This window comes from Salinicoccus carnicancri Crm (assembly GCF_000330705.1).
In the GTDB taxonomy this organism is placed as follows: Bacteria; Bacillota; Bacilli; order Staphylococcales; family Salinicoccaceae; genus Salinicoccus; species Salinicoccus carnicancri.
Genome location: NZ_ANAM01000008.1, coordinates 748,899 through 806,569 on the forward strand (window position 1 = coordinate 748,899; position 57,671 = coordinate 806,569).

Consider the following 57,671-nt stretch of genomic DNA (forward strand, 5'->3'; position numbering starts at 1 on the left):
AGGCTCATCAATGTCCCGACATCCGAGATTTCCGGAAGCCCCTCTAGCACCACCTCTCCTTTTCCAGCCATCAGTGACGCAGGGATGAGTGCTACTGCACTGTTCTTTGCACCGCTGATTTCGACTTCGCCGGAGAGGGTCCTGCCTCCCCTGACTTTTATCACTTCTTTACCCATAATCCTTCTCCTTATACGGTAGCCCCGTCTATTGGTCCTTGATGCTGTTCCAGTCGTTTAAGAACTGGTCGATCCCTTTGTCTGTAAGAGGATGCCTGGTGAGTTTCTTCAGCACTTTGTACGGAATCGTCGCAATGTCCGCACCACGCAGCGCAGCACCGTGGATATGTCCTTCATCCCTGATCGATGCCGCGATGATTTCCGTATCTATTTCGTGAAGCGTAAAAATGTAATGGATATCTTCAATCAGGTCCAGCCCTTCCAGACCGATGTCATCCAGCCTTCCGATGAAAGGTGATACATAAGTCGCACCGGCGCGTGCTGCAGTCAGCGCCTGAACTGTATTGAAAACAAGCGTGACATTCGTTTTGATACCCTCTGATGCAAGTACTTTGACAGCTTTCATGCCCTCTGCAGTCATGGGAATCTTAACGACGATATGCTGATGGAGCCTGGCAAGCTCCCTTCCTTCGGAAATCATGCCCTCCGCATCGAGTGCGATGACCTCTCCGCTGACCGGACCGCCGACAAGCTCGCATATTTCAACGAGACGGTCATGGAAAGAGATCCCTTTCTCCTTGGCGACAAGTGAAGGGTTGGTCGTGACACCGGCCAGTACACCCCACTCATTTATTTCTTCAATTTCATCCATATTCGCTGTATCAATAAAATATTTCATTAATCAGGCACCTCCGAAATTTATTGGTTATTCCATTATAAAGTAGTTGGGATGGAATGGGCAACGAATTTGACGGCTTCCTTCTATGTATCCGCTTCCCATGCATGATGATGGAATTTTTGGCTGCCGGGGCAATTAAAAAGCCTGCCCCCATGGGACAGGCTCACAGCCGGTAGAAAATCATGCCTTGTTTGAAGTACCGAATTCCTTGATCTTACCCTGTACAGTCGCTTTGACAGCTTCGCGTGCAGGCCCGAAATATTTACGTGGATCATAAACTTCGGAATCATTGTCCAGAGTGTCCCTTACAGCTTTTGAAGAGGCAATCTGGTTTTCAGTGTTGACGTTGATTTTGGCAGTTCCGTAGGAAATCGCCTTTTGGATATCATTGGTCGGGATTCCCGTTCCCCCGTGGAGAACCAATGGGATATCGGACTGGTTTCCAATTTCTTCCATTTCCTTGAATCCGAGATTCGGCTCACCTTTGTAAGGGCCGTGCACTGAACCAAGTGCAGGCGCCAGGCAGTCGATGCCTGTACGTTCCACAAGCTCACGGCATTCTTCAGGATCCGCATAGATGACCCCGTCTGCGACTACATCGTCTTCCTGGCCGCCCACAACACCCAGTTCCGCTTCCACGGAAACACCTCTGGGATGCGCATATTCAACAACTTTTTTAGTTGTTGCGATGTTGTCTTCAAAAGGACCGTGGGAAGCATCAATCATGACGGAAGTGAATCCCGCCTCAATCGCTTCTACACATTTCTCATAACTGGAACCGTGATCGAGGTGGATTGCCACTGGTACAGTGATGCCAAGGTCTTCAATCAGGCCTTCGATCATTTTGACAACCGTCTTCATACCACTCATGTATCTTGCGGCACCTTCGGATACACCGAGGATGACCGGAGCATTCTCGGACTGTGTCGCCATCAGGATGCCTTGGGCAAATTCAAGGTTGTTCACGTTATACTGCCCGACAGCATAACCTTCCTTTCTTGCTTTATTGAGCATATCTTTCATTGATACTAAAGGCATTGTAAATTTCCTCCTAAAATTCGTTACTTCTAATTGATTATAGCAAAAGCATTTAATTATTAGCAATCCTTTGGTAATATTGCTGTATTATTAAAAAGAACGGAGAGAGTGCCATGGATAAGATTCTAAAGACTCAACTCGTAAATATTTACAACCATATCGATGCACAGTCAGAGGAAATAGAAATGGCTGCAAGACTCCTCGCCCAGGCCATCCACTCCGAGGGCGAAATATTCATGAAAACATTCCACGATATTAAAGGGATGGAAAAATATCTGACTGAGGGCACACTTTCCCTGCCTAAGGCAAAGCAGTTCGATGATATCTCCCGGGTCGAGACTCCAGACCGCGTACTCGTTGCCGCCGGTATGTTTGATGAGGAAGTCAAAACATTTATCGAATCACTCGAATCCGCGGGTGTCGAATTCGCCCTCATATGCAACTTCAACAAGCATGAATCTGAAAAGCTGAACCAGATCCATCATTATATAGACCTGTCATCCCCCCGTCCCCTCATACCGACGCCGAATTTTGATAAGATCGTCAATCCATACATGAGCGCCTTCCTTTATATCTATAACCATCTTTATGTACTTATAGACGAGATGACAAACGAAGATTACTGAATACCGGGGCGGGAAACCGTTCCGGTTTTTATATGCAGGAGTATTTGCGCCTCAATGGCCGTCATACATTGAGGTGAGGAGATACAGTTCGCATCACAATGATTTTTGTGCGATGATGCTAACCCTCCTGTTATCATCGTTCCGGAATCGATGATAAGCGGGGAGCTTCTCTTATCCTTGATCCACAATCGATAATAAAAGATCCGCCTAGATTATCATTGAAAACGGATCGACAATAAGAGAGGAACCACCTCTTATCACCGATTTAAAATCGATAACAAGAGAACGCCCTGCCTTATCATTGATTTGAAATCATTGATGAGAATACTGTGGCCTCTCCTCATTGATTCGCAATCGACAATAAGCGCAGCCCTCCCATTATCATCGAAATCAAATCCATGATAAGAGCCCCCACCCCTTATCCCCGAATCAAAATCGTTGGCAAGGCGGCATCAGATCCACTCAAAAAGCCCCGCAGCCGTAACGGCTGCGGGGAACGATATAATATATCCTATTTCATACTTGCCTGGATCAGACCCTGGAACAACGGGTGCGGCCTTGTCGGCCTGGACTGGAATTCCGGGTGGAACTGTACCGCGACGAAGTATGGATGATCTTTGAGCTCGATCATTTCCACAAGACGTCCGTCAGGGGATGTTCCTGAGAATACCATGCCTGCTTCTTCCAGCTGTTCTTTGTACTTGTTGTTGAACTCGTAACGGTGTCTGTGTCTCTCATCCACATTCCCCACCCCATACAATCGTCGTGCTGCCGTACCCTCTTTGATATCACACGGGAAGCTGCCGAGACGCAGTGTGCCTCCGAGGTCTACCACATCTTTCTGATCCGGCATGAGATCGATGACAGGATGCTGTGTTTTTGGATCAAGTTCGCTGGAGTGCGCACCTTCCAGTCCGGCGACGTTGCGCGCGAATTCGACTGTTGCCAGCTGCATGCCGAGGCAGATGCCGAGAAGCGGCACTTTATGTTCACGGGCATAGCGCAGCGTATGGACCTTGCCTTCGACACCACGTTCGCCGAAACCACCCGGCACGAGGATGCCGTCTGCATCTGCAAGCTCATCTTCATAATTGTTTTCATCCAGATGCTCAGAATTGATCCATTTAATATCGATTTCCGCCCGCTGTTCGTACCCGGCGTGCCTGAGTGATTCCGCCACTGATAGATACGCATCCTGCAGTGAAACATACTTTCCCACGAGAGCGATTTTGACTGTACGGTTTATCCTGCTCAGGTTGTCAAGCAGATGTTTCCAGTCTTCCAGTTCCGCTTCCTCGGTACTTCTGAGACCGAGCCTGTTGATGACAAGGGAATCCATGCGCTGTTCCTGGAGACGGATGACGATATTGTAAATGGTCTCCTCATCACGTGCCTCGATCACGCTTTCGGTATCAATATCACAGAAAAGTGCAATTTTATCGCGCATATCTTCAGCCATTTCATACTCTGAACGGACAACGATCATGTCCGGCTGTATACCCAGCCCCCTCAGTTCTTTCACACTGTGCTGGGTCGGCTTTGTTTTCATTTCACCTGCAGCTTTGATGTATGGAAGCAAAGTACAGTGGATAAACATTACGTTTTCAGAGCCCAGGTCACTTCTCAGCTGCCTGATCGACTCCAGGAATGGAAGCGATTCTATATCCCCGGTCGTACCGCCGATTTCTGTTATGACGATATCCGCATTGGACTCTTCACCGGCTTGCAACAGACGGGATTTTATCTCGTTCGTGATGTGCGGGATGACCTGCACCGTACCTCCGAGGTAATCGCCACGGCGCTCTTTCCTGATGACTTCAGAATAGACTTTTCCCGCTGTGACGTTGGAATACTTGTGAAGGTTGATGTCGATGAAACGCTCGTAGTGACCAAGGTCGAGGTCGGTTTCGGCCCCATCGTCAGTGACGAAGACTTCACCGTGCTGATACGGGCTCATTGTTCCCGGATCAACGTTCAGATATGGATCGAACTTCTGGATCGTAATGGAAAACCCTCTGTCTTTCAGCAGTCTTCCCAGTGACGCAGCTGTGATTCCTTTGCCCAGGGAAGAGACTACTCCGCCTGTTACAAAAATATATTTAGTCATTGCACTTCCTCCTGTAAAAATAAAAATAGCTCCCTTCCACACTTGGTGAAAAGGAGCCGTTCTTTACAATCCCTGTTTCAGGGAGCCCAATAAAAATAATATCACTTTTAGAAGGAAAGTCAACTGGAAACTCTGCTTCAGAGATTCGATTCATCTTCGTAGCTGTCTTCCAGTTCATCAGAGTCATCATATTCGATATTGTCATCGATTGATTCATCAAGTGCATCGTCCAGATCTTCTTCCGTCTCGACTTCATTCTCATTGATCGGTGAATCAATATTCTCCGTATCATCCTCGACCAGCCCTTTATCCTGATCGAATGCATCATCCTCTTCGTCATAGACCACGGGATCCTCATCGTCGACAGCAAGCTCGATCTTGTGTATCGTCGGTGCAATCTTGTCTGAAATATCGTCCACAGAATACCAGTCCCGGAGTCCCCACACACCGTCTCCGGTGCTCAGGAAGCGTCCATCGGTATTCAGATCTGTATAAAATTGAAGGATACGGTTCTCGATTTCCTCATCTGTGTATCCGCCCACTTGCTTGAACTTATCAATGATATCGTAGAGATTCTTTTCCCTGCCTTCATCCTCCAAATAAATATGGGACATGTCGATGAAAGAATTCTCATCCATCATTTCCTTAGTGTACTCATCCAGTCGCATCCAATTCATCCTTTCAAGTCTGGAATATCAAAAGATATCATACAGTTAAACACTATATGAATCAAGCACTAATTTAATAGTTTATATATTTCTTGTAAAGCCTGGCATTTTCATCTTCATCAAATTTAACAAACCCGACACGTTCAAACAATCTTATTTTTTCTGCAGCGTCATCCACGTTCACAGTCAGCTCCCGGATGTCAGCCATATTCCTTCTGAGAAACGTCCCCAGCTGACGCAGTGCAGTGGAAGCGATGCCCCGGTTCCGCTCTGGTGCCTCAGTATAAAGATGGATGATTCTCAATACTTCTTTATCCGCTTTGCCCTCTATATAACCTACTTTTTCTTTTTGATTCAAAATGATGTCCAACCTGACATGAGGCAGGTCCACAGACTCATCGAGCGCAAGCTTTACATTATGTACGTACTTCTGATCCAGATCCAGGTAATAAAGGCGCTCTTTGCCGATCGGTCCATCCTCTTTAGTCGCCGTATGCATGAAGCCGGCGCGTTCATACAGACTCCACGCCCCCTGATTCTCTGCATCCACCACCAGATAAAGATGATCGAGCGATGTATATTTCCCCTGGACATACTGTGGCAGTGCCATGGCAACTTTCGTGCCGTAACCTCTGCCCTGAAGTTTCTCGTTGATGGATAAAGATCTGATGTATACGACTTCATGCGGCGTATCATATCCTTCATGCTGATAGTATTTATGGAGCACAAAGAAACCTACAATCTCACCTTCCCCGTTTTCCACAACGCATGCCGTACGGTCCGGGTCACTGACTGCATCTCCCAGCACCTCCTTCGGCAGGCTGGAATAGACCTGCTGTTTCCCACTCAATTCAAATGTCTCAAGACTTACCCTGTCTGCTTCTCTGTACTCCCGGATTGTGATGTCATTCATATTGAAACCCCTTTTTGACAAGTTTTATCATTTTGTTATGATACTAACTATACCCTTGTGAATATACATTGTCACCCGATGAAAAACGTGATTGATTGCGTTTATTATACAGCAGATGGGGGTAAAGCAAAAAGAATTTGCGAAATTTAGGGGGAGAAATTTTGGACAATGACAATTTTAAAAAGAACACGGATGATGAAATCCCTAAGACGACTGAGAAGGTGAAATCCAAGCTCGGTATTGTTTTCTGGTCATCATCCAGCATCATTCTGATTGCTGCAATCATCGCAATACTTATACCCGGGAGATTCCAGGTAGCATCGGAATCTGTCTATGGATGGATTGCAAACTACTTCAGCTGGTTTTTCATGATTGCTGTCTTTGGTTTTGGTGTGTTCCTGATATTCCTTGCACTTTCACCTTACGGCCGTCTTAAATTGGGCGGAGACCGGTCAAAACCGGAGTTTTCATTCCGCTCCTGGATAGGCATGCTGTTCTCTGCAGGCCTGGGTGTCGGTCTGGTATTCTTCGGTGTGGCAGAACCGATGAGCCACTACATGATTTCGCCGTTTACGGGCGGGCCGGTTGAAGATGAAGCTGCAGCTAAAATGGCAATGGGATACTCCTTCTTCCACTGGGGTATATCACAATGGTCTATATTTGGTGTTGCTGGCCTTGCCATCGGTTATTCACAATACCGTAAGCAGAAAAACGGGCTTGTTTCCACTTCCCTTGAACCTTTGTTTGGAAGTGAATATAACCAGAAAGCGAGAAAGGCCATCGATGTACTGGCAGTAATCGCAACTGTGACCGGCATGGCCACTTCTGTCGGTCTCGGTATCATGCAGATGGATGGCGGGCTGAATATTGCATTCGGCATCCCATCAGGCGCCCTGACCCAGATCATACTTACAGCTGTCATGACAGGTCTTTTCATACTGTCCACAACAACCGGTCTGAAGAGGGGGATCAAGTGGCTGAGTAACCTGAATATGATTCTCGCTGCAGTCATCACAATTTTTGTAATGGCAGTCGGTCCTTTTACTTTTATCATGGAAAGCATCATTGTGGGTCTCGGCGACTATCTTTCAAACTATGTAGGGTATTCACTGAGGATGCAGCCTTATTCCGGCGATGTCTGGGTTCAGGAATGGACTGTCTTCTACTGGGCATGGGTAATTGCATGGAGTCCGTTCATCGGATCTTTCGTTGCGCGTGTGTCCAAAGGACGTACCATCCGTGAATATGTCCTCGGCATACTGATTGTACCGCCAATGCTGTCGTTCCTGTGGATAGGGGCACTCGGGGGAACAGCCCTCTATTCTGACTTATTCAACGGAACAAACATCGGCGAGCTTGTTCTCGAGAATGATACAGCAGCGCTTTTCGCGCTGTTCGACCAGCTTCCGATGACAGCGCTCTTCTCGGCACTGGCAATTCTGCTGATTTTCACTTTCCTGGTGACATCAGCCGACTCTGCAACTTTCATTGTGGCCGGCATGACCTCCGGGAATACTGAAAACCCTGACATACGCCTCAAAATCATCTGGGGGATACTGCTCGGACTGCTCACTGTCACTTTGATTATCGCAGGCGGCCTCACCAGCCTCCAGGCAGCGTCATTGCTTGCAGGGCTCCCGTTCGGAATCATTCTGATCCTCATGATTATATCCGTCTCCAAGTCCATGAGACGTGAACCGAACACCTCGATGGCACGCAGGCAGAAAAAAAGTCAAAGATAAAATCGCTTAATTTCGTATTAAAAAAGAGGAATGTCATTGGTATAATAAAAGCCAATGACATTCTTTTTTGCTGGAGGCTGACTATGAAAATCGGAATCGATGCAGGCGGGACGCTGTTGAAAGTCGTCTATATTGAAGACGGAAAAAGACGGTTTGAGAAAAGACCGTCCTCAGAAATAGATTTACTGATTGAGGATCTGGGTGCCTGTCACTCAGAAGATGAAATATATTTGACCGGCGGCAAGGCCGAATATATGGACGAAAATTTGAATTGCACAACCCGCATGTCCGTCGAATTCGATGCGACATACCGTGGGCTATCGAGACTCATGGAAGAACAGGGGCTGTCAATCGGACGCTTTGTCTACCTTAATGTAGGGACTGGAACGAGTTTCCACCAGGCGGATGAAAACGGACAGAAGAGGGTTGGGGGATCCGGCGTCGGCGGCGGTACACTCATGGGGCTGTCCAACCTCCTGACAGGCATGGATTCCTATGAAGACATCATCAGACTCGCCGGACAGGGCAGCAGGGATATGGTGGACCTTCAGGTCCACCATATATATGCCGGACGTCCGACCCCTATCCCGGGTGATCTCACTGCAAGCAACTTCGGCCGCGTTCTTTCAGCCGACGTCCGGAAGCTGAATGATGCGGATAAATTACATGCAGTCATCGGTCTGATTGCGGAAACGGTCACAGCAATGGGCATCAGCCTGGCGGATGGTTTTGGCACAAAAGACATTGTCTTCATTGGCTCCACCCTGCTGGGCAACGATGTGATGATAGAAATCATAGAAAGGTATGCGGGACTCAAGGGCGCAACCCCCCACATCATTAAAAACGGTGAGTATTCCGGTGCGCTTGGAGCGGTACTATAGGGCATCGTGGAATACCCATGGTCTGCCCTCCCGCCTTTCGACTGTCAGTGGAATAGAGTAGCAGTCCGAGAGCATCTCTGACGTGACATCTTCAGGGCTGACACCCTGCACTAAGACTTTACCGTCCCTCATCATCGTCATAGTATCGGCATAGGTCATTGCAAGCGGCACATCATGCATATTTGCGATGACTGTTTTTTTGGCCGCTTCCCCTTTCATCCACTTCAATATCCGGTGCTGGTACTTGAGATCCAGTCCCTGCTCCACCTCATCCAGCAGCAGGACCGCTTTTTGTTCCATCGCAACCTGTGCACACTGCACCCTTTTGAATTCACCGCCCGACAGCTCTTCCACCGTATTTTCTGAGAGAGAATGCAGATCAAACCTCTCAAGCAGACTATCTTGAAGCGAACGATTCCCTGCATCTGCAGTCAGGCTGATATATTGTCCCACACTGAGGCGGAACCGTGGGGTGTTTTGGGGAAGATAGCTCAAAAACCGATGCGTCTTCAGAACCCTTTCCCCTTCATAACATACAGCCCGTCTCTTCATCTCTTTACCACCGTATCCGATGATTCCTCTCATCATTGAGCTTTTACCGCTGCCATTCGGCCCCAGAATGACATGCAGACCCTCGCCAAAATGCATGTTTTCCACCTTCATCTGAAATTTCCCATAATCCATTTCAAGTGTGTCGATTATAAGCATACGGATCACCTCCGCTAGTATTTTATGAAACTGTCCACTATAATCATATTTAAAGGTCTGGATCTTTCTGCCAATATACAGCTCATTGGAAGACTCCGCAACGATGGGCTCATCACCCCGGGAGAGGGTCAGATGATTTCACCTACGTAATCATGCCCGCCCGTCTGCGCAGAGAGACCGAGGGATACCCGGCAGGACACAGACAACACTTAAAGGAGCAGGAGCCTGATAACATGAAGTTTTTTCTGATGCTTTCATTCATACCGTTTGCTTTCACCGCCTGCTTCGGCATGTCCGGAGACCCGGCGGATGAAAGGACAGACGAAGGATCAACACGGAAAACCCAGGAGGAGACTTCCACAGAAGAAGCACAGTCACCGCCTGAAATCAAGCCGATAGATGTTACAAGCCCCGCCTTCATTTCAAATTTCTTTAACGGCAGTTATGAATACAGGACGGTGACCGTCCACTCAAGCTATGATTACATGATGAATACCCTGGGGGAACCTTCCGGCAAAGGCAGTATTATCGATGGCACCTATTACCACTATGATCATATCGGATTCAATTTCCCGGCTTCTGCCGGAGACTCGGGGGATCTGGAAGATCTGAAAGTTGACGGCATCATCATCTTCCCGGACGATTTCTACAAATCCGATGCTGTTGAGAATTTCGGATGGCCGACGAGAGATGAAACTTCCGACTTCCGCATGATCTATGACAGTGACACGGACAACGGCTATTACGTAATGATGAACTATACACAGGAGGACCGCATCTCAGAAATCATCATACAGTTCAAAGATCTGTCAGAGACAGACTTCTATGAAAATTGACGCAAAGAAACCGGTGCCCCCCGAAAATTCGGTTGCACCGGTTTTCCTATTGTTCTTCCCCGTTCAGTTCAAGGCGGGTGACCACCTCTGCATTCAGGGAGTTGATGGCGGAACAATATTTATCCGCTGAAAGATCCACTGCACGCTGTGCAACTTTTGCTGTCACATCGCCTTTGATCCTCACCGTCAGATCCACTTTGGTAAAACTTTTGGGCTCAGTGTCCCTTCTGTCTCCGTCAATATCTATTTCAATGGACTCTATCCTTTCCATCTCACGGCGCATGATGACGCACAGGTCGATTCCCATGCATCCCGCCACGCCGTGAAGGATCATCTCCATCGGGCGGGGGCCACTGTCGTTGCCTCCCACTTGCCCCGACGCATCCATTGTCACATCATAGCCGGAACTGTCACCTGTCGAATTGAACGCCATGCCGCCCGTCCATTTTGCCTGTACTTTCATACCTGCTTACACCCTTTCTAAAAGTTCTTATATGAATTATAAATCAAAACAGCTCCGGTTTGAATCGATTCAGCCTACATAAATGCAGTCACGGCATCCACAAGGCTGTATATACCGAGGAATGAGACGACAGCCGCGACCGCCCAGCCGACTATGTTCAGCCACAGCGGGTTGATATGTTCGCCCATGAAATTCTTTTTGTTTATCACGATCATGATGAGGATTGCGATGATTGGCAGTATCAGACCATTCAAGGCCTGGGCAAACAAAAGTACCTCGAGCGGTTCCAGACCAAGCGCAGATGTAACGATACCGAGGCCGATGACCAGTGCAAACACAACTTTATACTTCGCATTGTCAAAACCGCCCTCCCATCTCATGAAACTGCTCACAGTGACAGCCGCGCCCATGGGAGAGGCCGTCGCGGAGGAAAAGCCTGCTGCAAACAGGCCCATGCTGATGAACAGTGGAGCAAACTCTCCCATCAGCGGTTCGAGCGGAGCTGCCAGTTCAACGATGCTGGTCACTTCCCTGCCGTGGATGAGGGCACCGGCAGTGATGAGGATTGCAGCAGTAATGATGCCTCCGACAGTAATGGTTATGATCGTATCCCAGCGGGACTCCCTCAGCCCCTCGGCACTGTCCCACTTCTCACTCACAGTCGTTGCATGTATGAAGAAATTATAAGGTACTACAGTAGTACCTATCAGAGCGATGATCATCAAAATCGAACCGTTCGGAATACCGGGGATGAACGCCCCCTTCAGCACTTCTGAGATTTCAGGTCCGGATACGATCATTGTCGTGATGAAAGTGATGCACATTACCGCTATGAGGAAAAGCATGAGCTTCTCGATGATCTTATAGCTGCCGCTCAAACCAAGAAGCAGGATAATTACACCGATGACCGGTGCCACATAATTTTCCGGTATGCCGAATAAGTATGATACCCCGAGGGACGTCCCGAGAAGATCCCCGCTGATATAGGCGGCACAGCCTACGCAGACTGCAATCATCACTATCCAGACCGCTGCGAATTTTAAAATGACATTATCAAAAAGGTCACGGATATTTTCACCCAGTCCCTGCTTCGTGACAATACCTATCCTTGCCACCATCTCCTGAAGGATGATTGTAGCGAGAATAGAAAATATGATGGCCCAGAGCAGCGCAAATCCGAAACCTGCGCCGGCCCGTGTGGCTGTAGTTACTGTGCCGGGACCTATGAAGGATGCTGTTACAATTGCCCCCGGTCCGAACATCTTCAATTTTTCTTTGATTTGTACAAACATTTCTTCCTCACCCCTGTTAAAAAAGGAAGGGTTTCCCCTTCCTTCACTTATTTATGATGGGTACCGTGTATATGCCCTGCAAGTACATAAAGAACTGCAGTGGACACGAAGTGCGCCGAATTCTGGTTGGTATCCTGCTGCGGATAGACTTCAACGAAGTCCATGCCGCAGAGACCGCGTTTTGCAAACTCATAGATCATTGTCAAAAGCTCATATGAAGTAAGTCCATTGCCGTCCACCGGACCACCCGGATTAAAAGCAAAATCAAGGACGTCACTGCAGATGGTAAGATAGACCACATCAACATCCTTTGCAGCCATATCATATATCTCATTGGCATAGGCCCTTAAGTCTTCTGCTTCCCTGATATCATTAATCGTCAGTGTAACAGCGCCGTTCTCCCTGGCATACCTCCCTGTCTCCGGCTTATTGCGCGGCCCTTTGATCCCTGTATGGATGAGGCTCTCATTCCTCACACCTTCGGTTTCATAGAGACGCATGAACGGCGTACTGCGTGCAAATTTATCACCTTCATGGTGCGGCATATTATCATAATGTGAGTCCAGATGGATGATACCCACTTTTTTACCCGAGTTTGTCAGTGCTTTGACAACTGGATAGGTGATGCCGTGATCTCCGCCGAGGCCGACAAGGAACTTCCCTGAATTCCACAGTTCCTCAGTAAATTCTTCGATACGCTCCATCGTTCCCGGGACGTCGTGGGGGATGACGCTCACATCCCCCACATCACCGATGGCCATATGATCCTCCACATTGATGTGATCTAGTTCCGGCAGATATGTGCTGTATCTTGCGGATGAAAGCCTGATCTGTTTCGGCCCCAGTTCACTGCCCGTATAATCGCCCCATGTGCATGCACCTTCCCATGGCACCCCGTAGACCAGTACATCCGTATCATAGGCATCCGCACCTGTCAGATTTTTTCCGCCGAGCATCGGGGGAGTGTTACCATAAATATTCGAACTCATTGATGATTCCTCCATTTAATAAGTATTCACACAACACAATAAACTTCTAACCTCTCCACTCCCGATGTAAACTTTTATTTTAAACATCTTCAATATCCGTCGGTCTGAAACGTAGCGGACCGCTGATCAGGCGAAAGCTCCGCTGCGTTTCCATTTAAGATAATTCATGCCTAGAACCACAATGTACTTTACCCCATTGACCATATAACCATTCGCTTATATAATGATTTTTGCTACATGAATATTATCTGTATAGAATGGGGCATGAAAATTGGAAAAAATTAAAAGCAATATTTCAGAAACCGCGGAACTATTTAAAATCCTCGGTGACACATCCAGACTTTCCATGATTGCCATGATGAACCGGAAAGAGTGCTGTGTATGCGATTTTACCGAATGTTTCGGGATGAGCCAGCCGGCAGTAAGCCAGCATTTGAAAAAACTGCGGAATATCGGACTTGTAAAAGCCAGAAGAGATGGATACTGGACCTATCTTTCACTCGATGAAGGAAGCAGGTTCTATGACATTGTGCCTTATCTCATCAGAGGCATACCTGAAATTGATGAACATGTCGATCGGCTGTTTTCAAAATGCGAAGAGGGGTCATGCTGCTGATGGATAATTTCACTGCTGTAATTGCCATAATCATATTTCTCGTCACTTTGTTCCTCGTCATCAGACAGCCCAAGGGGCTTGGCATCGGATGGTCCTCCTGTGCCGGTGCACTCGTCGCCCTGATTTTCGGTGTCGTCAGTTTCGGTGATGTCGGCACTGTCTGGGGTATTGTGTGGAATGCAACACTTACCTTCGTTGCAGTAATACTGATTTCACTCGTATTGGATGAAATCGGATTTTTCGAATGGTCGGCTCTTCACATGGCACGGATTGCCAACGGAAGCGGTCTGAAGATGTTTGTCTATATCATTCTTCTCGGCGCAGTTGTTGCCGCATTATTTGCAAACGACGGTGCTGCGCTGATTTTGACACCTATAGTACTTGCGATGGTCCGGAACCTCAATTTTACGGAAAAGATGGTCATGCCATTCATTATGGCGAGTGGCTTCATCGCAGATACCGCATCACTGCCCTTTGTTGTCAGCAATCTTGTAAATATCGTCTCGGCGGATTTCTTTGGCATCGGTTTTATGGAGTATGCATCACGGATGGTTGTCCCCAACTTATTCTCCATCATGGCAAGCATCATTGTACTATACATCTTTTTCAGAAAAGATCTTCCATCTGATTATAATGTCAATGATCTTAAAGAGCCTGTTGAAGCGATACGCGACCGCAGACTTTTCAACTGGTCCTGGCTGGTACTCACACTTCTGCTCATCGGCTATTTTATGAGCGAGCCGCTTGGGATTCCTGTGTCGGCCATCGCAGGAATCATTGCTTTGTCCTTTGTCTTCATGGCCAGGAAAAGCGACGCGGTTCCGGTCCGACAGGTAATTAAAGGAGCCCCATGGGATATTGTGTTCTTCTCCCTCGGTATGTACGTTGTGGTGTATGGCCTTCAAAATGCCGGCCTGACAAACCTCCTCGGGAAGTTCATCGGACTCGCAGCCGATCAGGGGCTATTCGCCGGCACGATGGTGATGGGTTTTACCGCCGCGATATTATCCTCTGTAATGAATAACATGCCTACTGTCATGATTGATGCCCTGGCCATCGCGGAATCAGGGGCAGCGGGACTCGTCAAAGAAGGACTTATATACGCCAATGTAATCGGTTCGGATCTCGGACCGAAAATTACACCGATCGGTTCACTCGCTACACTGCTTTGGCTGCATGTGCTCAAGAAAAAAGGTGTCCGTATTTCATGGGGCTACTACTTCAAAATAGGTCTGCTGCTTACACTCCCTGTCCTTTTCATCACTCTACTCGGACTGTTTGCATGGCTGTTGATAATTTCTTAATTAAAGGAGACTGTAATATGTCAAAACCAATCGTTTATTTTCTATGTACCGGAAATTCCTGCAGAAGTCAGATTGCCGAAGGGTTTGGCCGTAAATATCTCGACGGACACTACGAAGTGTATTCTGCAGGGATCGAAGCCCATGGCATGAACCCTAAAGCAGTATCCATCATGGAGGAATCCGGCATTGATATTACCGGACAGGAATCGAGTGTCATTGACAGGGAACTGCTCGACAGGTCGGATTACGTCATCACACTCTGCGGAGATGCGGATGATAATTGTCCAGTGACACCTCCGCATGTAATGCGTATGCACTGGGGTTTCGAAGACCCGGCAAAAGCGTCCGGTACGGACGAAGAGATTCATGCCGTCTTCAAAAACGTCAGGGATGCAATTGAAGAACGGATCCTCACGTTCAAAGAGAACGGAAGATAACTTACCCTCCATCCCGGAGGGATTTTTATTGCCGGCCGAGCCTTTATCTTTGATGTTTAACCCAGTTTCCGTAACAATAAAATTAACATTAAAGGAGGAATCTCTGATGTCAACATTATTTGAACCCTACAAGATCAAGAACCTCACACTCCGCAACCGCGTGGTCATGGCGCCGATGTGCCAGTACAGTGCAGAGGACGGCATTCCGAATGAATGGCACTTCACCCACTACACCTCCCGTGCAGTCGGCGGCACAGGCCTGATCATGATGGAAATGACTAATGTCGAAGAGCGCGGAAGGATTACCGATCACTGCCTCGGCATATGGTCGGACGGCCACGTCCCCCACTACAAACGGATAGTCGATGCCTGCCACAGGCAGGGGGCGAAAATAGGCATCCAGCTTGCCCATGCCGGACGTAAGGCCCAGGATGCGCCGGAACCCGTATCCAGTTCTGCGATTGCATTCAGCGACAGATTCAAAACACCCCATGCACTTACCACCGATGAAGTCGATGAGATGGTCGATGCCTATAAATGGGGTGCGGTGCGTGCTGTCGAGGCAGGGTTTGACACTATTGAAATCCACGGGGCCCACGGCTACCTGATCCACCAGTTCCAGTCCCCCCTCAGCAATAAAAGAGACGATGAATACGGACAGGACTACGCTCTGTTCGGGGTCCGGGTAATCGAAGCGGTCAAGTCCGTCATGCCGGAGGACATGCCCCTTGTCATCAGGATTTCCTCTGTGGAATACGCTGAAGGCGGGTATGATCTCGAGCACGGCATTGAACTTGCCAAACGCTATACGGAAGCGGGCGTGGATATGATCGATGTTTCCGCCGGCGGGGAAGGCACACCATCCAAAGAGCGCTTCCAGGGACCCTACCCCGGCTACATGGTGCCTTATGCAAGAAGGATAAAAGAGGAGACAGGCACCCCTGTCATTGCCGTCGGACTGCTTGAAGATGTCAATGTCGCCGAACACGTCATCGCTTCCGGAGATGCCGACCTTACAGCAATCGGCCGCGGACTGCTCCGTGATCCCTACTGGGTGATGAATGCAAACCGCAAACAGAATCCGGCGGATAGATCATTCATCCCCGAGCAGTACGACAGAGGTTTCAGAAAGATTTAAAGGGGTGTTTTTGTGCAGCATCAATTGGACAGTTCCCATCTATACTATGAAATGTCCGCAACTATCGCACCGGCGCTCGAAATCGATGCCGGAGACACTGTACATATTCATACAGTGGACTGTTTTGAAGATCAGATCACCTCACCCGATATGGATTTCGGCACTGTCGACTGGAGCCGCCAGAACCCGGCCACAGGCCCTATTTTCGTAAGAGGCCTCTCTGCCGGTGATGTTCTCAAAGCCTCTGTCGAAAAAATCGAACTGGGGGACAGAGGCCTGGCAACTGCCGGACCACAGGGCGGTGTCATGAAAGATTATATCGAGGAACGCCACGTTAAATTTTTCGACCTTGATAAAGAAAATAATACAACGGAATTCAACGGAATGACGGTGCCCCTCAGCCCCATGATTGGCGTCATCGGCACTGCCCCGGCCGCAGGTCGCGTGCCGAACAGTACACCGGGAGCCCACGGCGGCAATATGGACTGCAGCAAAATGACTGAGGGCGCTGTGCTTTATCTCCCGGTTTTCCATGAAGGGGCACTGTTCGGGCTCGGTGATGTTCACGCAAAGATGGGCGATGGCGAAGTGGGCATCAGCGGACTGGAGACGGCTGCCAGAGTGACAGTCAGACTGGAGAAAGCATCGGGCATCAGTACAAATCATCCTGTCCTGATTGATACAGAAGGCCTGAATATGATGGTTTCGCATGAATGCCTGGACGAGGCGGTGGATGACTCAGTCAGGCAGATGATCAAACTGCTCCGGCCACACACCGGCCTGTCACTGCCGGAAATTGCGATGCTGATGAGTCTGATTGGTGAGACACAGATCAACCAAGTCGTCGACCCATTGAAAACCGCACGCTTTTTTGTCCCCCATTATTTGTTGGAGCACTACTCGATCGATCTTGGCGGGGAGATGAAATTATGAAAATTGTCCTCGCCCCCGATTCATATAAAGGAACACTGGACCAGAAAAAAGCTGCGGACATCATGGCACGCACACTTACAGACATTGGCCACCTGCCCATCACCAAACCGATGAGTGACGGCGGGGACGGCCTGCTGAATTGTTTTGTCGATGAAGGTTATGAAAAGATTGATCTGAATGTCACCGGGCCTGAAGGAAGTACGGTGCCGGCAGTCTATTATATGAAGGAAGATACGGCAATACTCGAAACCGCAGAGGCTTGCGGACTGCATCTTTTGACGGGCTCTGAGCCCGGTCGCCGCACCTCGTTCGGTGTCGGGGAACTCATGCTCAATGCCCTCGACCGGGGTGCACGCCACATCATACTGGGCCTTGGCGGTTCCGCCACCAACGACGGCGGTTTCGGCATGTTCATGGCACTCGGCGGCATGGCAAAGGATGCGTCGGGAAAACCTGTATCTGTAATGAATGAAGATATAGGAAAGATTGATGAACTGTTCATCGACAGCCTGCGAATGCTGGATGGCGTGAAGATGACGATTGCCTCGGACGTCACCAATCCATTGTTCGGTGACTACGGTGCAATTTCCGTATTCGGACCGCAAAAAGGTCTGAAACCTGAACAGATCAGCCCGTTTGAAAACATGCTCGTCCATCTGCACCATAAGGCAATGGATATATTCAAAGAAGACCACAGCAGTACACCGGGTGCCGGTGCAGCCGGCGGGCTCGGCTGGATGCTTGCGAACATGGGTGCAAACATGAAGAATGGCGGCACGCTGATTGCAGAAATGATCGGCCTTGAAGACGCCGTCAAAAAGGCTGACCTGATCATTACAGGGGAAGGCAGGAGCGACATCCAGACGATGGATGGCAAAGCCCCTTCGGTTGTAGCAGAATGTGCAGACAGGTATGGTGTGCCGGTCTACCTTATATCCGGCCAGATTACCGAAGACCTGTCGGCACATTTCGCACAGACCTGGTCCCTCGCAGATGACAGCAAAGATGTCAATGAAGTCATGGAGAATACTGAAGAATGCCTTGCAGAACTGATCAGGAGAATATTCGGATGAATTTCAAAAAGTGGCCGGGAGGAATATCCCGGCCACTTTTCCACGGACGCGCGCTTCAGTCATCAAAACTGAAATTGTCCGGATCTTTCCCCAGCCTTTCATGCGTATCCAGAGTATCCAGACGTTCCATGTCACCTTCTGTCAGTTCAAAATCAAAAATATCGATGTTCTGCCGTATACGTCCTGGTGTCACTGATTTCGGTATGGTGGATACACCTGTCTGGATATCCCATCTCAGCACGATCTGTGCAGGTGTTTTGCCGTACTTTTCGGCGAGTTCCCGGATAACGGGATCGCCGAAGAACGCCCCGCGTTTGAGCGGTGCCCATGCTTCGAGCTGAATTCCATGTTCATCACAGAATGCCCGCATTTCCTTTTGGGCAAGCTGAGGATGATATTCCAGCTGGTTGACCATTGGGGTTACCGTCGCGAATCTGAATATTTCCTCAAGATGCTGACTGTGGAAGTTGCTCACACCGATCGCCCTCACACGTCCATCTTTGTAGAGCTTTTCCAATGCCCTCCATGATTCTGTATACTTCCCTTCAATCGGCCAGTGGATGAGATAGAGGTCGAGATAGTCCATCTGCAGTTTTTCAAGACTTGTTTCAAAAGCCTTCAGTGTCTCTTCGTAGCCCAGATCATCATTCCACACTTTTGTCGTGATGAAGAGTTCTTCACGTGAAACATCCGATTTCTTCAGGACGTCCCCCAGTGCTCTTTCATTCTCGTAGAAAGCGGCGGTGTCGAAATGGCGGTACCCTGCCTCAAGTGCTGTTCCAATCGTTGCCGCCATCTGCTCTTCCGGAATTTTATATACACCGAATCCGATTACCGGCATTTTCACACCGTTATTCAATTCATAAGTATCCTGCTGTGAAATCGTCATTTTTGAATCCTCCTTCATATTTTAATCCAGCCTGAATGATCGGACGTGAAATTTCTTCACTGAACTTCTTTTTAGCATCCTTGTGATCGTATCACCGGCTCTGTGGGTTTCTTCGGGCGGAATACCCTCCATCAGCGATGCCAGTATGCTGAACAGATCATTCATAGGTGTTTTTTACCTCTTCGTTTGTAGCCGTTTCTCACCTCTTTTTACCATTCAAAAATTTCTCCATGCGGTCGGCTGCTTCTTCAAGATTCTCCATGCCTGTCGCAAATGAAATTCTTATATGCCCCTCTCCGTATTCTGAAAATGCGGCACCGGGCACGACGGCGACACCTGCTTCTTCAAGCAGTTCCACCGCGAAATCGAATGAGCTTTCATTGTACCCTTTGATCGACGGGAATATATAGAACGCCCCTTCAGGCAGTACCGTTTCAAGGCCCATATTCACAAGGCGTCTGTAAATGTAATCCCTTCTCTCTTTGTACGCAGCATTCATTTCCGCCGGTGCGTCCGCAGCACCCGTCAAAGCCTCAAGCGCCGCTATCTGGCTCGGCATACTGGCGCACAGTGTGTTGTACAGATGGACGAGCGTCAATTTCTCGATCATTTCGGCACTGCCCAACAGCCAGCCGATACGCCATCCTGTCATCGCATGGGATTTGCTCAGACCGTTCACAGCGAGCAGTCTGTCCTTGATCGCAGGGTAGGAAGTGAATGAATGATGTTCCCCGTCCAGAGTATTTTCTGCATACATTTCATCCACAACGATGAAAATATCGTGTCTCTTGAACAACTCCACAAGTGAAGCCACCGTTCCTTTGGGATAGACTGCACCTGTAGGGTTGTTCGGATAGTTGAGCAGCACCGCCTTAGTCCGTTGTGTCATCGCGGCTTCGAGCTTTTGGGCGGTGGGAATAAACCCCGTCTCCGTGGTATCGACCAGCACCGCAGTGCCACCGAGCATCGTGACGATGGGTTCATAGCCCGTATAGACCGGGGCCGGCATGATGACTTCATCCCCGGGGTTGATGATTGTCCGGAAAATCGTATCGAGCGCCTCGCTCCCGCCGTTCGTCACAATGACTTCATCAGACGGCTCATATTCCGCCGTATATTTATCTTTGTAGAAATCCGTGATTGCTTTGCGCAGTTCCATCATCCCGCGGTTATGCGAGTATTTCATGGGCTCATTGTCCACTGCCTGCATCACACGATCTCTGACTGCCTGCGGCACAGGGAAGTCAGGCTGGCCAAGTGTCAGGTCGATAATTTCAGTTTGTCCGGCCACCCGATTCGCCATCTGTCTCGTCCCCGGCAAGCCTACATTTTTCAATAGTCTGTTCAATTCAGGCACATTCATCCTCCTTTAATACTCAGTATATCTTTTTACAGCAATATTGCTCCGTACACGAGACCGAAAACGATCACCAGTGCAGGATGTATATTGAATTTCTTCAGCATTACAAAGCTCGCAGCCATCAGAATGACAGTGTGGACTGTCCCTGATTCAACGAACGAACCGGCGAAGAAATCGAATGCAATCACACCGAGCAATATGGCGATGACCGGCCTGATCAGCGTCGTCAGTGTCTCGAACTTCTTCGTCCCTTTCATCTTGTACAGGACGCCCGCCAGAAATACCATCAGCATGAGTGACGGCAGCACTGTCGCACCCACCGCCACCACCGAGCCGAAGATTCCCCCGACTTCGAAACCGATATAGCCGGCCATCTTTGTCGCAATCGGGCCGGGCAATGCATTGCCAAACGCCAGCACCTCCGCGAATTCCTGTGAAGTCATCCACCCGTAGTTCTGCACGACCTCTTCTTCAACAAGGGGAATGGAGGAGGGGCCACCGCCGTAACCGAGTACGCCGGGGATGAAAAATGCAATGAATATCTGCAGATATATCATATTCTCCCTTCCTTCCTGAACAGGCTGAATGCGACGATCACCAGGATGACTATCGCAGGATGGATATCAAGTACGGCGAGCAGCAGGAACGACAGGATGGTGAAGAGGATGATGAATCTCCATGTCGTCTTCGCTTTCGCCTTCTCCAGAAATTCATACGTCAGTATGATGAGCATGACACCGACTACCGGTATGACCCCATGGCTCATCCCCTGCACCCAGTCCAGATCCTTGAACTCCGCAAACAGTTTGAGCAGGGCAATCATCAGGATGATCGTCGGCAGGATTGCTGCCAAGACTGCGTTCAGCATGCCCAGCCACCCCTTTTTAACGAAACCGATATAGCCGGCAAGCTTGGTGATGATGGGACCGGGCAGTACATTGGCGATTGCCAGCGAGTCCTGGAACTCCTCATCCGTCATCCATTCATATGTATCCACGACTTCTTTATGAACCAGCGGAATCGAGGCGGGTCCGCCACCGTATCCCAGCATGCCCACTTTGAAAAACGCCCAGAATATCTTCATCTGCATAATTTTCACCTAATATATAGAAATTGAGCCATCAGTGCGGGATTCGCTGCCTCCGATCAGGACGCCATTCCTCCCGCGGATGATGATCTGTCCCCGGCCGAAGCTGTTCGGTTCCAGATTCACGCTGACTTTATGGCCGCGTCTTGCGAGCGCACGTGCAATATCATGGTCGAAACGATCCTCCACTTCAACTTCGAGCCCCGACTTGAACTGCCACCTCGGCGCATCCAGGGCACTCTGCGGATTCATGCCGTAATCGATCAGATTCATCGCCACCTGAAGGTGCCCCTGCGGCTGCATGAAGGCACCCATGACACCGAATGGACCGACCGGCCTGCCGTCTTTTGTGATAAAACCCGGAATGATTGTATGATACGGTTTCTTACCGCCGCCCACACAGTTCGGATTATCAGGATCCATTGAAAAATTATACCCGCGGTTATGTAACGCAAGGCCCGTGCCCGGGACCACCACACCCGATCCGAAACCCATGTAGTTGCTCTGTATATAGGAGACCATGTTTCCGTATCCGTCAGCCGTGGCCAGATACACTGTTCCGCCCTGCGGGAGGTCACCGTGTTCCCTGAGGGCAGCCTCCTCGCCGATTTCCGCGCGCCGGGATCGCAGGTAATCATCATCGAGCAGCTCTTCTGCCGTCAATTTCATAAAGTCTTCGTCCGCCACGAATGCCGTCGTATCGGCAAAAGCCTGCTTGATGGCTTCAATCTGACAATGATACGCGGCATCATCCAGATGGCTGAATTCATCTCCCTTAAGCATGCCGAGTGCCATAAGGGCTGTTATTCCCTGTCCGTTCGGGGGGATTTCATGAATGTCGTAACCTTTATATGCCACGCTGAGCGGATCGACATAATCCACTTCAAACCCTTTGAGATCTTCATGTGTAAGCAGCCCGCCGGATTTTTTACTGTATGACACGATTCTATCAGCCAGCGCCCCTTCATACACACTCCGGGCATCCGTCACTGCAATATCTTCGAGCGTATCGGCATGTTGCGGAAGTGTTCTGATTTCCCCGGCTGTCACTGTACCGAAAGTTTCCAGCCATGGCCGGATCTCTTCGAAATTATCCACTTCCCTGCTGAAGTTATCATATGCCGTCCGCCAGTATCTCGCAACGGTCGGTGTAATTGCAAAACCATCCCTTGCCGCACGTATGGCGGGAGCAAGCACCTCATTCAACGTCAGATTGCCGAACCTGCCTATGAGACTTGCCCAGGCTGCAGGCACCCCCGGCACGTTTACAGGCAGCCAGCCGTACTTGGGCATGCTGTCGTAACCTTTTGACTTGATCGCCTCCATCGACAGCCCCTTTGGGGAACGGCCGCTTGCGTTCATGCCGTGCAATCTGCCGTTCATCCAGGCGATCATGAAAGCATCCCCTCCGATACCATTGCTGGTGGGTTCCACCACCGTAAGAGCGGCCGCTGTGGCAACTGCCGCATCCATTGCATTTCCGCCGCGCTTCAACATATCTATTCCCGCTTCAGTTGCCACCGGGTGTGTTGTGGCAACCATTCCGTTTTTGGCATAGACACTGAAGCGTCTGTTCAAATAGGGATATTTATAATGATCCATCCCCCTCCACCTTTCTGAAAATTCAATCAAAAAATAATATAAGTGAAGCCCTGCATTCCCCGCAGGGCTTCACTGAAAAAGTTTATGCGCCGCAGCACTTTTTGTACTTTTTGCCACTGCCGCATGGACACGGGTCATTCCTGCCCACTTTGATTTCTCTGACGACCGTTTTAGTCTTCAGTTCAGATTCCTTATGTCCCCGGAATTTGAAATGTCTCGTATTATTCACGATGCCCGCAATGTTATCGAAGAACAGGCGCTGTTCTCCGTCATCTTTGAATTCCACACCGAGTGATGCCAGATACTGTATGACTTCATCCCGATTGGCCCCCCTCATGATCAGCTGCAGCAGGGATATATATATATTGCGGTGCTGCTCTTCGGGTACATCCATATTTTCTGCAATCCAGCCCTTCAGTTCTGTGTGATGGACGGATTCATCAATGAAGTTCGGATCGCTGAACTTGATGAATTTCGCAAATTCAGGCTCATAGTAAGGCCGGTCCCCCTGCAGCCTGCGCACCATCTGATACTGCTCATCGCTCATGTCATCTATGACAATTTCCCCATTCTCCCCATTGATTGTGATATCGTAAGGAGATCCGGCAAGGAAGTCTGTAATTTCCTCGGCCGTAATGTCCATGTCATAATATTTTTTGAACAGATGGATCAGCTGTTTGAAAGTTACAATGCCATACAGATGCAGTGACGCCCGTATCAGGTTCAGTTTCCTCTGTACGCTGATGCGCACTTCCCGGTTCTCCTCTGTATCGGCTCCGTCGAACAGGCCGGCTGCCGTATCTGTGATGAAATAGCGGTCCTCCTGTTCCATGTCCTCGACTGCATACCCCGTGATGTAGAGGCCGAAAACCTGCTCAAGGCTGTAGGAACCTTTGCCCCCGCCCTTTGCTGCATGCCGCCAGCTTTCAAAAGATGCATCATCGATGTAACGGTAGGCATACGCTGCAGTTTCAGGCTGCTTCTGTTTTTCGACAATCGCATCAATCAGTTCCTCTTTTTTCAATTTGGAAAAGTTCTTCACTGAAATCGTGCGTGCCATCTGCTTCAGATCACCCATATTATACACATTCAAGTACTCATTGATACTGACCATACTGGAAATCTCCTTCGTCCCGTTTATCTTCCCTCCATTTTACCACAACAGAGGCACTTTTGATAAATCATCAGAATATGATCATGGCGGCGTATATGACGAAAGACACTGTCGCAGCACTCAGAAGCGTGCTCATCATGACGATTTCAGCTGCATATTCCGGGTCATCACTGTACTGCTGGGCAATGATTGAACTGTTCACAGCCGCCGGCATTGCAGAGGTGATGAGGATTGCCTGCGCTGTGATCCCCCCAATTCCGGACAGAAGCAGCATCACAAACGCCACTGCCGGACCGATCACAAGCCTGGAGAGGCTTGCTGTGAATGCACTGAACCTGAGACGCCTGAATTTTATGCCGGCAATCTGGGCACCGAGTATGAACAGCACGATTCCGATCATCGCATTCCGCATGTAATCGAGGGCGGATGTGACCGGGGCCGGCATGCCGATATCAAAATAGTTGAACAGGAGTCCGAAGGCAAGCCCGTAGAATATCGGCATTCTGAAATAACCAAGAAGTGCCCTGCCCCTTCCGGAATTTTCCGCACTCAGCGAGAAAATTCCGTATGAATAAGCGAACATATTCTGAAAGACGACCATGATGACCTGCACGCTCATCGCGTAAGGATCGCTCCTGAACACGAGATCGTTGACCGGCACACCATAGTTCCCGGCATTATAGAACAGGTTGGAGTTCGTAAAAAGGATGCGCTGTCCCCTGTCGAGACCAAGGAACCGGGCGATGAAACGTGTGATCAGGAATGTTGCGAAAGCATACAGACTGAGGAATAACAGGATTCTCACGAACAGCGAAAAATTGATATCCGATTCATACAGGCTCATGAATATGAACGCCGGCATCACATAGTGGATCGCAAGCTTTGCCAGGGTTCCGCGGTCGAGCTTGAATTTGAGCTGGACGATATAGCCAGTGGATACAATGATGATGATCGGAAGTATGACATTCATGAATATGAAGATGAAACCGCCCATTCCACTTCCCTCCTACAGCATGATGGGATATATGAATACGACCTGGCACAGGACGATGAAGAACAGAGGAACTCCTGGATAAAGGGCCGGCCGATCCGGGGAGATCCATGCCCCTGATTCATAATGTACTTTAAAAGATATGGCAAAATGTCTAGAATTAAGTATGATACCGCCTGGATGACCGCTCGCCTTCAGCACCTGGAGTACGAGAAACCGGCCTGCCTGTGTCATAACATCCCACTTTATAATACTGAATATTTTAACACAACAATCCGGTTTACGGCGGCCATACAATGATCTTAATATAACTTTGACGAGGAGACGACAGAAATGAAAGCAATCGCCCTGGATATGGACGGTACGATACTCAACCATAAAGCAGAATTCCCCCTCACCCTGCCTGCCACACTTGCAGAGCTGAAAGAAAAAGGGATGTGTATATTTTTTGCCACCGGCAGGACAAGCCACGAAATACAATCCATCACACCGGACAACTGTCCGCTTGACGGCTATGTCGCCGCAAGCGGCATGGGAGTATATGCTGGCGGCATACAGATTGATGCCACTTCATTCAGCCCGGATACTGTCGAAAAGATAATCGGTGAAGCCCGGAAACGTGAAATTTATTATGAAGTCCATACCCTGGAGAATTCCTCCCGCACCCACCTGCAGGACAGGGATTATATAATCAGGGATTTCCAACTGGAAAGGCCGGCTTCACTGAAAGCCTTTGAAATCGGCTTTACTGAAACCAGCCTTGAAAATGATGAACAGTGGGTTGACGCCCTGCCCTGTGAGGATGTTGTCAAAATGTTCTTCTTCAGCGTGGATGAAAAGAAAATCGGCGACTGGTACAAATTCCTGGAACAGAACCGGGAATCAGGGGATTACGCCCTCTATACGACCAGTGTCCATAATGCCGAAGTGATGCAGAAGGGGATTGATAAGTCTACCGGCATAGAGACACTTCTCCGGCATTTTGATATCCGCTTCGAAGATGTACATGCCATCGGTGATTCAATGAACGACATCCCTCTGTTTGAAAAGGCGGGTAAGGCGACTGCGATGAAAAATGCTGATGATGACATCAGATCCGCCGCCGGTGATATTACAGACTATACATGTGATGAAGACGGATTGGAAAGGTATCTCAGAAAAACATATTTATGAATCGTCCATCATGCCATCCACTCTCAAATACCATACATGGCCTTCCATGAGCTCTTCGGAAACGATTTCGTGACCGCCGTCTGTGAGCTTCACTTCAACGGATGCACCTTTCAGTTCAAGGGACTGCTTCAGTTCATAGGCCTCACCCGCTGTGGCTGTCATGTCCCGGGCACCCGCAGTGAGCAGTACACTGCTGTGGAGCATGATCTCCCTTTCAACCAGTTTACTCCGGTAGGCAGGATGCATGAGCATTGCCCCGGCCACGGGAATATCATGGTTGAGCAGCAGATGGGCTGCCATGTTTGCACCGTTGGAGTAGCCGATGTAGACTGCTTTCGCCATGTCCAGTTTATATTCAGAAGCGAGCTCCCTTATCGAAGAGGCGGTCTTCATACCTTCCCGGCGCAGGCTCTCCTGGTCATATTCCCGGGGAGAAAGCCGTCTGAAATACCTCGCCTGCCCATTCTCTTCCACCGCACCGCGCAAAGCCAGCACGTTGGCGGAAGCATTCACCATGGTTGCGACTTCGAGCAGGTCAGTCTCCCTCCCCCCGGTGCCGTGGAACAGGACGAGCGTCCGGTCGCTCCCGTTCCTGCTTTTTATATACAGATGTTCCATGTGAAATCGTCCTCCTTTATTAGAGTTTAACCCATCTCTATTATATACTGATAGTAATAGACTTTAAGGAGCGATAGCCATGACAGTCAAAGGCATTCACCATGTATCATCCATCACGAAGGAAATACTCGACAACCATGATTTCTATACAAATATACTGGGGCTCCGGCTCGTCAAAAAGACCGTCAACCAGGATGACACCGGCATGTACCACCTCTTCTACGCCGATTACAAGGGCACGCCGGGGACGGATATTACATTCTTCGAGATATTCAATGCCCCAAAATTCCAGCCTGGTACCAACAGCATATCACGGATCATCTTCAGGGTACCCTCCATGGAAGCACTGGAGTTTTTCAGAAACCGCTTCGATGAAAAAGGCGTCTATCACGAAGGGGTCACAGAGCGTTTCGGCCATATGTCCATGATTTTTGAAGACCATGAAAAACAGCGCATGGCGCTCATGGTCGATACTGAATATGATTATTCCGAACCCAATTCAACCGATGAAATACCGAAGGAATATGCCATCACCTCGATCGGTGCGGTGGAAATCACCGTACAGTATTTGAAAGCAGCACTCCAGCTGCTCGAACTGCTCGGCGGAGAAACAAAAGAGGACCTCACCGACGACAGCACAGAAGCTGAAGTCAAGGTCGGCCGGGATTCGGTCCATGTCGTCGAACAGAGGAACAGCCAGCTCGAGAAGGAAGGCTACGGCAGCGTCCACCATTTCTCCCTCAGGGTGTCAGATGAAGACCACCTGCAGGAGATGCTCTTAAAACTGCGGGAGGAAAAGTGGCCGAACTCAGGTATCGTCGACCGGCATTATTTCAAGGCAATCTATATCCAGGCACCGGGGGGCATCACAATCGAGCTCTCCACAGACAGTCCGGGATTTACTGTTGACGAATCCATCGACAGCCTGGGGGAAAAGCTCTCCCTCCCACCAAAAATTGAAGACCAGCGGGATTTCATAGAAGCCTATCTGACCCCTCTCAGCTGAATTTAAAATCCCGGTATAAAAAGTCGGCACCCTGGCGGCATTGGCTTATCATTGCTTCCAAAACGGCGACAGCTCCATTCATCCCTGATAAAACGATGTATATAGAGAATCCCCAGAACCGTGTTCTGGGGATTCTCTACTTACCGGGCTGTTCATTCTTCCATTTGCTGAACTTCCGCAGTATCACATCGAAGACGATGTGATAAGGCAGGAAGCTGGAATTATTGATGCCGTTGAACAGATGGAACGGCGTGCTGTTTACATATATGTTGAACATCGCATTCTGTGCAAGAAAGTTGTCCTTCAGTGTCGTGACGCTGATGTACTGTACGTTCCTCGCTTTGATCAGATGGATGATATCCTCCAAGTTTTTCGTCTCCCCTGAAAGTGAAATGATCAGAAGAATCTCACCATCCGTCAACTGTTCTATCCCGTTCATCAGTTCCCGTTCATTTTTCAGAACCATAGACCGCTTGTATAAAGACAGGAGCTGGCGCTGCACATCATTTGCCACTTCAAGCTGGGCAGTCCCCGTACCGTAAATGTAGATGAAGGGAGCTTCATCGATCATGCGATTGAGTCTTTCGAAATCAAGCTGGTCCAGATGTTTCAATGTCTGCTTTATATCATGCTCAAGCAGATCCATCAGATCCTGCGTGTCTTCCTCCACCCTATCATTAAGCTTGATGTATGACTTCAGATCGCTGTAGCCGTCGAAACCGATTTTCTTTGCCATCCGGTGTATCGATGATATTGATGTATGCGAGCGCGCTGCCAGCTCCTGTATCTTCATCACCTTCATGTCGTCTATATTGTCATGTATCACTTTGATGACGTAGAGATCATTGTCGCTTAATGCATCATAATACTGATTCACAAGCTTATCCAGTACCATTATCCTATCCCCTGCCCTTGATGAAAATATTTCCGCCTCCTGTAAATATAATCATATCGTACTATTCTATTCCTGAATGCGTCAAACATGTTGGAAATTGAAAACGCTTCCTTTAAAGTGTCCCCTAAGACATACAGGAAGGAGTTTTTGCCTATGAATGCTGTTAAACGATTTGGAAGCGCCATGATAGTTCCCGTGCTGTTGTTCGCCTTCTTCGGGATCATCGTAGGGCTTGCGACTTTATTCAAGAATCCGGATATCATGGGGGATATCGCTGCGGAAGGGACGATGTGGCACAGCATCTGGTCGATCATTGAAAGCGGCGGCTGGACGATTTTCGACCACATGGAACTCGCCTTCGTCATCGGGCTGCCAATTTCACTGGCGAAAAAGGCCCAGGCCAGGGCGACGCTCGCGGCACTGATGATCTACCTGGTGTTCAACAACTATATAAATACGATACTGACCCTCTGGCCGGAGACTTTCGGTGTCGATTTGTCCCAGGGGGCTGAAAACCTCACAGGTGTCAAAGAGATTGCGGGCATCGCCACGCTGGATACGAACATCATCGGTGCGATACTCATCTCGGCTATCGTGATATGGATCCACAACAATTTCTATGATACGAAACTCCCTGAGGTCCTCGGAATATTCCAGGGATTGTCATTCGTTGTGGTCATCGGATTCTTCATGATGATTCCTCTGGCTTTCCTCGTCTCATTCGTCTGGCCATATGTTCAAACGGGTATCGCCTCACTGCAGGAAGTCATGCTTCAATCCGGTTATATCGGCGTGTGGATATTCCACTTCCTTGAGAGGATTCTGATACCGACCGGCCTGCACCACTTCATTTATACGCCGTTCGAGTTCGGTCCTGCTGCTGTAAATGAAGGGCTGAAGCCACTCTGGATTTCAGAACTCTCCGAATACGGCAGTTCCGATGCGCCTCTCAATGAGCTGTACCCCTACGGCTTTCTGCTCCAGGGCAACATCAAGATATTCAGCTGCCTCGGCATCGGTCTCGCCATGTACTACTCTACTCCGAAGGAGAACAGAAAGAAGATGCTGGCGCTCGTACTGCCGGCAACGGCTACAGCTGTATTTGCAGGAATCACCGAACCTCTGGAATTCACATTCCTGTTCATCGCACCGTATCTGTTCGTCATCCACGCACTGCTCGGTGCAACAATGATCATGATCATGAATATGTTCGGCGTCGTCGGACTCATGGGCGGCGGCCTGATAGATATCGCGGCAATCAACTGGATACCGCTTGCTGCGAGCCACGGTGGCATCTATATCACGCAGGCAGTCATCGGATTCATCTTCACAGGCATCTATTTCGTCACATTCAAGTACCTGATCGAGAAATTCGATATAGCCCTTCCCGGCAGAAAAACCGGGGAAGAGGCAAAACTGTATACCAAAAAAGATTACCTTGATCAGAAAAACGGCGAACCCGTCGTTGCAGCCGAAAACACCGGCAATGAATACGAAGATAAGGCCGTCTATTACCTGAAAGGACTCGGCGGCAGGGGAAACATCAAAGATGTTACAAACTGTGCCACACGGCTCAGGGTGACTGTCAACGATCCCGGCCAGGTCAGGGGCAACGACTACTTTACAAACGGTCAGATGGCTCACGGCATCGCAAAGAGCGGCACGAGTGTTCAGGTCATCGTTGGCCTGAGCGTCCCTCAGGTCAGGGAATACTTTGAAACAATGGTCTGAACACAATAAAAAGATACTCAGGAGGAAATGACAATGAAAAAATTCAACATTACAATCGCAGGCGGCGGCAGTACCTTCACACCGGGAATCATACTGATGCTGCTCGACTATCTCGATGACTTCCCGATTGATACCATCAGACTGTATGACAACGATGCAGGACGCCAGCAGACAATTGCCGATGCATGCGGCATTTTATTGGCAGAGCGTGCGCCCGGGGTGACGCTCACAGCCAGTACGGACCCTGCGGAAGCCTTCACGGATGTCGACTTCGTCATGGCCCATATCAGGGTCGGCAAATATGCAATGCGGAAGCAGGACGAAAAGATTCCGCTCAAACATGGTGTCATCGGCCAGGAAACATGCGGACCCGGCGGCATCGCCTACGGCATGCGCTCCATCCCGGGAGTGCTCGAGCTCATTGATTACATGGAGAAATATTCACCGGACGCATGGATGCTCAACTATTCCAACCCGGCCGCAATCGTGGCCGAGGCAACACGCAAACTGCGTCCGGACGCGAAAATCCTGAACATCTGCGATATGCCGATCGGCATAGAAGAACTGATTGCCAAAAACCTCGGCCTCTCTTCCCGCAAGGAATTCGAAGTCGAATATTACGGGCTGAACCACTTCGGCTGGTGGACGGATATACGCGACAGGAACGGCAATACCCTCATGCCGGAGGTCATCAGCCATGTCAGCAAAAACGGCTATGCGACGGACGGCAGTTCCGAACTCGAGCAGCAGGCAAGCTGGAACAGCACGCTGAAAAAGGCAAAGGACATCCAGGCACTGGATCCGGGGACAATCCCGAACACATATTTGAAATACTACTTTTTCCCGGATTACGAAGTCGCACATTCAAATGCAGAACACACGCGCGCCAATGAAGTGATGGAAGGCCGTGAAAAATTCATATTCGACGAGTGCCGTGCAATCGTCGAAAAAGGCACTGCGGAGAAAACCGGTCTCACGATTGATGAACATGCCTCCTATATCGTGGACCTCGCCCGGGCGATTGCATTCAACACGAAGGAACGCATGCTGATGATTGTTGAGAACGACGGAGCCATCCGTAACTTCGACCCGACGGCAATGGTGGAGATCCCGTGCATCGTCGGCAGCAAAGGCCCTGAAAAACTTGTGGTCGGAGAGATTCCGAGATTCCAGAAGTCACTGATGGAGCAGCAGGCCGGTGTCGAAAAGCTTGTGGTGGAGGCGTTTGAGGAGGAATCATATCAGAAACTCTGGCAGGCACTGATCCTGTCCAGGACAGTACCGAGTGCCTCGGTTGCCAAAGGCATTCTGGATGATCTCATTGAAGCAAACAAAGGCTACTGGCCAAAACTGAAATAAGCCAAACTAGAAAGAGGATGCCGGTGCCGGCATCCTCTTTCTAGTTTTTGTAATAATAGACCACAAGCTGGGTCCTGTCACGCAGTTCAAGCTTAGTCAGCATCTGTGAGATGTAATTCCTCACAGTCCCCTCACTCAGATACAGTTTCTCTGCAATCTCCCGGTTGCTCAGACCTTCCGCGACTTCCCTGAGTATCCCCTGCTCCCTTTCGGACAGGTCTGCCATTGCCCGGCCATGCGACCGGGTGGACATACTTTTTACGATATCGCTGTCAAAGACCATATTGCCGGATGCGACCGCCTGGATGGCGGGCAGTATCCCTTTGAAATTATCTTTGAGCAGATAGCCCCGGCAGCCGATCCTAAGTGCCTCGTGTATGTACTCATCATCTTTGAAGGTAGTGATCAGCAGGATGTTCGCCCTGCTGTCTTCATCCAGTATCTTCCTGCTCGCTTCAAGCCCGGACATGCCGTCCATCCGTATATCCGTCATCAGGAGATCCGGCGTGTGTTTCCGGTAAAGGACAACCGCTTCCCGCCCGCTTCCGCCCGTGGCCACAACAGTGTGTCCGGAACCTTCCAGTATCGTCCCGAGGGCGTTAACAACCAGCGCATCATCATCTATTATTATTATATCCATCTACCTGATGCCCTCCTTGTAAAGCGTAATATGGACCGTAAAACCACCGTCATAGAATGTGTTGAATATCCCGCTGTATTTCGCTACCGTCTCCTGCATGGATAAAAGCCCCATGCCTTTGTTCTTCTCCGGTTTCCTGCTGCCATTGTCTTTTATGGAGAGTGTCAGAAAATCATTCTGTTCCTTGATGTAAATATTCACCTCTGACGCTTGGGAATGCTTTTTGACGTTCGTAAGTGCCTCTTTCACTATGGAGAGGATATCTATTTTAACCTCATGTCCGATTTCCATATCCACATCATAGTACAGCTCTGCAGCAAACGGCTCCATGTCTTCCATATAATCTTCGATACGCGATTTTAGATCGATGGATGTTTCATACAGATGGTGGATGCTCATGCGTATGTCATCCATACCCAACTTCAGCCTGCCCTGCAACAGACGGAGCGATTCCTTCAGCTTCTCCTCATCCCTGACATACTGCAGCGACTCGATCAGCAGGATGCTGCTGCTCAGTGAATGCCCGAGTGCATCATGCATATCACGGGCGATCCTGTTTCGTTCATTCAACCCCGCCATGTATATGTCCTTTTCATGATTTTTGAGCAGTTCGTTATGCTGCCGCCTGAGCAGCAGGTTATCGCTTGTCAGCTGGTCTCTAACCTTTTTATTCTCCAGTTCCAGCGCCGACATCCCCTCCCGCAGATAGACCATGTATATGACGATACCCGAAAGCACAATCAGTGAACTTTTCGGTTCTGCCAGATGGAGGATGAACGTGGCAATGGCCCATTTCCCATAGCGGCCGGCCATCGAGAAACTGAGCAGTGGCACATAATAGATCCATCCCCCGCCAAGCAATAGTGATAAAGTGAAAATCGCCGTGGCGGCCGGTATGATAAACCGGTGTCCCGACAGGTCCATGGAAAAGAACAGTATGAAAGCAAACAGGGCGATGATCAGGCTTGCCCCCTCAGCATCCGCGAAATAGAAACCGGTCAGCACTATGTACAGCAGCAGTTTTTCTATGATCACTCTCATACCCTCACCTCCGATTCATGACATCTGTCACCCTTTATCATTATTTTATACACTAACGCTTGATTCAATAACAGTATAAACTTAATGTAACAAAGATTGAACGGGGAGGAATCATAATGATCATGATGGACGGAGTCGTCAAAAGGTACAACGAACTGATTGCACTGGACCATTTTTCATTCAACGCTCAGGACGGAGAGATCGTCGGTCTGCTCGGTCCCAACGGCTGCGGCAAGACCACGGCCATAAATTGCATGCTTTCACTGCTCAGTTTTGACAGCGGTGACATTGAAATATTCGGCAGGAAAGTCGATTCCAACAATAACGACGTCAAACGGCGCATCGGCATTGTACCGCAGGAACTGGCGATTTTCGATAAATTGAATGTTTATGAAAATGTAGATTTTTATTGCGGACTGTACATTCAAAACAGCAAAGAGCGGAAAAAGCTGGTGGAGGAAGCGATTGATTTCGTAGGGCTGGACAAATACCGGCGCTTCACCCCAGGCAAGCTCTCCGGCGGATTGAAGCGCCGGCTTAACATCGCCTGCGGCATCGCCCACAAGCCGGAACTGCTCTTCATGGATGAACCGACCGTTGCAGTTGATGCACAGAGCAGGAACTTCATACTTGAAGGTGTCAAAAAGATGAAGGCGGACGGCAGGACCGTTATCTATACGACCCACTATCTGGAAGAGGCGGAACAGTTGTGCGACCGCATGGTCATAATGGATCAGGGCCGCAATATCGCCCAGGGCACAGTCGGGCAGCTCCAGAAATCCATTTCCACGCAGGAGAGGGTGGAAGTCGGTTTCCTGACAGAAGACCCAGGGATGAAACAAAGACTTTCGGAACTGCCCCATGTTGTCAAAGTGACGAACAAAAACGACAACTACCTCATCCACTTCGAAAAGCAGGAGAACAACCTGGCCAATCTTATCAAGTTCATAGAATCCAACAATCTGACATATACGGAACTCACAAGCGAACGGTCCACTCTGAGTGATATTTTTCTGGAGCTTACAGGCAAGGAGTTGAGGGACTGATGAATCTATTCCGCATGACCTATTATCTGATCAGTATCAGTTTCAAGGATTTCGGTTTCTGGTTCTGGACACTCTGCTATCCGCTGCTGCTCACAGGTCTGTTCATCATAGCGACTTCAAACATGACAGTCGGAGAACTTGAAAACATTAACGTCGGCATCCAGGAAAACCAGGAATTGTCCGAAGTGATTGGAGATATTGATTTCATAAATATGACCGTCATGTCAGAGGAGGAAGCCGTATTGGAAATGAAGCAAGGGGATATTTCAGGTTATATACACGGGGACAACACACTGCTTGTGACAGAAACTGGTTTCGACCAGACGGTACTCGAGATGGTCATCAATCAGATTGAAAAGGTTGCAGAGGCAGGCATACCTTATGAAAACTATGATTTTGAAGCCCAGTTCATAGAAGAGAACAGCCAGGAAGCCCAGCCGGAAGCTGTGCTCTTCTATTCATTGATTGCCATGATCGCATTCTACGGTATCTTCTCCGGCATTGAATTCATGTCGTCGATGCAGCCGAACCTGGATCCCATGGGAGCACGGTTCGCAGCAAGCCCCTACAGCAAAGTCAAATTCCTGTCAGCCAGCGTACTCGGCGCACTCATTCTCAATCTGGCCACGAATTTCTTAATATTGGCCGTCATCATCATCCTGTATAAGATCAACCTGTTCACGGAATTAGGGCCAACACTCGGACTGCTTTTCATCGCGAACCTGACCGGGATCGGACTCGGGCTGATCATCGGGCTTCTCCCGAAAATCAACGCCGGTATGAAAACGACGGTGTCAGTAATATTCATCATCGGACTTGCTGCACTGTCAGGGCTCATGGGGCCTTTCATAAAAATCATTCTCATAGAAAATAACCTGGCATGGGTGAATACGCTCAACCCGCTCGCAAGACTTACGGATACGATGTATAAAATCAATTTCCTCGGCAACTATGATGACTACTGGGCAACCATCGGCATGCTGACCGGGTATGCGGCCGTCTTTTTCTCCATCACATTACTTTCATTGAGGAGGAAACAATATGACAGTATTTAAAGGGATTCTCCTCCACTTCTGGAAATACAGGATTCTGATTGTTATTCTGCTCTCTGCATTTTTCATCTTTGCAGTCATGTTCTCACAGGGCAACTCAAGTGAAAACTATACTTCAGAGTCTCTGAGAATCGACATCATTGACCACAGCCGTTCTGAAATGAGCCGGGGACTGATCGACTACCTGGATGAAAACAACGAAGTCACGGTCTCCAATGAGGAAAATCCGGATATTGAGGCGCTTGAGGAGAAGATATTCCTCAATGCCATAGACGGTTTCATAACCATTCCCGAAGATGCAGAATCAAAGTTCACATCCGGCAGACCGGTCGTCGAGACTACGGCAGACCAGCGGTCGACACAACATTTGCAGATGCAGACCGCCATCCGGCAGTATTTCACATTTCTTAAGGCTGATTTTGACACCACGGGCGAACTTCACACAGATGCCGTCACAGATCTGCTTTCAGACAGTATAGACGTAGAAATCCATGAATCGGTGGATGTCGAGGCGCAGAGTAATTTTGAGTATATGAGGAACTACACCAACTTTGCCGGGTACTGGATCATGCTGTTCCTGCTCATACTCGTGGGCAACATCATGTCGGAGTTCAATTCACCTGAGCTGAAACAGAGGATCAATGTCTCTCCCATGAAGACAAGCACCTTCATGTCCCAGATGATCCTGTCACAGATTGTCGTCGGCCTGTTCGTCGTCGCATTCATGTTTTTCGGAGCACTGGCACTGCGCACGGACAGTCTCTCGGGTGTGCCGCTTGGCAAAATGTTCACAGCACTGCTCCTGATCACTGCATTCACCCTGTCAGTCCACTATGTAATTGCTGCATTAACGACAAACAAATTCATCATCAACGGGCTCGCAAACTTTATCGCAATCGGTATGGCGTTCCTCTCGGGTATCATGATCCCGTTCGAGGTGATGGGACAGACGGCGCAGAATATCGCTCAGTATCTCCCCCTCTACCATTTCACACAGATCTACGCGGAACCGGACATCACATGGGGCGGGGCTGCATTACCGATGCTGGTCACAGTCCTATACACAGCGGCATTTCTGATCACAGGGATGATCCTTGAGAACAGGCGAAAAACATCCTCATGAACATGCAAAGAGGCGATTCTGAAGAATCGCCTCTTTGCATATCATATATGCGACTTTAAGTATTCTGTGAATTTCCTCTGTGTTTCGATGTAATTTTCAAGTTCCCGGTCGGGAATCAGATCCATGTATTCTTCACGCAGTTTCTCAGCATGCTTTTCTGCACGAGCAATCGTTTCCAGTCCCTTTCCCTCAATCACCAGGTATCGGTTCCGTCTGTCCGTCTCCTCCACTTCCCTTTTGACAAGTTCCTTGTTTTCCAGGTTTTTGATGATCTGGCTGACCGCCCCCTTGGAGATCACCATCTTTTCAGCAAGCTCATTCTGTGTCATCCTGCCGAATGTCTGAAGTTCATTGAGAACAATCAGCTGGGTAAGCGAGACATCCTCTCCGAATGTCTTATTCCAATGTCTCATTGATAAGTTCGTCAGTGATTCGTTTAAATTGAAAAGATTATAGAAATGATTATTTTCTACCAATTTTATTCCACCCCTTTCATATTATTTAAACATACTCATTTTAAATTTAAACTGTTTTTCTAATATTTCTTCAATTTAAATTGAGTATAAGAATAGCAGGACAATGTATCATTGCCCTGCTTCTGCTCAATTCCTGACTTTTTCAGGTATTTCTATATCATCGATGCTGTTGAAGGACCTGAATTCCACATCGGCGGTCAGTTCGAACGGACCGGTTTCCGTCTCACCCTCCGCTTCATAATCTATTTCCTTTATAGTGTGCTCTTTTGAATCCACTTCAATTTCCAGATTGTTGTCTATTTCAGAGAGACTGATATTGCCGAAATTTTCAGCGAACAGCTGTTTGAACGTCTCAAACACCTTCTCGCTCTTTCCGTCGTAACTGTAGGTCACCGTATTGCCATCCTCTTCCTTATCGAGCTGGTCCCTGATGTCCGCAAGCGACAGTACGGCGTTGTTGTAGGTTACCTGATACAGGGAACGGGCACCCGCAGAATCGGAAATATTTACCCAGTCTGTGCCGTTGTAATAGAAGGTTTCCCCATCCTTCGAGAAGGTACGGTCTTCTCCTCCTGATTTCAAATGCAGCGAAGGCGGCCCGTCTTCCTTCCCTTCCCTGAAGCGGACATCTGCATCGAGAGCTTCAGGACGGGCGTCATCAAGCTTTCCTTCGAGGTTCAGAAGCGCCTGATAACTTTCAATGTCCTGCGCTTGCCCGATGATGGCATTGAGTGTTTCATCGTCTGTCTCTTCCATGTGCGAAAGCTTTTCCTTTACAGTCTGTGTCGGGACGACCTCTTCATCCGGCCCGCCCGCCTCAGATGCTTCTCCTGATGTTTCATTTATATCATCTTCCACCTTGCCCGCTCCGGAACACCCGGCGAGGATGAGCGAAACAGTCAATGTGGTAAGTAAATATTTTGAAACTTTCATTCCCTCTTAACTCCTCACACCTCAAATTGTCCATAAATCATAACACGATTCCCCCATCATAACTAATGATATGCTAGCTGGAGACGCGGCGCCGTGCATCCTGCCCGGATTTTTTCCGCATCTGCAGGAAACGGCTGAGCGTATAGAGTATGAGTCCGCTCCAGATCAGTATATATGCGACTTTGTGGATATCTGTAAATGCCTCTTCATACATGAACACCCCGATGAGCAGCATGATAGTCGGCGCAAAATACTGCAGGAAACCGACCAGCGACAGCCTTATCCGCTGGGCGCCCAGCGCAAACAGCAAAAGCGGAACCGCCGTCGCAACACCTGTGCCCATCATGACCAGGCTATCGATGTTGAATCCGAAATTCCCCTGTCCACTGCCTTCCAGAAAGACTATGAAGATCAGTGCAAAGGGGGCCAGTACGAACGTCTCAACTGCCAGTGCAAAGATGGCATCCAGGTTGATCACTTTCTTGATGAGACCGTAAACACTGAACGATGTCGCAAGGTAGAGCGAAATCCACGGCGCTGCTCCGAGACCTGCGGCAAGATATGCGACTCCCGAGAATACGATGATGATTGCCATCCATTGGACTCTGGAGAAACGCTCACCGAGCAGCGCGAAACCAAACAGTATGCTGATCAGAGGGTTGATATAGTAGCCTAGACTTGCATCGAGGATATGACCGGTGTTCACCGCAATGATATAGACCAGCCAGTTTGACGTGATGACAGCCGAGGCGAAGAAAAGGGCCGCCACCTTCTTTTTGTCTTTGAAAATGAACTTCAGGTCTTTTTTGAAAAGACGCAGCCTGTTTGTGGCAATGATGAAGACAATCATGAATATGAAAGACCAGAAAACCCGGTGTGAGATGATCTCATAAGGGGATATATGTTCAACCTGTTTCCAGTAGATGGGGAGGAACCCCCATATTATGTATGCTCCAAGCGCAAAAATGATGCCTTTGTTATTTTCACTCACTCTACCACCTCTTCCCATGCATTTATAACAAGTTTACTCCTAAATTGATTATTTTCAAGGAATTAAAAAAGATCGGGACCAAGAAGTCCCGATCTGAAAAAACTCTTCATGGACACGATGATCAGAGCTGCCTGAGACCATCGTCCTCATCGTATCGCTGTGCCTCTTCACTGCTTTCATAGCCATCAGCCCTGACAGGATTCTGCGGGCTTTCGCTGTATCTCCTGTCCAGCGCATCACGGCACTCGAAATAATAGGCCGTGAGACTGCCGGTCATGTAGTACATGACGTAGCAGAACAGGGCGATGATGATGAGTGCCGCCAGCGGCACAAGGATTATCATCATGTAGCCAAGGGTCTGTTCATTATCCACTGCTATTGCGAATATCGCAATTCCGACAAACATCAGGACGTAGAGGACAGTCGGCAAAAGCATCAGCAGGAAGTTGCTCACAATCAGACGGATCAGGCCGCCGCCAGCTTTGAACATCACATCCCATGCAATCCTGAATTTATCCAGCGTCGCGATCATCGGCTGGTCGATGTATGCCATGAACGCAAGAAACATGTAGATTCCCATCAGTATATAGGGTATATACGAGATGACGATGACCAGGACATTGAGCAGGACCAGTGAAATGATCAGACCGATTTCCCCTCCTGAAGGCTGGCCGGTTCCGCTCGACATCCCCTCGCCGATTGCTATCAGCGGCGTATTTATCGCCATCACGATGAATTGCACGAGGAAACCATAGATTAAAGAAAATCCGAAATGGATGAGCAGCATCAGCAGGCTGAGTTTGATCACCTTGCTGTAATTGCCTTTTTGGAAAGTGATGAAGACATCTTTGAACTTATATTCTTTCTGCCTGTAGGCACTTGCAAAGAATCTCAGGACACCGATGCCGACCGGATAGATCACAAAGACCGAAATCAGCAGAATGACGAAGATCATTGGAAATATCCAAAGCAGCACCCACGCAGAATCGAAAAATGCCGCAGGGCTTATCAGCAGTAATGCCACGACGATCAATGCCACATAGATCAGAATGAACGTCAAAACAGTAGACCAGAACGTCTTCCCATGCAGTCCGGAAGCATTCCGCTTATACGCAGACTGGTATTCGAACATAGAGCCACCTCTTCTTACAAGAATTTTAATGCGGCGCTCCGGCACAGATCCAGTAACGTTCCTTTTGTCACTGAATCTGTGCCAAACTCGCATTTTGTTCCTATTGTAATAGTACCATACCCTTACTATGATTGAATTATATATAAAATATTTATAAATATTTATTAAATATATCCCAAGGGGTGACAGACATGTCAGAACAAAAAAGCGGTATTTCCCGCAAAGTACAGGCGTTCGGCTCATTTCTGAGCAGTATGATCATGCCGAACATCGCAGCCTTTATCGCCTGGGGGCTCATCACAGCCATGTTCATCGACGTCGGCTGGTTCCCGAACGAAGACCTCGCGACCATGGTCGATCCGATGATCGTCTACCTGCTTCCGCTGCTTATCGCCTACACAGGCGGCAAGCTCATCAGTGACGTACGGGGCGGTGTCGTCGGTGCGACGGCCACTATGGGTGTCATTGCGGCATTCCCTGATTCTCCGATGCTGCTCGGTGCCATGGTCATGGGGCCGCTCGGTGGCTATCTGATGAAACAGGTTGATGCGGTCCTCGTACCAAGAATCCGCCAGGGGCTCGAGATGCTGGTCAATAACTTCTCGGCCGGTTTCCTTGCATTCTTCCTTGCACTGTTCGGCTACTACGGCCTCGGACCCGTTGTCTCATGGCTCACGCAGTTGCTTGGCAGACTGGTCGATGTAATCGTCGATGCCGGGCTGCTGCCGATTGCCAGCATCTTCATCGAACCGGCAAAAGTGCTCTTTTTGAACAATGCAATCAACCACGGTGTACTGACACCGCTCGCATCTGAAGAAGTGCGTGAAGTGGGCCGTTCAATTCTCTTCACACTCGAATCCAACCCCGGTCCAGGGTTCGGTATCCTTCTCGCCTACATGATATTCGGCAAAGGTACCGCCCGCGCAACTGCACCAGGTGCTGCAATCATCCATTTCGTCGGCGGTATCCATGAGATATACTTCCCGTATATACTGATGAAACCGACACTCGTGGTTGCTGCAATACTCGGCGGTGCGTCAGGTATACTGACATTCTCACTGCTCGACTTCGGACTGTCAGGTCCGGCTGCACCAGGCAGTATCCTTGCTTACATCGCGATGACACCACGTGGTGAATATCTGACGATGTTCCTCGGCATACTGGCGGCAACACTTGTTTCTTTCCTTGTCGCTGCAGCAATATTGAAATTCTCCAAACAGAAGGACGAAGCGGATCTCGAAGCGGCAACTGCACAGATGGAGGAATCCAAGGGTAAAAAATCCTCTGTCGCCGGCTCCCTGACCAAAACTGAAGACGCAGAAACTACTGAAGCGGGGGTCGACTACAAGAACGTCGACAAAATCGTCTTTGCATGCGATGCCGGAATGGGTTCAAGTGCCATGGGCGCAGGCATGCTCAAGAACAAGTTTAAAAAAGCAGGTCTTGATATCGAAGTGACCAACTCGGCAATCAACCAGCTCAAAGGTGATGAGGACATCATCATCACGCAGAAAACTCTGACAGAACGCGCCGAGAACAAAGTTCCGACAGCAAAACACATTTCCGTGGACAACTTCCTCAACAGCCCGAAATACGACGAGCTGCTGGAAGAACTCAAAGAGGAACAGGGGCCATCCCAAACGGAAGAGTCCACAGAGAGTGAACCTGCCGGTTTCGATTATTCCAAAGTCGACAAAGTCGTCTTTGCATGTGACGCAGGCATGGGTTCAAGTGCTATGGGTGCGGGTATGTTAAAGAATAAGTTCAAGAAAGCCGGACTTGATATCAACGTGACGAACTCGGCAATCAACCAGCTCAAAGGTGATGAGGACATCATCATCACGCAGAAAACTCTGACAGAACGCGCCGAGAACAAAGTTCCGACAGCAAAACACATTTCTGTGGACAACTTCCTCAACAGCCCGCATTACGACGAATTGACAGAGGAGCTTAAAAAGCGTCAATAATTAAATAGCATTATATGAAGGGGTGTCATTATGATCAGTTCTCGCGAAAAGAAAATCATCAACGAGCTAATATATCATAATGACACCTTTATGCTTATTAAAGAGCTTGCCGGGAAACTGGGTGTCTCCTCCAGGACTGTCCACAGAGAACTCAAAAATGTAAGGGAAACCCTCAGGAAGCTGAACATCGAACTGATCAGCGAATACAAAAAAGGTGTCAAACTGGATCTTGCGCATCTCGAAATCGAAGCACTGACAAAATATATAACAGAAAATGCAGACAAGGACCTGAGTGTCGAAGAAAAGAAAGTGGCACTCATCTACAATCTTATGCTCAACCCGGAGGGACTCAAAAAAAGTGCCCTGGCCGTCGAGCTCGGCGTGGGTGATCATACGGTCGATGAGCTCATCAGCCAGATGGAAGGCGAACTCCGCGCCTTTGGCCTTGAGATCAGGAAGACGCGCGCAATCGGTGTACAGCTTGCGGGCGACCCTCTCGGCAAACAGAATTTTCTCGCCAGCATGATGATCAGTGAACTGAATTCAAACAGCATCTATTCCGTCATTGAAAATAACTTCGTCTTCAGTTCCCTTGTCAACAACAAAATCATCGGCATTCTGGAAGCGGACAATATATTCAAAGTGGAGCGGCTGCTCATGGATGAACTCGTCGTCCTCCCCTACACACTCACCGAGAATGCATATCTCAACCTGACGCTCCATATCGTGCTTGCAATCGACCGTACGGAGCATGAACAGAATGTTTCCATCAAAGAGGAAATGAAAGAGGAGATGAAGGATTCACAGGAGTTTGAAGTCTCCCGGTCACTGACGGACAGAGTGCAGGATGAATTCGGCATAAAGTTCCCGGAAGAGGAAGTTTATTTCATAACCATGCACCTTAGAGGAAGCAAAAGGAAGTCCCAGATTGCGCTTGGTCCGGACTCCATCGAGAATGTGATCATCGCGTTCATCGACCAGGTCAGCCGCGAGATGGATTATCCGTTCTACGCCTATCCTGAACTGAAGGAAGGCCTGCTGCTTCACATAGAGCCGATGCTCCACCGCATGGATTCGGGTATCATCACCGTCAACCCACTTGTCGGGACGATAAAAGAGAGTTATCCCGTCCTGTTTGAAGTCATCGGGGAAAAGTTCCGCCACTATTTCAACGGCAGGGAGCTGGATGAGTCCGAAATCGGCTTTCTGACAATCCATTTCGGAGGCATCATGCATGCCAATCCGAGGATAGAAGTCACCACTGTCTGTTCAAGCGGCATCGGCACCAGCCGGATACTCGCCAACCAGATCAAAACGAAGTTCAACAATCTGTACATCAGGCAGGAACTGTCCATATCCGAACTGTCCGACACGAAAACCCATGAGGATGAACTCATTCTCAGCACTGTTCCGCTCGACATGGATGGCTATATACTGGTCAGCCCCCTGCTCGATGAACATGATGAGAAGAAAATCACTGAAGCGATATCAAAGATCGGGTCGACGACTTATGACTACAGACCCCCATCCCCCGTATCCGAGCTTTCACACGTCGATCCCGACCGGGTCATACAGGCATCCGAGCTCTACCTCAACCGCACATTCACAGAATCGGATACACCCCTCGGGACGATGGATTCCGTCAGGAATGCACTCGAGGAACATTCCTCTTTGGAAAGCCATGCGGCTCTCGATACCATCCGCCGCCTGGCTGATCGGTTTAAAATAACCGGCCACGTCATAGGGGAAGCCGGTTTTTCATATCCGCATATCAAGTCGCCCTCCATCCGGAGCCACCAGCTGATCATCGTCCATAATTCAGCCGGGATTACCGACAGGAATTATAAGGGCGATGCTGTCACCGTGAATTATCAGATCATCCTCCTTGTTCCGGAGGAATCACTAATATCAGATCTGATCAGTGAAATCAGCGTACTCCTGGGTGAGCACCATGAAGATATCGGGGCATTGCTTAAAGAGCCATCCCTGATGGATGATCTATTCAAGAATTATATTCAAAACATTTATGTCACAGGAAGGAATTGATGAACCATGTTGAAGAAAGAGAATATCGTACTGAACCAGACTGCAGGATCCAAGGAGGATGTCATCAGACAGGCCGGCCAGCTCCTTGTCGACCAGGGATCTGTGGAGCCTGCCTATATCGATTCCATGCTCGCACGTGAGGAAGTCGTTTCCACATTCATGGGCAACGGTCTCGCAATACCGCACGGCACGGATGAAGGCAAGACATCCGTCATCGAAAGCGGCCTTTCCCTGATACAGGTTCCCGGCGGTGTGGATTTCGACGGAAATGAAGCGAAGGTGATCCTTGGCATTGCCGGCAAGGAAAATGAGCATCTGGACATGCTTCAGAAAATTGCGGTACTGTTCTCTGATGAAGATAATGCAGAGAGAGTCATCAACGCATCTTCCGCTGATGAAATCATCTCACTCTTTGAAAACGAGGACATATAATTATGAAGGCAATCCATTTTGGCGCAGGAAACATTGGCAGAGGGTTCATCGGCAAAATATTGCATGATAACGGATATGAAGTCACTTTCGCAGATGTCAGCAAAGAAATCATAGATGCACTCAACAAGGAGCATGGGTATACTGTGCATATCGCCGAGGAAAACGGTGCTTCCTATGACATCACCGGCGTCAATGGCATTAACACAGCTGAAAATCCCGGGAAGCTGAAACAGGCAATCCTGGAGGCGGATATCATCACAACTGCTGTAGGAGTGAATGTTCTGCCGATCATCGGCAAAAGCATCGCCCCCCACCTGCCTCGGCGGCTTGAGGACCCGCGCCCGCTCAATATTATCGCATGTGAAAATGCTGTGATGGCTACAGACACGCTCAAAGAGGCCATCATAGAAGAAACCGGCGTACTGGCGGCGTCGAATATCGGCTTCCCGAACTCGGCAGTGGACCGGATTGTGCCGGTACAGAAGAACGAACGCATCCTTGATGTCAAAGTCGAGCCGTTCTATGAATGGGTCATCGAAGAGACAGAGTGGAAGAACAACAAACGTCTTGATGGCCCTGTCTATGTGCGGGAACTGATGCCCTACATCGAGAGAAAACTGTTCACTGTCAATACAGGCCATGCTGCGATAGCCTATTACGGCAGGACACTCGGTTATGATACTGTTTATGAAGCGATGACAGACAGCAAGGTCCAGAACTTCCTGAGCGACGTCCTTTCGGAAACTCTTGAGTACATCACTTCTGTTTACGGCTTTACTGCCAAAGAACAGAATATCTACATTGAAAAGATCACCGAGCGCTTCACAAATCCTCATCTTTCTGATGACCTCAACCGTGTCGGCCGCGGTATAATGAGAAAACTCGGCCCGAATGACAGGATCATCAAACCGCTCGTCCATCTTCACAATGAAGGAAAAAGCCACAGGGCATTATCAGAGCTTGTATTATATGCAGTTAAGTTCGATAATGAGGAAGACCCGGAGCAGGTCGAAATGAATGAAATCATCGCCGAAAAAGGTCTCCTGTATTTCCTGATGGAGTACAGCGGCCTGAAACGCGATGTCACAGATGAAATCATAAATGCTCTATAGGTATAAAAAGGATCGGATGCTTTTGCAGCCGATCCTTTTCTTATACCCCCATAGAGTCTATACAAAACCGTATAATACAAATATATGCAAATAGAATATAATCATGTTAAGTTGTTCTAAGTAAAGCATTATCATACTTTTCAAGGGGGTTGCTTTGAAATGAGTAAGAAGAAGGACGATCTGCAGAAAGATATGATCGACAATACAAAGAAAGCTCCACTGACTACAAACCAGGGGCTGCCGGTAAGCGAGGATGAATTTTCCCTGAAAAACGGCGAAAGAGGCCCCACCCTGATGGAGGACTTCCATTTCCGCGAAAAGATGACACACTTCGACCATGAGCGTATTCCGGAACGCATTGTACACGCCCGGGGCTTCGGTGTTCATGGTGAATTCGAAGTCTATGATTCGCTGGAAAAGTATACTAAAGCGAAATTCCTTACAGAAACAGGCAAGAAGACACCTGTATTCGTAAGGTTCTCCACAGTCGCCGGGAGCCGCGGTTCAATGGATATTCCCCGGGATGTACGCGGATTCGCCACCAAATTCTATACCGACGAGGGGAACTACGACCTGGTGGCCAACAATATGCCGGTATTCTTCATGCAGGATGCCATCAAATTCCCTGACTTCGTGCATGCCGTCAAACCTGAACCGCATAATGAAATGCCGCAGGCAGCTTCAGCGCACAACACTTTCTGGGATTGGGTTTCTGTAAATACGGAAAGTGCGCATATGGTCATGTGGCTCATGAGCGACCGCGCCCTCCCCAGAAGCTTCAGCATGATGGAAGGTTTCGGCGTCCATACATTCAGGCTGGTCAACGCTGAAGGAAAGAGCCACTTCGTCAAATTTCACTGGAAACCAAAAGACGGCATGCATCAGGTGATGTGGGACGAAGCTCAGATGATCAACGGCAAGAATATCGACTTCAACCGTCAGACCCTGTGGGAGAATATTGAGAAAGGCAACCCTGCAGTGTTTGAGCTGGGTATCCAGGTCATAGATGAAGATGATGAATTCAACATGGATTTCGACATTCTGGATCCGACCAAACTATGGCCCGAGGAAGACGTGCCGGTACAGATTGTCGGCAAGATGACACTGAACCAGAATGTGGACAATTTCTTCGCAGAGACTGAACAGGTCGCTTTCCATCCGGGCAGTGTAGTTCCGGGAATCGATTTCACGAACGATCCGCTTCTCCAGGGAAGACTGTTCTCATACACCGATACACAGCTGATCCGTCTCGGCGGGCCGAATTTCCATCAGCTGCCGATCAACCGTCCAATCTGTCCGTTCACCAACAACCAGCGTGACGGCTATAACCAGATGTCCATCCACAAGGGGCAGACCGCCCATCATAAGAACTATATGAATGACAACCAGCCGGAACCCCTCAGTACAGAGGAAGGCGGTTATGAGCATTATCACGAAAAAGTCGAAGGCAGAAAAATCCAGGCCAGAAGCGACAGCTTCAAAGACCACTTCAGCCAGGCGAAACTTTTCCTGAACTCACTGTCAGAAACTGAAAAGCAGCATGTGTATGATGCCTTCAGCTTCGAACTCGGCAAATGCGATGTGGAGATAAGGAAGCTTGCCATATCCGAGCTCCTGAACAAGATCGACCGCGATCTGACCGAATACGTCGCAGGCAGGATAGGTGTCGAAGCACCACCTGAAGTGGAAGAATCCACTTATGAAAAGAGCTCCCCTGCCCTGAGCATGATGAATACCAACTATTCCCTCGACACGCGCACTGTCGGTGTCATCGTCATGCCGGATGTGGCAGAGGAAACATTGACAGAGGCAAAATCCAAACTGGAGGAAAAAGGACTCCAGCCAACCTTCATCTCCGATAACATATACAAAATCGGAAGTATGACACTAGACGCGACATTCGATACCGTCCATTCCGTTCTGTTTGATTCAATGATTGTGATCAGCGGCAAACAACCGCTCCCTGCGCCGGCAATAGAAAACCTCGATATTGCCTACAAGCACAAAAAAGCAATCGGTTTCGGTACAGATTCCGCCAGCATATTCGATTCCCTTTCATTCTCAGAAGATGCGAAAGGTGTCACGGATATAGAAAAAGATTTCGATGGCTACCTGGACGATGTCAAGCACCACAGAATCTGGGGCAGATAAACCCGAAAGTTCAGGGCTTCCCTCACGGGAAGCTCTTTTTTTATCTTAAAAACTTAACATTACTGTCACACCATAAATTTTGACCCGCCTGCAGGTTAAATGCTAAACTTAGCTTTGTTTCTTTTAGTTTAGCACCCTAAACTAATACTGGAGGTCCTGTCCGAGATGGATAAAAAACTGAAGATCATAGAGAATCTGCGCGATATTTACGGCTATGGATATACGGAAGTCTTTACCGAAGTCACCGACTCAATCACCGCCCGCCACATTTCCAGAACCCAGATGAATATCATCCAGCACATCTATCTGAACGGCTCTGCGACGCCGTCGGAATTGGCAGACGCGCTGAATGTACAAAAAAGTGCAGTCACCCACACTGTCAAAAAGCTGGAGTATAAAAAACTTGTGACCGTCAAAGAGAATACGCTCATCAATGACAAACGTTCGAAACTCGTCTTCATGACGGACGATGCAAAAATCCTTCTCGAAGAATTTCTGGATAACATTCTGGAGAGGATCCGGTCGGATCTCGGCAGTCTGTCAAAAGACGAGACGGACAGACTGTATACCGCAACACTGACAATCCTGAAATACATACCCGGAGGCAATCAAAATGAAGTACATTCTTAAATTCAAATGGCCGGTGACAGTGCTGATGATACTGTTTGCTGCCGCCACTTTCCTCATCTCCCCCAACCTGACCCAGCTCGCCACCGAAAAAGGTGATGTCCAGCTGTCTGATGAACAGCCAAGCGAGCAGGCCCGTGTATTCCTCGAGGAATACGGGGAAGATAATGAAATGATGTCGCTTGTCCTTGAATTCGAAGGCAATGTAAGTGATAACGAATCCAACATCAATGATTATATAGAAGAAATCGGCAGTATCGAAGGTGTTGACAATATCGTCAATCCGTTCAATCTTGCTGAAGAAATGCAGACGAATTTCATCAATGATGAAAACGGCGTCATACTGATCCCGATGGAATACACCGGACCTGTCAATGAAATCAGCAACGTGGCTGCCGAAGTCGAAAATCTGAACTCTACCGCAGCCAAAACATCGATGACTTCAAACGAATTGATACAAAACACTGTCGAACAGGATGCGATGGAAGGCATCCAGTCCACTGAAATGTTCACGGTCATCATCGTCATAGCAGTGCTCCTGATCATGTTCCGTTCCGTGGTGACGCCGCTCGTACCTGTGGCTGTTGTCGGCCTGTCCTACCTGATTGGCCAGTCATTCGTCGGCTGGTTTGTCGAGTGGTTCGGCTTTCCTGTCTCACCGCAGACACAGAGCTTCCTTATTGTCATACTGTTTGGTATCGGAACCGACTACTGTATACTGCTGCTCAACCGCTTCAAGGAAGAACTGCAGTTCCATGATAAGTATGAATCCGTGCTGCGCACATTCAGGACAGGCGGCAAGACTGTATTCATCAGCGGACTTTCCGGGGCAATCGTATTCGGTGTCCTCTACTTCGCCAATTTTGAAATATACCGTTCGGCAGTCGGTGTGGCGATCGGCATAGTATTCCTGCTGCTGTCACTGTTTACAGTGCTGCCGATACTCATGCAGCTTCTGGGCCGTTATATTTTCTGGCCGAACATCAAAAAATCAGAATTCCATGAAAGCAGGCTGTGGACACCGCTCGGCATCTTCTCTTTGAAATATCCGACGCGCATAATATTCACAGTCATCGCCATACTGATAGCCGTTGCGTTCTTCTACAATGATGAAGTGAACTATGACTCCCTCGAGGAACTGGATGATTCCTATTCCGCAGTCCATGCGACCAATGTCGTAAGTGAGAACTTCGATGAAGGGCAGCTCTTCCCTGTGGAAGTCATCATTTCAAACGGCGGTGACCTTCTGACACCACAAAGCATGTCCAGGCTGGAAGGCGTCGCTTCAACGGTAAGCAACATCGACGGTGTCAAAGAAGTACAGACGCTGACACGCCCTTCGGGCGAGGTCATTGATGATTTCCTGGTCCGCAACCAGCTTGAACAGGCCAACAGCAGCATGGATGACATGACTGGAGGTCTTTCCGAGATTTCGGACGGGCTCAGCGAGGCGGCTGAAGGCATAGACGGCAGTGAAATGGCCGGCGGTGACCTGAGCGAACTCAACCAGGGCATAGACGATATCAACACAAACATCACCCAGATCAGCACCTATATGGCCCAAACCGGTGATGTCCAGGGCGCATCCCAACAGCTCGGACAGGTCCAGCAGGGACTCAACACCATGTCAGAACAGGTTGCCACAGCCAATGAGCAGATGACACAGCAGCAGGAAGCTGCATCCGCCCAGATGGAAGAACTCAGTACCGGCCTCGAAGACGCCACAGCGGGCATCGATGAAATCCAGGGCGGCCTCGGGGAAGTGCAGACGCTGCTCGGCAATATCAATGATAACGAAGCCGTCGATCAGACAGGCATCCATGTACCGGAGGAATACTTTGAAACAGACGGTGTCGACGATGCAGTCGACCAGTACTCATTCGGCGATGATAAAGCACTCAGAATGAACGTTGTCCTTGACGGGGACCCTTACTCACATGAGTCCATGAACGTGCTCGATGATATTGAAAGTACCGTCAACAATGAACTTCAGAGGCTCGGACGTGAAGATACGACCGCCTACTTCTCAGGCGTCACCAGCATGAACCGTGACCTTGATGAAATTTCAACGGACGACTACACGCGCGTTGTCACTATCTTCATCGCGACACTGTTCATCATTCTCGCTTTCGTGTTCAGATCACTGATTCTGCCGGTGACGATGATCGGCTCCATATTCGTCACGTATTTTGCGTCCCTCACCATCACACAATGGCTGCTCGGACTGCTCGGACTCGGAGATCTGAACTGGGCCGTACCATTCTTCAGCCTGATCATATTCGCCGCCCTCGGCATAGACTACTCGATATTCATCATCGACCGTTTCAGGGAGGAGCTGGCAAATAAGAGCATCAGGGATGCAATAGAGCATTCGATCAGGCGCATGGGGGTCACCGTCATCACAGCCGTGATCATCCTGTCGGGTACGTTTGCAGCACTGCTGCCATCCGGAATGATCATACTAATCCAGGTCGCCAGCATCATCATATTCGCCCTCTTGTTCTACGCATTCATCGTACTGCCGCTCCTCGTACCGGCATTCGTCATCACTTTCCGCCGCGGAAACTGGTGGCCGTTCAGGATGCCCGGCGGCAAAGAACGTGAAGACAGGTTTAAGGACGGAGACTGAAGGGTATATTGAACATAGAAATGAGGAGTGAAGCAATGCGACAGAAAAGTTCAGGCTTAGCCGCTGTACTCAGCTTTTTCATCACAGGTCTTGGCCAGATCTATAACGGTGAAATTTTCAAAGGCATCATCCTGATGCTGATACAGCTTATAAACGGTGCTTTGACTGTAATACTGATAGGCTATCTGTTCCTGCCGATTGTATGGCTGTACGGCATCATCAACGCCTACCGTGCAGCTGAACGCTATAACAGGAAAAATCAGCGGAGATACGGCTGATAAGCAGGCATCCGACATAACGGATGCCTGCTTTTCGTTTTAAAGCATGGTTGTGCTGTGCTATAATCCCACTAAAGGATGTGTTAGAAAATGGAACTCTTCGGTCTTTTCGCAGGACTTGCCATCATCGGCATCCTGCTGCTCCTGTTTCTCTTCCTGCTCGGAATCATCAAATGGCTTCTGCAGGGCTTCTTCCTGTATCAGGTGGCCGATGCAAAAAACCTCGACCTGCCGATTCTTGGCTTCCTGCCTTTCGGCACCTTCTACCTGGGCGGGCAGATGTACGATGGCAATCTGACTCAAAAAGGCCAGTTCAACCCGAAGACCATCGGACTGATATTTGCCATCGCCGGCATCATCGTCTACATCACAGGACTGTCCATTGGTGATATCGCCATTTCGTACATCATCATGGAATCCATTGCGTTTTTGGGTATATTCAAAGCCTACTCCAGGAGTACGGGAGTGGGGGTGTTGCTTGCATTGCTCAATATCATCACAGCAGGCATCGCAGCCATCGTAATTCTCTTCCTCTACAGCCGCAGACTGGCATCAGAACTTTCGGACCCCGTGGTCAGGGATTTTGCAGCCGAAAAATATGATGAATCAGAGGCAGACGGAGACACGGATTACGACAACAGAATGTAGCATGCAAAACGGCGCCGTCATGACGGCGCCGTTTTCATTATTCCAGATTGAATTCCAGAAGGCGGTCATCATCCCCTTCCGGCTGCCCCCTTCCATCGGTATTGTTCGTAATGGCATAAAGCGTATCTCCCTCTATATATACATCACGGAAACGGCTCCCTTCGTCGTAAAACGTCTCCGTCTCCCCCGACTCCAGATCGAAGGAAATGATGCGCTCCCCCCTGAGTGCGGCGATGTAGAGGCGGCCTTCGTGATAGGCGATTCCAGAAGGTGCCCATGTCTCCTCACCGGTATGATGGAGGGGCGTTTCCATCCCATCTGCCTCTTCATCGCCCTCTATCTCCGGCCAGCCATAGTTGTTCCCCGCCTCTATCCTGTTGATCTCATCATGGGCGCTTGCACCATGTTCCGCGGCGTACATATTGCCGTCCCCGTCCCAGGCGATCCCCTGAGGGTTGCGGTGGCCGTAACTGTACACTTCATTGCCGAACGGATTATCCCGGGGCACAGTACCATCCAGGTTCATCCGCAATATCTTTCCTGCCAGACTCCCGGTGTCCTGGCTTGTTTCTTCGTCCCCGGCATCACCGGTCGTGATATACAGATATCCATCCGGTCCGATTTCCAGCCTGCCGCCGTTATGGACACGTCCGCCGGGTATGTCCTCCACAATGATGTTTGATTCATTCCATGTATCCCCGTCCCTGGTCAGTTCCACCACCCGGTTCTTTGCCCCGCCGTCCTGATAGCTGTAATACAGGAATCCTTTGTCCGGATCTTCAGGATGTAGCAGGAAACCGAGCTGTCCGCCTTCACTTTCTCCGTCGACCGGCTCCGAAAGATCCACCGTCTGCTCTTCTTTCCCTTGTCCGGTGACAAGGATCAGTTCCCCGTTTCTGCCGGATATATAGAAACGGTCTCCAAGCTTTTCAATCATCCATGGTGCTGAGAGGTTTTCAGACACTGATTCAGGCTGAGATTCTCCTCCCCCGTCTGTCCCCCCTGTCTCTTTGGTATCTCCACCACCGCAGCCGGCCAGCAGGAAGGATACGAACACTGCCAGGAAGTACTTATACATTGACCACACTCCTTTTTGAAGTTCTTTATTCCACGTTCAAAACTGCCTGGTACAGGATTTCTGTGCCACTCTTGAGCGCATCGTGGTCAAATGTCATGTAAGGGTGGTGCAACCCCGGCTTCAATCCACATCCGAGACCGAGCATCGCCCCTTTCAATTCCGGATATTTCACCGTATAGAAATGGAAGTCGTCCCCGCCGCTCGTAATGATCGGATCGATGCACCTTTCCTCCCCGAGTACATCCACAATCGATTTTCTGAGCAGGTCTATGGCATCCTGATGGCTCTCACTCGCCACGATGCCCGAATAATCGACGTCCTCGATGGAGACATCGTACAGCTTCTCTATGTTTTCAAGGATATCGTCTACACGGCCTTTCAGCTTCTCCATCTGTTCGTTCGTCTGTGCCCTCATATCTATGCCGCATTCGGCACTCCCCGGGATTATATTCAGGGATTTCCCGCCTGAGAGGAACCGCGTCATCTTGACAGAGGAAGGAACTGTCGGATTGATATGGATTTTGGACAGCATGCCCACGATATCCGTTCCCACTTCGATGGCGTTATGGTTCAGGTGCGGGCGCGCGCCATGCGCATCATCCCCGACGATCCTGAACTCCAGGGAAGATGCCGCACCATGCTCTATACTGGGGGATGCCACACCGCTCAGGGCTTCCTCCTCAGGCCTCAGATGTATGCCGATGAAGTAATCCATCCTTTCGATCACACCTTCATCCACAACGGACAGTGCTCCGCTCCCCACTTCCTCAGCCGGCTGGAAGATGAAGCGCACGCCCGTGGATTCCAGTTTTTCATGCCCCTTCAACTTGAGCATCGTGCCGATCACCATGGAAGTGTGCGCATCATGCCCGCACGAGTGATTCGCCTGCTGGACACCGTCCACTTCCTGCCACAGCGCATCGATGTCCGCCCGGACTCCGATTACAGTATTACCTGGATCAAAATTCCCCATATCGCAATAAAGACCCGTGATGTTTTTGAATCTGACAGGCTTGAACCCTTCATTCTCCAGGAAGTCATATATGTAGTCCGTCGTCCTGTGCTCTTCATTGCTGAGTTCCGGATTCGCATGCATATGTTCAAAAACCTGCTTCATTTTTTCTTCTATCATTTCAATGGGCTCCTTCTCATATAATTTATTGAACAGCAATCCATTCTTCTCTATAATATATTACTAATTACATGAAAATTCAAACAGGGAGGAATGCATATTGACTGAAGAGAAGAATGGACAAGAAGGAAGAATTGACGACAGGAGGAAAAAAAGGACGCGCCTGCCCGATGCCTATATCATCCTGTTTGTCTTCCTCGTACTCGCGGCCGTAGCCACATACATAATACCGGCTGGTGAATTCGAGACCGAGGAGTCCTCCGAGGGAATTGATGTCATCGTTCCCGACACTTACAGCATCATTGATTCCAACCCTGCCGGTTTCCTTGACGTATTCTCCGCCATCGTGGATGGCCTGATCAGCACTTCCAACCTGATTTTCCTGGTGCTGATCATCGGAGGGGTATTTGCTGTTATCGAGAAGACAGGTACCATCGATGCCCTCGTGACCAAGATCATACGCATCACCAGGAATAAGGAATGGATGCTCATCATGCTTGTCATGATCATCTTCTCGATTTTCGGCACACTTGGCATCATCGTCAATGCCGTCATCGCATTCATCCCGCTCGGCATCATCCTGGCCAGATCGATGAAGATGGATGCCATCATCGGTGTATCCATAATATATCTGGGTGCCTACATGGGATTTGCTGTGGCGATACTCGACCCGCTCACCATCGGCTTTGCACAGCAGATTGCGGAAGTGCCTTTATTCTCAGGGGCAGGCGTGCGTGTTGTCATGTACATCACCACGATGATCGCAACAATGTCATATGTCATATGGTATGCAAACCGCATCAAGAAAGACCCTTCCCGCGGGATTCTGAAAGACAACCCGTTCCCGAAGGATACGAATGACGGTGCGGAACTCGGCAGACAGGACATGAAACCCAAACATATACTGGTTCTGCTGGCACTCCTTTTAGGCATCGGAGCCTATGTTACCGGGGTCTTCACCGCCGAATGGAACCTTGAGGAAATGGCCGCTGTCTTCCTTGTGGTCATGGTGGCAACAGCCCTTATCGGAAGGATCCACGTCAACGACATGGTGACGACGTTCATGCAGGGGGCAAACTCCGTCCTGTATGGCGCACTCATCATCGGCATGGCCCGTTCCATAGTGGTCATACTGGAAAACGGCATGATCCTTGATACGGTGGTCAACTTCATGGCGGTGTTAACCGAGCCCTTTACCAGCACCATGGGTGCAATCATGCTGTTCATCGGGAACGGATTGTTCAACCTCATCGTCACATCAGGAAGCGGCCAGGCAGCCATCGTCATGCCGATCATGTCACCACTTGCGGATATCATGGGATTCCCGAGACAGATTGCCGTACAGGCCTATACGATGGGTGACGGCTTTACCAACATCATTACGCCGCTCTCCGGTGTCCTGATGGCGAACCTCGCTATTGCAGGAGTCCCCTACACCAAATGGGTCAAATTTGCCTTGCCGCTTGTGGGAATATGGTATATTCTTGGAATTATCTATATAATCATACTTGTAGCTATAAATTGGGGACCAGTATAAGGAGGACATAAATTATGAACATTAAGGAAATCAAACTCCATCAGCTCATGATGGACCTGAAGCACCCGTTCACAACAAGCTTCGGGACTCAGCAGGACCGTTTCATCACAATCATTGAGGCTGTTGATGAGAATGGACTTTCAGGATTCGGCGAATGTGTTTCCGGGGAAGATCCGCTCTATTCCGAGGAATTCATGGATGCCTCCCTCATTGCGATGAAAAAATACTTCGCACCGCTGCTGCTTCAGAACGAAATAAAGCATCCGGATGATGTGTGGGAACTTTTTGAACCGTTCAAACGCAACAACATGGCAAAAGCCGGCATCGAAGGCGCGGTATGGGATCTATATGCGAAACAGCATGATACGCCCCTGTCAAAATTGCTTGGTGGTGCCAAGAACAGCATTGATGTCGGAGTATCCCTCGGCATCGAAGACACCGATGAACTGCTTCTTGAAAGAATTGCTGAAAAAGTCGATGAAGGCTACAAACGCATCAAGGTCAAGATCAAACCCGGCCGCGATGTTGAAATGATCCGCACAATCCGTGGGAAATTCAAGGATATACCTCTGATGGTGGACGCGAATTCCGCCTATACTCTTGATGATATCGACACACTCAAAGCACTGGATGAGTTCAATCTCATGATGATTGAACAGCCGCTGGCAGCAGGCGACCTCATCGATCATGCAAAGTTGCAGAAACAGCTGAAAACACCTGTCTGCCTGGATGAGAGCATCGATTCCTATGAAGCTGCTGTTGGGGCCATAGAACTCGGAAGCTGCCGTATCATCAACGTCAAAGTCGGGCGCGTCGGCGGACTCACACAGTCGAAGAAGATCCATGACCTCGCCCAGAAACACCACATTCCTCTATGGTGCGGCGGCATGCTGGAAGCAGGCGTCGGACGCCTTCACAACATCGCCATCACTACCCTGAGCAACTTCACATTGCCGGGGGATACCGCATCATCCAGCAGATACTGGCACGAGGATATAATTACACCGGAAGTGACTGCAGAAAACGGTGTCGTCGAAGTCAGCCATAAGCCGGGAATCGGTGCGGAAGTCGACTTCGATAAGATGAGACAATACTTGAAGAAAACTGAAACAGTCACAAAAGAAGACACACCTGACATGATTTTCTACGATTAAAA

At 49.2% G+C, this 57,671-nt stretch carries 57 protein-coding genes (1 of these 57 only partly in view); 28 read left to right on the forward strand and 29 right to left on the reverse strand.

From position 1 onward, the window contains the following. From C792_RS0111625 to C792_RS0111635, 3 genes are all read right to left on the reverse strand, one after another. Window positions 1–176, reverse strand: the 5' portion of a protein-coding gene (locus C792_RS0111625; RefSeq protein WP_017549623.1) for a UDP-N-acetylglucosamine 1-carboxyvinyltransferase. Its footprint begins 1,093 nt before the window's first position; the window shows 176 of its 1,269 coding nt (coding positions 1–176); the start codon lies at window positions 174–176; its stop codon lies beyond the left edge, outside the window. 28 nt (window positions 177–204) lie between these two features. Beyond that, window positions 205–855: a fructose-6-phosphate aldolase gene (gene fsa / locus C792_RS0111630; RefSeq protein ID WP_017549624.1), complete on the reverse strand. Its 651-nt coding sequence runs from the start codon at window positions 853–855 to the stop codon at window positions 205–207. A gap of 180 nt (window positions 856–1,035) precedes the next feature. Continuing rightward, a complete protein-coding gene (locus tag C792_RS0111635) occupies window positions 1,036–1,893 on the reverse strand; it encodes a class II fructose-bisphosphate aldolase (RefSeq protein WP_017549625.1) in 858 nt (285 codons plus the stop codon). A gap of 113 nt (window positions 1,894–2,006) precedes the next feature. On the opposite strand from C792_RS0111635, the gene C792_RS0111640 reads away from it, so the two are divergent. Continuing rightward, entirely contained in the window at window positions 2,007–2,519 is a 513-nt protein-coding gene (locus tag C792_RS0111640; RefSeq protein WP_017549626.1) for a DUF2529 family protein, read from the forward strand. A 511-nt stretch (window positions 2,520–3,030) separates the two neighbouring features. On the opposite strand, the gene C792_RS0111645 is transcribed toward C792_RS0111640, so the two are convergent. From C792_RS0111645 to C792_RS0111655, 3 genes are all read right to left on the reverse strand, one after another. Next, complete coding sequence (locus C792_RS0111645) at window positions 3,031–4,626, reverse strand: CTP synthase (RefSeq protein ID WP_017549627.1); 1,596 nt, start codon at window positions 4,624–4,626, stop codon at window positions 3,031–3,033. Between the two features lie 137 nt (window positions 4,627–4,763). Next, entirely contained in the window at window positions 4,764–5,294 is a 531-nt protein-coding gene (rpoE, locus tag C792_RS0111650) for a DNA-directed RNA polymerase subunit delta (RefSeq protein WP_017549628.1), read from the reverse strand. A 73-nt stretch (window positions 5,295–5,367) separates the two neighbouring features. Then, entirely contained in the window at window positions 5,368–6,207 is an 840-nt protein-coding gene (locus tag C792_RS0111655; protein ID WP_017549629.1) for a GNAT family N-acetyltransferase, read from the reverse strand. Between the two features lie 161 nt (window positions 6,208–6,368). On the opposite strand from C792_RS0111655, the gene C792_RS14495 reads away from it, so the two are divergent. Both C792_RS14495 and coaW read left to right on the forward strand, forming a co-directional pair. After that, the gene (locus C792_RS14495) at window positions 6,369–7,949 is read left to right on the forward strand and encodes a BCCT family transporter (protein WP_017549630.1); all 1,581 of its coding nucleotides are present in this window, start codon (window positions 6,369–6,371) and stop codon (window positions 7,947–7,949) included. 83 nt (window positions 7,950–8,032) lie between these two features. Next, window positions 8,033–8,830, forward strand: coding sequence for a type II pantothenate kinase (gene coaW, locus C792_RS0111665; RefSeq protein WP_017549631.1), 798 nt, complete (start codon window positions 8,033–8,035; stop codon window positions 8,828–8,830). On the opposite strand, the gene C792_RS0111670 is transcribed toward coaW, so the two are convergent. Next, a complete protein-coding gene (locus tag C792_RS0111670) occupies window positions 8,825–9,538 on the reverse strand; it encodes an ATP-binding cassette domain-containing protein (protein ID WP_017549632.1) in 714 nt (237 codons plus the stop codon). The genes coaW and C792_RS0111670 overlap by 6 nt on opposite strands. A gap of 233 nt (window positions 9,539–9,771) precedes the next feature. Here C792_RS0111670 and C792_RS0111675 point away from each other — a divergent pair, with 233 nt between their 5' ends. After that, entirely contained in the window at window positions 9,772–10,374 is a 603-nt protein-coding gene (locus tag C792_RS0111675) for a hypothetical protein (RefSeq protein WP_017549633.1), read from the forward strand. A 46-nt stretch (window positions 10,375–10,420) separates the two neighbouring features. Here the strand turns inward: C792_RS0111675 and C792_RS0111680 are convergent, their stop codons facing one another. The 3 genes from C792_RS0111680 to C792_RS0111690 all read right to left on the reverse strand — a co-directional run bounded on the left by C792_RS0111680 (window position 10,421) and on the right by C792_RS0111690 (window position 13,118). After that, a complete protein-coding gene (locus C792_RS0111680) occupies window positions 10,421–10,837 on the reverse strand; it encodes an OsmC family protein (protein ID WP_017549634.1) in 417 nt (138 codons plus the stop codon). Window positions 10,838–10,911: 74 nt separating this feature from the next. Continuing rightward, window positions 10,912–12,129 (reverse strand): Nramp family divalent metal transporter, encoded by a 1,218-nt coding sequence (locus tag C792_RS0111685; RefSeq protein ID WP_017549635.1) that lies wholly within the window; start codon window positions 12,127–12,129, stop codon window positions 10,912–10,914. A 47-nt stretch (window positions 12,130–12,176) separates the two neighbouring features. Beyond that, the gene (locus C792_RS0111690; protein WP_017549636.1) at window positions 12,177–13,118 is read right to left on the reverse strand and encodes an agmatinase family protein; all 942 of its coding nucleotides are present in this window, start codon (window positions 13,116–13,118) and stop codon (window positions 12,177–12,179) included. A 271-nt stretch (window positions 13,119–13,389) separates the two neighbouring features. Here C792_RS0111690 and C792_RS0111695 point away from each other — a divergent pair, with 271 nt between their 5' ends. The 6 genes from C792_RS0111695 (at window position 13,390) to C792_RS0111720 (ending at window position 18,619) form a co-directional block, all read left to right on the forward strand. Further along, window positions 13,390–13,734, forward strand: a complete 345-nt coding sequence (locus tag C792_RS0111695) for an ArsR/SmtB family transcription factor (protein WP_017549637.1) — start codon at window positions 13,390–13,392, stop codon at window positions 13,732–13,734. After that, window positions 13,725–15,038 (forward strand): arsenic transporter, encoded by a 1,314-nt coding sequence (locus C792_RS0111700; protein WP_017549638.1) that lies wholly within the window; start codon window positions 13,725–13,727, stop codon window positions 15,036–15,038. Before C792_RS0111695 ends, C792_RS0111700 begins: the two co-directional genes overlap by 10 nt. A gap of 17 nt (window positions 15,039–15,055) precedes the next feature. Next, window positions 15,056–15,475, forward strand: coding sequence for an arsenate reductase (thioredoxin) (gene arsC / locus C792_RS0111705; protein ID WP_017549639.1), 420 nt, complete (start codon window positions 15,056–15,058; stop codon window positions 15,473–15,475). Between the two features lie 106 nt (window positions 15,476–15,581). Further along, window positions 15,582–16,613 carry an NADH:flavin oxidoreductase/NADH oxidase gene (locus C792_RS0111710; RefSeq protein WP_017549640.1) on the forward strand — a complete coding sequence of 344 codons (1,032 nt, stop codon included), beginning with the start codon at window positions 15,582–15,584 and terminating at the stop codon, window positions 16,611–16,613. Window positions 16,614–16,625: 12 nt separating this feature from the next. Next, window positions 16,626–17,546, forward strand: coding sequence for an acetamidase/formamidase family protein (locus C792_RS0111715; RefSeq protein WP_017549641.1), 921 nt, complete (start codon window positions 16,626–16,628; stop codon window positions 17,544–17,546). Next, window positions 17,543–18,619, forward strand: a complete 1,077-nt coding sequence (locus C792_RS0111720; protein WP_017549642.1) for a glycerate kinase — start codon at window positions 17,543–17,545, stop codon at window positions 18,617–18,619. The genes C792_RS0111715 and C792_RS0111720 overlap by 4 nt, the downstream gene beginning before the upstream one ends. 55 nt (window positions 18,620–18,674) lie before the next feature. On the opposite strand, the gene C792_RS0111725 is transcribed toward C792_RS0111720, so the two are convergent. The 9 genes from C792_RS0111725 to C792_RS15035 all read right to left on the reverse strand — a co-directional run bounded on the left by C792_RS0111725 (window position 18,675) and on the right by C792_RS15035 (window position 25,896). Beyond that, entirely contained in the window at window positions 18,675–19,508 is an 834-nt protein-coding gene (locus C792_RS0111725) for an aldo/keto reductase (RefSeq protein ID WP_017549643.1), read from the reverse strand. Between the two features lie 21 nt (window positions 19,509–19,529). Then, window positions 19,530–19,673 carry a hypothetical protein gene (locus tag C792_RS14920; protein WP_017549644.1) on the reverse strand — a complete coding sequence of 48 codons (144 nt, stop codon included), beginning with the start codon at window positions 19,671–19,673 and terminating at the stop codon, window positions 19,530–19,532. Between the two features lie 34 nt (window positions 19,674–19,707). Beyond that, on the reverse strand, window positions 19,708–20,865 hold the full coding sequence (locus tag C792_RS0111735; protein ID WP_017549645.1) for an aminotransferase class I/II-fold pyridoxal phosphate-dependent enzyme: 1,158 nt from the start codon (window positions 20,863–20,865) through the stop codon (window positions 19,708–19,710). Window positions 20,866–20,897: 32 nt separating this feature from the next. Beyond that, the gene (locus C792_RS0111740; protein ID WP_017549646.1) at window positions 20,898–21,425 is read right to left on the reverse strand and encodes a chromate transporter; all 528 of its coding nucleotides are present in this window, start codon (window positions 21,423–21,425) and stop codon (window positions 20,898–20,900) included. Continuing rightward, complete coding sequence (locus C792_RS0111745) at window positions 21,422–21,958, reverse strand: chromate transporter (RefSeq protein ID WP_017549647.1); 537 nt, start codon at window positions 21,956–21,958, stop codon at window positions 21,422–21,424. The genes C792_RS0111740 and C792_RS0111745 overlap by 4 nt, the downstream gene beginning before the upstream one ends. Before the next feature lie 9 nt (window positions 21,959–21,967). After that, the gene (locus C792_RS0111750) at window positions 21,968–23,557 is read right to left on the reverse strand and encodes a gamma-glutamyltransferase family protein (RefSeq protein WP_017549648.1); all 1,590 of its coding nucleotides are present in this window, start codon (window positions 23,555–23,557) and stop codon (window positions 21,968–21,970) included. Between the two features lie 82 nt (window positions 23,558–23,639). Then, window positions 23,640–24,671, reverse strand: coding sequence for a Rho termination factor N-terminal domain-containing protein (locus C792_RS0111755; RefSeq protein ID WP_017549649.1), 1,032 nt, complete (start codon window positions 24,669–24,671; stop codon window positions 23,640–23,642). A 70-nt stretch (window positions 24,672–24,741) separates the two neighbouring features. Continuing rightward, window positions 24,742–25,665 (reverse strand): AEC family transporter, encoded by a 924-nt coding sequence (locus tag C792_RS0111760; RefSeq protein ID WP_017549650.1) that lies wholly within the window; start codon window positions 25,663–25,665, stop codon window positions 24,742–24,744. Between the two features lie 12 nt (window positions 25,666–25,677). Next, window positions 25,678–25,896 carry a hypothetical protein gene (locus C792_RS15035; RefSeq protein ID WP_017549651.1) on the reverse strand — a complete coding sequence of 73 codons (219 nt, stop codon included), beginning with the start codon at window positions 25,894–25,896 and terminating at the stop codon, window positions 25,678–25,680. 99 nt (window positions 25,897–25,995) lie between these two features. Here C792_RS15035 and C792_RS0111770 point away from each other — a divergent pair, with 99 nt between their 5' ends. Then, window positions 25,996–26,835: a Cof-type HAD-IIB family hydrolase gene (locus tag C792_RS0111770; RefSeq protein WP_017549652.1), complete on the forward strand. Its 840-nt coding sequence runs from the start codon at window positions 25,996–25,998 to the stop codon at window positions 26,833–26,835. Here C792_RS0111770 and C792_RS0111775 read toward each other — a convergent pair. After that, window positions 26,830–27,453, reverse strand: a complete 624-nt coding sequence (locus C792_RS0111775; protein ID WP_017549653.1) for an alpha/beta hydrolase — start codon at window positions 27,451–27,453, stop codon at window positions 26,830–26,832. The two genes, C792_RS0111770 and C792_RS0111775, sit on opposite strands and share 6 nt — an antisense overlap. Before the next feature lie 79 nt (window positions 27,454–27,532). Here C792_RS0111775 and C792_RS0111780 point away from each other — a divergent pair, with 79 nt between their 5' ends. After that, window positions 27,533–28,459 (forward strand): VOC family protein, encoded by a 927-nt coding sequence (locus C792_RS0111780; RefSeq protein ID WP_017549654.1) that lies wholly within the window; start codon window positions 27,533–27,535, stop codon window positions 28,457–28,459. Window positions 28,460–28,595: 136 nt separating this feature from the next. Here the strand turns inward: C792_RS0111780 and C792_RS0111785 are convergent, their stop codons facing one another. Continuing rightward, on the reverse strand, window positions 28,596–29,354 hold the full coding sequence (locus C792_RS0111785; RefSeq protein WP_017549655.1) for a MurR/RpiR family transcriptional regulator: 759 nt from the start codon (window positions 29,352–29,354) through the stop codon (window positions 28,596–28,598). Window positions 29,355–29,507: 153 nt separating this feature from the next. Here C792_RS0111785 and C792_RS0111790 point away from each other — a divergent pair, with 153 nt between their 5' ends. Further along, a complete protein-coding gene (locus C792_RS0111790; RefSeq protein ID WP_017549656.1) occupies window positions 29,508–31,085 on the forward strand; it encodes an alpha-glucoside-specific PTS transporter subunit IIBC in 1,578 nt (525 codons plus the stop codon). Between the two features lie 33 nt (window positions 31,086–31,118). Next, window positions 31,119–32,444 carry a 6-phospho-alpha-glucosidase gene (locus tag C792_RS0111795; RefSeq protein ID WP_017549657.1) on the forward strand — a complete coding sequence of 442 codons (1,326 nt, stop codon included), beginning with the start codon at window positions 31,119–31,121 and terminating at the stop codon, window positions 32,442–32,444. Between the two features lie 40 nt (window positions 32,445–32,484). Here the strand turns inward: C792_RS0111795 and C792_RS0111800 are convergent, their stop codons facing one another. Both C792_RS0111800 and C792_RS0111805 read right to left on the reverse strand, forming a co-directional pair. After that, window positions 32,485–33,084 carry a response regulator gene (locus C792_RS0111800; RefSeq protein WP_017549658.1) on the reverse strand — a complete coding sequence of 200 codons (600 nt, stop codon included), beginning with the start codon at window positions 33,082–33,084 and terminating at the stop codon, window positions 32,485–32,487. Continuing rightward, entirely contained in the window at window positions 33,085–34,125 is a 1,041-nt protein-coding gene (locus tag C792_RS0111805; protein ID WP_017549659.1) for a sensor histidine kinase, read from the reverse strand. Between the two features lie 116 nt (window positions 34,126–34,241). On the opposite strand from C792_RS0111805, the gene C792_RS0111810 reads away from it, so the two are divergent. From C792_RS0111810 to C792_RS0111820, 3 genes are read left to right on the forward strand one after another with little or no spacing between them, the layout of a single operon-like run. Next, window positions 34,242–35,171: an ABC transporter ATP-binding protein gene (locus C792_RS0111810; protein ID WP_017549660.1), complete on the forward strand. Its 930-nt coding sequence runs from the start codon at window positions 34,242–34,244 to the stop codon at window positions 35,169–35,171. Beyond that, a complete protein-coding gene (locus C792_RS0111815; protein ID WP_017549661.1) occupies window positions 35,171–36,226 on the forward strand; it encodes an ABC transporter permease in 1,056 nt (351 codons plus the stop codon). The genes C792_RS0111810 and C792_RS0111815 overlap by 1 nt, the downstream gene beginning before the upstream one ends. Next, complete coding sequence (locus C792_RS0111820) at window positions 36,213–37,346, forward strand: ABC transporter permease (RefSeq protein ID WP_017549662.1); 1,134 nt, start codon at window positions 36,213–36,215, stop codon at window positions 37,344–37,346. Before C792_RS0111815 ends, C792_RS0111820 begins: the two co-directional genes overlap by 14 nt. Before the next feature lie 41 nt (window positions 37,347–37,387). Here the strand turns inward: C792_RS0111820 and C792_RS0111825 are convergent, their stop codons facing one another. From C792_RS0111825 to C792_RS0111840, 4 genes are all read right to left on the reverse strand, one after another. Beyond that, window positions 37,388–37,822: a MarR family winged helix-turn-helix transcriptional regulator gene (locus C792_RS0111825; protein WP_017549663.1), complete on the reverse strand. Its 435-nt coding sequence runs from the start codon at window positions 37,820–37,822 to the stop codon at window positions 37,388–37,390. 126 nt (window positions 37,823–37,948) lie between these two features. Further along, window positions 37,949–38,755, reverse strand: coding sequence for a DUF6612 family protein (locus C792_RS0111830; protein ID WP_017549664.1), 807 nt, complete (start codon window positions 38,753–38,755; stop codon window positions 37,949–37,951). Between the two features lie 73 nt (window positions 38,756–38,828). Continuing rightward, the gene (gene rarD / locus C792_RS0111835) at window positions 38,829–39,746 is read right to left on the reverse strand and encodes an EamA family transporter RarD (protein WP_017549665.1); all 918 of its coding nucleotides are present in this window, start codon (window positions 39,744–39,746) and stop codon (window positions 38,829–38,831) included. Window positions 39,747–39,867: 121 nt separating this feature from the next. Continuing rightward, window positions 39,868–40,878, reverse strand: a complete 1,011-nt coding sequence (locus tag C792_RS0111840; protein WP_017549666.1) for a hypothetical protein — start codon at window positions 40,876–40,878, stop codon at window positions 39,868–39,870. A gap of 191 nt (window positions 40,879–41,069) precedes the next feature. On the opposite strand from C792_RS0111840, the gene C792_RS0111845 reads away from it, so the two are divergent. From C792_RS0111845 to C792_RS0111885, 9 genes are all read left to right on the forward strand, one after another. Next, complete coding sequence (locus C792_RS0111845) at window positions 41,070–42,845, forward strand: PTS mannitol transporter subunit IICBA (protein WP_017549667.1); 1,776 nt, start codon at window positions 41,070–41,072, stop codon at window positions 42,843–42,845. A 30-nt stretch (window positions 42,846–42,875) separates the two neighbouring features. Further along, window positions 42,876–44,891: a BglG family transcription antiterminator gene (locus tag C792_RS0111850; RefSeq protein WP_017549668.1), complete on the forward strand. Its 2,016-nt coding sequence runs from the start codon at window positions 42,876–42,878 to the stop codon at window positions 44,889–44,891. A gap of 6 nt (window positions 44,892–44,897) precedes the next feature. Then, window positions 44,898–45,323 (forward strand): PTS mannitol transporter subunit IIA, encoded by a 426-nt coding sequence (locus C792_RS0111855; protein WP_017549669.1) that lies wholly within the window; start codon window positions 44,898–44,900, stop codon window positions 45,321–45,323. A 2-nt stretch (window positions 45,324–45,325) separates the two neighbouring features. Next, the gene (locus C792_RS0111860) at window positions 45,326–46,435 is read left to right on the forward strand and encodes a mannitol-1-phosphate 5-dehydrogenase (protein WP_017549670.1); all 1,110 of its coding nucleotides are present in this window, start codon (window positions 45,326–45,328) and stop codon (window positions 46,433–46,435) included. 159 nt (window positions 46,436–46,594) lie between these two features. Then, entirely contained in the window at window positions 46,595–48,586 is a 1,992-nt protein-coding gene (locus tag C792_RS0111865; RefSeq protein ID WP_017549671.1) for a catalase, read from the forward strand. A 165-nt stretch (window positions 48,587–48,751) separates the two neighbouring features. Continuing rightward, window positions 48,752–49,216, forward strand: coding sequence for a MarR family transcriptional regulator (locus tag C792_RS0111870; RefSeq protein WP_017549672.1), 465 nt, complete (start codon window positions 48,752–48,754; stop codon window positions 49,214–49,216). After that, a complete protein-coding gene (locus C792_RS0111875) occupies window positions 49,200–51,842 on the forward strand; it encodes an MMPL family transporter (RefSeq protein WP_017549673.1) in 2,643 nt (880 codons plus the stop codon). The genes C792_RS0111870 and C792_RS0111875 overlap by 17 nt, the downstream gene beginning before the upstream one ends. Window positions 51,843–51,877: 35 nt before the next feature. Continuing rightward, window positions 51,878–52,120 carry a hypothetical protein gene (locus C792_RS0111880; protein ID WP_017549674.1) on the forward strand — a complete coding sequence of 81 codons (243 nt, stop codon included), beginning with the start codon at window positions 51,878–51,880 and terminating at the stop codon, window positions 52,118–52,120. A gap of 90 nt (window positions 52,121–52,210) precedes the next feature. Continuing rightward, the gene (locus tag C792_RS0111885) at window positions 52,211–52,768 is read left to right on the forward strand and encodes a hypothetical protein (protein WP_017549675.1); all 558 of its coding nucleotides are present in this window, start codon (window positions 52,211–52,213) and stop codon (window positions 52,766–52,768) included. 37 nt (window positions 52,769–52,805) lie between these two features. Here C792_RS0111885 and C792_RS0111890 read toward each other — a convergent pair whose 3' ends face one another. Both C792_RS0111890 and C792_RS0111895 read right to left on the reverse strand, forming a co-directional pair. Next, window positions 52,806–53,846 (reverse strand): PQQ-dependent sugar dehydrogenase, encoded by a 1,041-nt coding sequence (locus C792_RS0111890; RefSeq protein ID WP_017549676.1) that lies wholly within the window; start codon window positions 53,844–53,846, stop codon window positions 52,806–52,808. A gap of 25 nt (window positions 53,847–53,871) precedes the next feature. Then, window positions 53,872–54,978, reverse strand: coding sequence for an amidohydrolase (locus C792_RS0111895; protein ID WP_017549677.1), 1,107 nt, complete (start codon window positions 54,976–54,978; stop codon window positions 53,872–53,874). 100 nt (window positions 54,979–55,078) lie between these two features. Here C792_RS0111895 and C792_RS0111900 point away from each other — a divergent pair, with 100 nt between their 5' ends. Beyond that, window positions 55,079–56,515 (forward strand): YfcC family protein, encoded by a 1,437-nt coding sequence (locus tag C792_RS0111900; RefSeq protein WP_017549678.1) that lies wholly within the window; start codon window positions 55,079–55,081, stop codon window positions 56,513–56,515. Between the two features lie 14 nt (window positions 56,516–56,529). Continuing rightward, window positions 56,530–57,669, forward strand: a complete 1,140-nt coding sequence (gene menC / locus C792_RS14500; protein ID WP_017549679.1) for an o-succinylbenzoate synthase — start codon at window positions 56,530–56,532, stop codon at window positions 57,667–57,669. Window positions 57,670–57,671: the final 2 nt, after the last annotated feature.

Excerpts from the sequence above, each read along its gene's own strand:
- C792_RS0111895 (WP_017549677.1), bottom strand. The coding sequence starts at position 54,978 with ATGATAGAAGAAAAAATGAAGCAGGTTTTTGAACATATGCATGCGAAT.
- C792_RS0111780 (WP_017549654.1), top strand. The coding sequence starts at position 27,533 with ATGACAGTCAAAGGCATTCACCATGTATCATCCATCACGAAGGAAATA.
- C792_RS0111820 (WP_017549662.1), top strand. The coding sequence starts at position 36,213 with ATGACAGTATTTAAAGGGATTCTCCTCCACTTCTGGAAATACAGGATT.
- C792_RS0111800 (WP_017549658.1), bottom strand. The coding sequence starts at position 33,084 with ATGGATATAATAATAATAGATGATGATGCGCTGGTTGTTAACGCCCTC.
- C792_RS0111675 (WP_017549633.1), top strand. The coding sequence starts at position 9,772 with ATGAAGTTTTTTCTGATGCTTTCATTCATACCGTTTGCTTTCACCGCC.
- C792_RS0111860 (WP_017549670.1), top strand. The coding sequence starts at position 45,326 with ATGAAGGCAATCCATTTTGGCGCAGGAAACATTGGCAGAGGGTTCATC.
- fsa (WP_017549624.1), bottom strand. The coding sequence starts at position 855 with ATGAAATATTTTATTGATACAGCGAATATGGATGAAATTGAAGAAATA.
- C792_RS0111885 (WP_017549675.1), top strand. The coding sequence starts at position 52,211 with ATGGAACTCTTCGGTCTTTTCGCAGGACTTGCCATCATCGGCATCCTG.
- C792_RS0111790 (WP_017549656.1), top strand. The coding sequence starts at position 29,508 with ATGAATGCTGTTAAACGATTTGGAAGCGCCATGATAGTTCCCGTGCTG.
- C792_RS0111795 (WP_017549657.1), top strand. The coding sequence starts at position 31,119 with ATGAAAAAATTCAACATTACAATCGCAGGCGGCGGCAGTACCTTCACA.
- C792_RS0111710 (WP_017549640.1), top strand. The coding sequence starts at position 15,582 with ATGTCAACATTATTTGAACCCTACAAGATCAAGAACCTCACACTCCGC.
- C792_RS0111830 (WP_017549664.1), bottom strand. The coding sequence starts at position 38,755 with ATGAAAGTTTCAAAATATTTACTTACCACATTGACTGTTTCGCTCATC.
- C792_RS0111760 (WP_017549650.1), bottom strand. The coding sequence starts at position 25,665 with ATGGGCGGTTTCATCTTCATATTCATGAATGTCATACTTCCGATCATC.
- coaW (WP_017549631.1), top strand. The coding sequence starts at position 8,033 with ATGAAAATCGGAATCGATGCAGGCGGGACGCTGTTGAAAGTCGTCTAT.
- C792_RS0111815 (WP_017549661.1), top strand. The coding sequence starts at position 35,171 with ATGAATCTATTCCGCATGACCTATTATCTGATCAGTATCAGTTTCAAG.
- C792_RS0111855 (WP_017549669.1), top strand. The coding sequence starts at position 44,898 with ATGTTGAAGAAAGAGAATATCGTACTGAACCAGACTGCAGGATCCAAG.
- rpoE (WP_017549628.1), bottom strand. The coding sequence starts at position 5,294 with ATGCGACTGGATGAGTACACTAAGGAAATGATGGATGAGAATTCTTTC.
- C792_RS0111720 (WP_017549642.1), top strand. The coding sequence starts at position 17,543 with ATGAAAATTGTCCTCGCCCCCGATTCATATAAAGGAACACTGGACCAG.
- C792_RS0111840 (WP_017549666.1), bottom strand. The coding sequence starts at position 40,878 with ATGTTCGAATACCAGTCTGCGTATAAGCGGAATGCTTCCGGACTGCAT.
- C792_RS0111785 (WP_017549655.1), bottom strand. The coding sequence starts at position 29,354 with ATGGTACTGGATAAGCTTGTGAATCAGTATTATGATGCATTAAGCGAC.
- C792_RS0111770 (WP_017549652.1), top strand. The coding sequence starts at position 25,996 with ATGAAAGCAATCGCCCTGGATATGGACGGTACGATACTCAACCATAAA.
- C792_RS0111805 (WP_017549659.1), bottom strand. The coding sequence starts at position 34,125 with ATGAGAGTGATCATAGAAAAACTGCTGCTGTACATAGTGCTGACCGGT.
- C792_RS0111875 (WP_017549673.1), top strand. The coding sequence starts at position 49,200 with ATGAAGTACATTCTTAAATTCAAATGGCCGGTGACAGTGCTGATGATA.
- arsC (WP_017549639.1), top strand. The coding sequence starts at position 15,056 with ATGTCAAAACCAATCGTTTATTTTCTATGTACCGGAAATTCCTGCAGA.
- C792_RS0111870 (WP_017549672.1), top strand. The coding sequence starts at position 48,752 with ATGGATAAAAAACTGAAGATCATAGAGAATCTGCGCGATATTTACGGC.
- C792_RS0111865 (WP_017549671.1), top strand. The coding sequence starts at position 46,595 with ATGAGTAAGAAGAAGGACGATCTGCAGAAAGATATGATCGACAATACA.
- C792_RS0111890 (WP_017549676.1), bottom strand. The coding sequence starts at position 53,846 with ATGTATAAGTACTTCCTGGCAGTGTTCGTATCCTTCCTGCTGGCCGGC.
- C792_RS0111745 (WP_017549647.1), bottom strand. The coding sequence starts at position 21,958 with ATGCAGATGAAGATATTCTGGGCGTTTTTCAAAGTGGGCATGCTGGGA.
- menC (WP_017549679.1), top strand. The coding sequence starts at position 56,530 with ATGAACATTAAGGAAATCAAACTCCATCAGCTCATGATGGACCTGAAG.
- C792_RS0111640 (WP_017549626.1), top strand. The coding sequence starts at position 2,007 with ATGGATAAGATTCTAAAGACTCAACTCGTAAATATTTACAACCATATC.
- C792_RS0111750 (WP_017549648.1), bottom strand. The coding sequence starts at position 23,557 with ATGGATCATTATAAATATCCCTATTTGAACAGACGCTTCAGTGTCTAT.
- C792_RS0111700 (WP_017549638.1), top strand. The coding sequence starts at position 13,725 with ATGCTGCTGATGGATAATTTCACTGCTGTAATTGCCATAATCATATTT.
- C792_RS15035 (WP_017549651.1), bottom strand. The coding sequence starts at position 25,896 with ATGACACAGGCAGGCCGGTTTCTCGTACTCCAGGTGCTGAAGGCGAGC.
- C792_RS0111725 (WP_017549643.1), bottom strand. The coding sequence starts at position 19,508 with ATGACGATTTCACAGCAGGATACTTATGAATTGAATAACGGTGTGAAA.
- C792_RS0111690 (WP_017549636.1), bottom strand. The coding sequence starts at position 13,118 with ATGAGTTCGAATATTTATGGTAACACTCCCCCGATGCTCGGCGGAAAA.
- C792_RS0111670 (WP_017549632.1), bottom strand. The coding sequence starts at position 9,538 with ATGCTTATAATCGACACACTTGAAATGGATTATGGGAAATTTCAGATG.
- C792_RS0111880 (WP_017549674.1), top strand. The coding sequence starts at position 51,878 with ATGCGACAGAAAAGTTCAGGCTTAGCCGCTGTACTCAGCTTTTTCATC.
- C792_RS0111775 (WP_017549653.1), bottom strand. The coding sequence starts at position 27,453 with ATGGAACATCTGTATATAAAAAGCAGGAACGGGAGCGACCGGACGCTC.
- C792_RS0111755 (WP_017549649.1), bottom strand. The coding sequence starts at position 24,671 with ATGGTCAGTATCAATGAGTACTTGAATGTGTATAATATGGGTGATCTG.
- C792_RS0111685 (WP_017549635.1), bottom strand. The coding sequence starts at position 12,129 with ATGTTTGTACAAATCAAAGAAAAATTGAAGATGTTCGGACCGGGGGCA.
- C792_RS0111655 (WP_017549629.1), bottom strand. The coding sequence starts at position 6,207 with ATGAATGACATCACAATCCGGGAGTACAGAGAAGCAGACAGGGTAAGT.
- C792_RS0111740 (WP_017549646.1), bottom strand. The coding sequence starts at position 21,425 with ATGATATATCTGCAGATATTCATTGCATTTTTCATCCCCGGCGTACTC.
- C792_RS0111845 (WP_017549667.1), top strand. The coding sequence starts at position 41,070 with ATGTCAGAACAAAAAAGCGGTATTTCCCGCAAAGTACAGGCGTTCGGC.
- C792_RS0111645 (WP_017549627.1), bottom strand. The coding sequence starts at position 4,626 with ATGACTAAATATATTTTTGTAACAGGCGGAGTAGTCTCTTCCCTGGGC.
- C792_RS0111810 (WP_017549660.1), top strand. The coding sequence starts at position 34,242 with ATGATCATGATGGACGGAGTCGTCAAAAGGTACAACGAACTGATTGCA.
- C792_RS0111635 (WP_017549625.1), bottom strand. The coding sequence starts at position 1,893 with ATGCCTTTAGTATCAATGAAAGATATGCTCAATAAAGCAAGAAAGGAA.
- C792_RS0111850 (WP_017549668.1), top strand. The coding sequence starts at position 42,876 with ATGATCAGTTCTCGCGAAAAGAAAATCATCAACGAGCTAATATATCAT.
- C792_RS0111680 (WP_017549634.1), bottom strand. The coding sequence starts at position 10,837 with ATGAAAGTACAGGCAAAATGGACGGGCGGCATGGCGTTCAATTCGACA.
- C792_RS14920 (WP_017549644.1), bottom strand. The coding sequence starts at position 19,673 with ATGAATGATCTGTTCAGCATACTGGCATCGCTGATGGAGGGTATTCCG.